Below are 56,650 nucleotides of genomic sequence, written 5' to 3'. Positions count from 1 at the left end.
GAGGTGGGCAGCCGGAAGTCGGTCTGAGAGGTCTGCACCCGGACGCAGACTTCGCCGGCTCGCCGCAGCGTGTACTCCGCCGTGGCGGAGTCGGTCACCCGCCAGAACGGCTCGCCGTGGAGGTGGTAGGCGTACAGGGTCCGCTCCCGCTCGACCGGCCAGACGGAGTGCGTGCCCGACCGGGCGACCACGTCGAGCGTGCCGCCGCCGACCTTGCGCTCGACACGTAGCGGGTCCTGAGTGACGGCACCCCGTGCCTCCACCGCTCCCCGATCGCGGTATCCGCTGCCGGTGCCGATGTTCGGCATGGCCGGATCGTCGGTGTAGGACCCGTCGAGCATGTCGGTGTCCAGGGCGCCGGGGGCGTTCGCCTCGGCGGAGTCCCGGGCGGGAGACCCGTCCCCGGTCACCAGGTAGTGACGGTCCACGCCGGTCGCCCAGGTGAGCTTCGGGTCGGCCGCCAGGTCGTGGGCGGCCTGCCCGGTCGCCGCGACGAATGCGGCGAGGGTCGGGTAGTCGGTGCCCGCCCAGGAGTAGGGCGCCCCTCCGCCGAGCGGGTCGATCAGGTTGTAGTCGGTGCTGGTCCCCGCCACCGACTCGGCGGACACCCGGATGCCGGTGGCGTTCGCCGGAGTGAGGCAGCGACCGCGCAGGCGAGCCGTGACGACGATGTTGTTGCGAATCGTGGCACCCGGTGAACTGCCAGCCAGATGGATGCCGTACCTGCAGTCGACGTGGATCGTGTTGCCCGTGATCGTGAGGCGGGGAGCGTTCGCCGCGGCCAGGCCGGAGTTGTCGAGCTGGTTGGCGGTGATCACCGTGTCGGTGACGCCTGACTCAACGGACACCGAAGGGCCCTGCCAGGTGCGGACGAAGCTTCGGCTGACGGTCACCCGGCTCGACGTGCCGCTGATCCGCACTCCGTTGGGACCGGAACTGCCGGTGTAGATGGTGACCTTGTCGAGGCGGACCCGGTGGGAGTCCCGCACTGTGACGGCGTCGGCGACGTTGGCCCCGAAGACGACCAGGCCCTCCACCGTCACGTCGTGCACGCCGGTGAGGTCCAGGATGGTCCCGGTGATGGCACCGGTGGCGTATCTGCCGACCCGCACCATCTCCGAGTTGACATTGACCGCGCGGAAGGTGATCGGCGCGGACTCAGTGCCGGATCGGGTGAACCGGACGTTCTCCTGGTATTCCCCCGGGTGCACCAGGACCGTCTGGCCCGGGCCGGCCACCGCAGCCGCCTCCGATATGGTGCAGAACGGTCGCTTCACGCTGCCGTCACCGCTGCCCTGGCACCACAGCTCGCTGACGTGCAGTTCACCTGCGACCGCCGAGGCGGTGACCGGCGCGGGCGCCGCCGAGGCGGGCGCTGCGGGCCCCACCAGAGCCGCACCCCCCGTCAGTGGTACGAGTGCGAGGCGTGCCCACCGTCGGATGTCCATCAAGCGCCCCCGTGACAATCCCATCCACCGATTTCACTGAGCGTATCCGTGACAGTTCCAATGCGGACAGCGTCGATCGGCCGTTAACCTGCGCCGATCAGCCCACTGGATGGTTCACCCGGGCCGCCTCAACGGCACCTGGCGGGATCGTTAGGCCGGAGCGTCTCAGTCGTGCCGTTCGGTGCGCTCGATCTCGGCGAACGCCGCGCTCAGGTATGCGTCGACCTGCCGAGCCGTGCCCGCGAGCAGGTCGACCACGAGCAGCGGGGCGTGCCGGGCGAGCGCCGCCGGGTCGGGCGGGGAGTTGTCCTCGCCCAGGTCGTACACACCGAGCGCCCCGGCCAGCAGGACCAGCACGACGTGCGGGTCGACGTCCGGTCGCCACGGGGCTGACGAGCGCACACACCGCGCCAGCACCTGCCGGATGTCGTCGCTGTCCAGCCCGTCCGGGTGGGTCTCCTCCAACAGCAGCCGCACCACGGCGCCGAGGACCAGACCCGAACGCTCGGCGGCGGCGAGCCGCGTGGTCGCCACCTCGTACGCCTCGCTGTCCTGGGCCTTCGCGGCCTCGACCGCGTCGCTGGCGGCGCCGGCGATCTCGCGGGCCGATGCGGGCAGGTGTCGCCAGGTCACGCTCACCGGGCCAGCATGGCAGAGCACACCGACAGCCCTCGCCGCGGTAAACGGTTCGCGATCGTCACACCCGGCGAACACAATGCCGGAATGTTGCGTCGCGCCCTACCTCGCCGTTCGGAAGCTCGCCGACTCCTCATCGGCACCCTGCTGTCGGCGATCGGGCGCGGCCTGACCCTGCCGTTCCTGTTCATCTACCTGACCGACGTACGCGGGCTCACCGACACCCGTGCCGGGCTGGTGATCGGCTGGTACGGCGCGGTCACCCTGGCCCTGTCGCCGCTGGGCGGGACACTGATCGACCGGTTCGGCGCCCGCCGGGTGGTGGTGCCGTGCCTGCTGATCGAGGCGGTCGGCACCGGCTCACTGGCGCTGGTCAACTCGACCGGCTCGGCCCTGCTGGTGATGACGGTGGTCGCCATCGGCAGCTCGGCCATCTGGTCCGGGCAGAACACCATCCTCGCCTCGCTGACCGACGACGACGAACGGCAGCGCGTCTTCGGGCTGAACTTCGCCCTGCTCAACCTCGGCATCGGTATCGGCGGCATGACCTCCGGCGCGATCGTCGACACGGCCCGACCCGGCACCTTCGAGACGGTCTACGTGCTCGACGCGGTGAGCTACCTGATGCCGGCGCTGATCCTGCTCACCCTGCCCGGCGTCGGCCACCGACTCGGCCATCGTCGGACCGACGACGAGCCATCGCCCGGCGGCTACCTGACTGTGCTCCGCGACCGCCCGTTCCGCCGGCTGGTGATCTTCGGGCTGGTCCTCACCACCTGCGGGTACGCCCAGATCGAGGTGGGCTTCGCCGCGTACGCCGTGCGGGTCGTCGAGGTGACGCCCCAGGTGGTCGCCTGGGCACTCGCGGCCAACACGGTGATGATCGTGCTCGCCCAACTCCTGATGATCCGCCGGATCGAGGGGCGCAGTCGCACCGGTGCGCTCGTCGTGGTCGGGGCGGTGTTCGCTGCCGCCTGGCTGGTCCTCGGCGCCGGCGGCCTGGTCAGCACCGGAAACGCCGTGGTGGCCGCCCTGTGCGTGGTGGCCTGCTCGGCGATCTTCGGCTTCGGCGAGACGATGCTGTCGCCGGTGATGCCCGCGCTGACCAACGCGCTGGCCACCGACGAGCTGCGCGGGCGGTACAACGCGATGAGTTCGATGATCTTCGGGATCAGTGGCGTGATCGGCCCGGTGACCGCCGGCCCGCTCATGGGCGCCGCCGACGGCAGGGTCTGGGTGGCGACGGTGGTCGGCGGCTGCCTGGTCGCCTCGCTGATCGCGCTCTCGCTGCGCCGACTGCTCACCGCCGCCCAGGACGGCCGACCGACAACCGCACCGACCGCACCCGTCCCAGCCGCCGCCCACGCCTGACCCCGCCCGCGCTAAGCCGGGGGCGCGCCGCCGCGCTAAGCCGGGAGCACGCCGCCGCCGCGCAAGATCGTGCTCGATCCAGGATGTAGTGGCGTCGGCACGCCGGGAGGCCACTACATCCATGTTCGAGCGTGATCATGCCGCCGCTGACGGCCGGGCGCGGCGGGCGCGGTGTGCGGCGGACGCGGTGTGCGCGGCTGGCGCGGCTGGCGCGGTGTGCGCCGGAGACGGGTCGGGCCCCGGAGCGGATGCTCCGGGGCCCGATCGTCACGGGGTCGTCCGTCAGGCGGCGGGGACCTCGGCGGTGGTGCGGATCCGATCCAGCGTCGGCGCGGAGACCGGCGACTGCGCGGTCAGGTACGCCACGAACGCGTCCAGGTCGATCTGCCCGGTGACCAGGTTCGTCCCGCCGGTGAGGGCACTGAACCCGTCACCGCCGCCGGCCAGGAAGTTGTTCACCGTCACCCGGTAGGTGGCGGCGGTGTCGACCGCGGTGCCGCCGAGGGTGAGGCTGCCCCGGACCACCCGGGTGCCCGCGCACGGGTCAGCCACGGTGCCGGTGGTGCCGTTCGGGTCGACCACGTAACCGACGGTCGAGGACGGGTACAGCGTCCGGCCGGTGACGAACTGCTGCTCCAGGACGCAGTAGAGCTGCGCACCGGTCAGGTCCAGCGTCACCAGGTTGTTGGCGAACGGCTGCACCGTGAACGCCTCCTCGTAGGTGACCAGGCCGGCGTCGAGGTCGGCCCGTACCCCGCCCGGGTTCATGAAGGCGGCGACGGCGCCCTGCTCGTCGTCGGTGGCGGCGAACTGCGCGTCGGCGATCAGGTTGCCCAGCGGGGACTCGCCCAGACTCGTACCGAAGAGGGTTTCCTGGCTCCGGGTGATCGCCTGGGTGGTCTCGCCGACCTGGCGGCCGGCGACCGGGCCGAGCACGGTCTTGTACCGGTTGATCAGGGCGGTCTGCTTCGGGTCCTTGGCCACGTCCCGGCTGACCACGACGTTCTCCGCGGCGGCGGAGAGCACGTCCCCGGTCCGACGGTCGATCTTGAGGTCGATGTCGGTGACCAGGCGACCGAACGAGCTGGCGCTGGTGACCAGCTTGCCGTTGATGTCGCAGTTGTACGCCTGGTGGGTGTGCCCGCTGACCACCACGTCGATCGACGGGTCCATCCGGTTGGTGATGTCCACGATGGGCCCGGTCATGCCGACGCAGTCGTTGATGCCGCCGGTCGCGGCCTGGGTGCCGCCCTCGTGCAGCAGCACGACGATCGCCTCCACACCCTGGCGGCGCAGCTCGCGGGCGTACCGGTTGGCGGTGACCGCCTCGTCGGCGAAGGTGAGGCCGGCGACGCCCTGCTGGCTGACGATCTCCGGGGTGCCCTCCAGGGTCATCCCGATGAAGCCGACCTTGACGCCCTGCACCTTGTGGATCGCGTACGGCGCCATCAGCGGCTTGCCGGTCGCGGTCTTGAAGGCGTTCGCGGACAGGTACTGGAACCCGGCGCCCTGGTACGGGGTGCCGTCGGCGCAGCCGTCCACCGGGTGGCAGCCGCCGTTCTGGATCCGCAGCAGCTCGGCGGCGCCCTCGTCGAACTCGTGGTTGCCGACGCTGGCGTAGTCCAGCCCGGCCATGCTCAGCGCCTCGATGGTCGGCTCGTCGTGGAACGCGGCGGAGAGCAGCGGCGACGCGCCGATCAGGTCACCGGCGGCGACCGTGATGGTGTTCTTCTTCTTGGCGGCGGCGCGCAGCTCGGCCAGGTGGGTCGACAGGAACTCGACACCGCCCGCGGCCTGCCCGGCGATGGTGCCGCTGGACCCGCTCGGGGGTTCGAGGTTGCCGTGGAAGTCGTTGAGGGCCAGCAGGGTGACGTCGACCGGCTTCGGCCTCGCATCGGCCTGCTCGGGGCTGGTGGCGACCGCGCCGAACGCGGCCACCGCGAGTGCGGTCAGGCCGACGGCGGCCCGACGCATCCCGGGGATGGACATGAAACTCCTCATGAGAATCGGCGCGTGCGGTGCCCGGACTGTGGGTCGACCGGGCCGCCGACCGACGCCGTCGGAAGGATCGATCGCGGATGCCGGCGGTTGGGATCGCCGCCCGCCCGGACAGCCTCTCATCCGGACGCCGACCGGTCGACCCGGCAGCACGTCAGTGCTGCGAATATGCCCGGACGGTCGGATGACGCCGACGTGACCGACGGTTGACCGCACGTCGCCGGACGTCGCTGTCGCCCGGGTCCAGACAGGATGGGACAGCCGGCGTGGCCCGGGGTGTCAGTCGACGGCGAGCGCCTCGGTGACCAGCGTCGTGACGGCGTCCGGCGGCCAGCCGTCCGCGACCCCGGGGCGCTGCGCCAGGTAGCTGGCGATCCGTCCGGCCGGCCAGCCGTGCGACTCGCGCAACCCTCGGGCGATCATGCTGAGGTAGACCGGCGCGGGCGGCCGGCACCGCTTGGCGGACGCCGGTTCCGGGGCGGTGAAGGTGAGCATCGGCAGCCCGGTGTGCTGGCCCGGGCAGACCAGCGTCTCGTAACGCCCGGGGCCGAGCGTGGCCCGTCCCTCGGCGACGGCCGCATCGATCGCCGCGCCGGTCGCCGGGACCAGGTCGGCCGTGTCACCCGTTGGCCGGTACATCTCCTGCGCCGCGATGTCGGTGAACTGCTCGACGGTGACCAGGTAGGCGCGGGCCGCGGCCACGCCCGGTAGCTGCGGGTCGTAGAAGGCCATGCCGCCGGTCCAGGCACCGGACTCGCCGGCGAAGTAGATCCCGCCGGGCAGCGACACCGGCACCGATCGGCTCGGTGGGCGGGGGTCCCGGCAGCCCGGGTACGTCCGTCGCCCGCCAGGCGGGCAGCCGCCGCCGATGTACCACGCCAACCGGGCGGCGTGCATGTTCGAGCCGTACGCGACGTACCAGACCAGCCGCTCCTCGGTGTCGACCACGACGGGCGCGTCAGAAGCCGCAGGTCTGGCCTGCGGAGTGGCTGACCTGGACCGTGTGCGTCACGCAACCGCCCGACTCGACCAGGTGCAGCAGGAACGCGGTCGGCTCGGCGACCCAGCCGATCTGCTCGTCGGCGCTCATGGTGAGCGTGCTCTGCCGCCAGGTGCTGGGTGCCACGGTGAGCACCGTGCCGGCGTACCCCGTGGTGACCGGGCGGTGCAGGTGGCCGGCGGCGACGCGTACGACGTGCCGGTGCCGGCCGATCACCTCGGCGAGCGCGTCGGAGTCGGCGAGCCGGATGGCGTCGGCCACCGGGATGCCGACCGCGACCGGCGGGTGGTGCAGGCAGACCACAGCGGGCACCTCGGGCCGGCCGGCCAGCACGCCGTCGAGCCAGCCGAGCTGCTCCTCGCCAAGTTGGCCAGCGTCGCTGCCGGGGATGAGCGAGTCGAGCACCACGACGGTCGCCGCCTCGTAGTCGACGTGGTAGTACGCGGAGAACCCGCCGCCGAGCCAGGGTGTGCCGCCGAAGGCGTCGAGCAGCGACTCCCGGTCGTCGTGGTTGCCGGTGACCAGGTGCACCGGCAGCGGGAACCGGCCGATCAGCTCGCGCAGCGCGGCGTACTCGTCGGGCCGGCCGTGGTCGACCAGGTCACCGGTGATCACCACGCAGTCCGGTCGGGGCCGCAGCGCCAGCACCCGGCCGAGCGCGCGGTGCAGGCCCGCGGCCGGTTCGGCGGCGAGTAGGCCGGTGGTCAGATGCGGGTCACTGAGCTGGGCGATGAGCACGTGCCGCCTCCTCGGTGCGGGAGTTTCCACGCTATCGGCGATGGATGCCTCCCGGGGCCCCGCGCCCACAGGCTGCGTCCACAGCCTGTGGATAGCACATGTGTACGAAGTCCGGCCGACGCCCGGATCACCCTGGGTACGCTTGATCTCACGGCTCGGCGCCGGCCGACCCCTCCCCTACCTGGAACGACGTGCGAGTGGATCATCAGCAAGTCATCCGTGACGTCTCCGTCCGCCTGCCGATGGCGTCGAGCACGCCGGAGGCCTGTCGGTGGACGGTCAACGCGCTGGCCCACCACACCCCGGCGACCATCTCCGTGCTGCTGGAGGTCCACGACCGGCTGCGCTGCGTCGCGGCGACCGGCGCCTGGCAGGTCTTCGCCACCGTGCCGACCCGGACCGGGATCGTCGGCCGGGTGTACGCCACCGCCACCACCGCCGTCGTCCCGGATGTCACCGCCGATCCGGACTATCTGCCGGTACGCCCCGACGTGACCGCAGAGCTGTGCGTGCCGGTGCTGGACCCGGCGGGCCGGGCGATCGGCGTCCTCGACCTGCAGTGGAGCGAGCCCGTCGACTTGGAGCCGTGGCGGCAGACCGCCCAGCGACTGGCCGCCCGGCTCGGCGCGAGGATCGTCGCGCTCGGCGGCCCGCCAGCGGAGAGTCCCAGCGAGAAGCTGCTCCGGCACGCCGCCGCACTCTCCTCGGCGCCAACCGAGGGGGCCGTGCTCGCTGCGGCGACCTGCGCCGCCCGTGAGGTCTCCACGCTCTCCACGGCGGTGCTGCTGATCGCCGGCCCGGAGGGCGCCGAGATCGGGCCGCCGCCACTGGTCCCCGCCGAGCTGGAGACCCGGATCCGGGCCGAGCTGACCGAGGCGACTCCGGCCGCGCTCGACCGGATGGTCGACCGGGCGCACCGGTACGGCGCGGGATACACGCTGGGCGAGGCGGAGCACCCACCGACTGCGGACTACCGGCCGCTGACCAGGGCCGGGGTGCGCACACTGATCGCCGTACCGGTCGGACCGTCGGACGCTGGCGGGGTGTTGCTGGTCGCCGACGAGCGGTTGCTGCGCCCGGACCCGACCACGGTCAGTCTGATGGAACTGCTCGCCGGGCAGGCCTGGACCAACCTGGACCGGCTGCGCACGCTGGCGCGGCTGCGGGAGCAGGCCAGCTCGGACCCGCTGACCGGGCTGCGGCACACCGGCCCGTTCGGGCAGCGGATCGCGGCGGCGACCCCGGGGCGTACGGCCCTGCTGGCGATCGACGTGGACGGCTTCAAGATCGTCAACGACACGTACGGCCACCAGGCCGGCGACCGGGTGCTGGTCGGGCTGGCGCGGGCGTTGGAGGGGGCGCTGCGGCACGGTGACGAGCTGTACCGGATCGGCGGCGACGAGTTCGTCGCGGTGATCGAGGTGAGCCGCCCGGAGGAGGCGGTCCGGATCGCCGAGCGGCTCACCGAGGCGGCCCGGCGCACCGGCCGCACGATCAGCGTGGGCGTCGCGCTGCCCCACCCCGGCGAGTCCCCCGACCGCACCCTCCGCCGCGCCGACCAGGCCCTCTACGCCGTGAAACGCCAAGGCCGAGACGGCGTCCACCTATCCGCTGCCTAACCCCCACCCCCACCCCCCGTCGATCATGGAGTTGTGGTGCGTCCCAAAAGGGGCGTGATTGGATCTAACGCCCACCACGACTCCATGATCGACGCTGGGAGGTGGTGGGGTAGGGAGGGCGAGGGAGGTTACTGGGTCAGGTCCTTGGCCAGGAGTTCGCCGATCTGGGCGGTGTTGAGGGCGGCGCCCTTGCGAAGGTTGTCGCCGGTGATGAAGAGGTCCAGGGCACGTGGGTCGTCCAGGGCGCGGCGGATCCGGCCGACCCAGGACGGGTCCGTGCCGACCGCGTCGATCGGCATCGGGAACTCTCCCGCGGCCGGATCGTCGACCAGGATCACTCCGGGGGCGTTGCGCAGCGCCTCGCGGGCGCCCTCGGCGTCCACCTCGGTGGCGAAGACCGCGTGTACGGCCACCGAGTGGCCGGTCACCACCGGCACCCGCACGCAGGTGGCGGAGACCTTGAGGTCGGGCAGGCCGAGGATCTTCCGCGACTCGTTGCGGACCTTCATCTCCTCCGACGACCAGCCGCCGTCGGCCGGCGAGCCGGCCCAGGGCACCACGTTGAGCGCCAGCGGCGCCGGGAACGGGCCCAGGTCGTCGCCGACCGCCTGCCGGACGTCGCCGGTCCGCGAGCCGAGCAACCGGTCCCCGGCGACCTTGGTGAGCTGGTCGTGCAGGATGTCGACGCCGGCCTGGCCGGACCCGGAGACCGCCTGGTACGAGGCGAGCACCAACTCCCGCAGGCCGTACTCACGGTGCAGCGGGGCGACCGCGATGATCATCGTGAGGGTGGTGCAGTTGGCGTTCGCGATGATGCCCCGGGGCCGGTTACGGACCTGCTCCGGGTTGATCTCCGGGACCACCAGCGGGACGTCCCGGTCCATCCGGAAGGCGCCGGAGTTGTCCACCGCGATCGCGCCGCGGGCGACGGCGATCGGCGCCCACTCGGCGGAGACCTCGTCGGGTACGTCGAACATCGCCACGTCGACGCCGTCGAACGCCTCCGGGGTCAGCGCCTGGACGACGAGATCCTCACCCCGGCAGCGCACCCGCCGCCCGACGGAGCGCTCGGAGGCGAGCAGGCGGATCTCACCCCAGACGTTGCGACGCCCGGTGAGCAGCTCACACATCACGGTGCCGACGGCACCGGTCGCTCCGACCACTGCGAGGGTGGGCAGCGCCGTCATCGGCGCTACCTACCCGTCCCCGCGTAGACCACGGCTTCGGTGTCGCCGCCCAGCTCGAACGCGTCGTGGATGGCGCGGACGGCGGCGTCCAGGTCGGTGTCCCGGCAGACCACGGAGACCCGGATCTCGGAGGTGGAGATCATCTCGATGTTGACCCCGGCCGCGCCGAGCGCGGCGAAGAAGCCGGCGGCCACGCCGGGGTGCGAGCGCATGCCTGCACCGATCAGCGAGACCTTGCCGACGTGGTCGTCGTAGAGCAGGCCCTTGAACTTGACCGACTCCTGGATCTTGCTGAGCGCGGCCATCGCGGTCGGGCCGTCGGTCTTGGGCAGGGTGAACGAGATGTCGGTCCGGCCGGTGCCCTCGGTGGAGACGTTCTGCACGATCATGTCGATGTTGATCTCGGCGCCGGCGACGGTGTCGAAGATCCGCGCGGCGGCGCCCGGCTCGTCGGGCACGCCGACGATCGTGATCTTGGCCTCGCTGCGGTCGTGCGCAACGCCGGTGATCAGTGCCTGCTCCACGGAAAGGTCCTCCATCGATCCGGTGACCATCGTGCCGGTGTTGGTCGAGTATGACGAACGGACGTGGATCGGCAACCCCGCCCGGCGGGCGTACTCCACGCTACGCAGGTGCAGCACCTTCGCGCCGCACGCGGCCAGCTCCAGCATCTCCTCGTACGTGATCTGCCGGATGTGCCGGGCGTTGGGGACGATCCGCGGGTCCGCGGTGAAGATGCCGTCGACGTCGGTGTAGATCTCGCAGACATCGGCGTGCAGCGCGGCGGCGAGCGCCACGGCCGTGGTGTCCGAACCGCCCCGGCCCAGCGTGGTGACGTCCTTGGTGTCCTGCGAGACGCCCTGGAAGCCGGCCACGATGACCACCGACCCCTCGTCGAGCGCGCCCTTGAGCCGCCCTGGGGTGACGTCGATGATCCGCGCCCGGCCGTGCACCGAGGTGGTGATCACGCCGGCCTGCGAGCCGGTGAACGAGCGGGCCTCGTACCCCAGGTTGTGGATGGCCATGGCCAGCAGCGCCATGGAGATCCGCTCCCCGGCGGTGAGCAGCATGTCCAGCTCACGGCCCGGCGGCAGCGGGCTGACCTGGTTGGCCAGGTCGAGCAGCTCGTCGGTGCTGTCCCCCATCGCGGAGACCACCACCACCACGTCGTCGCCGGCCTTGCGGGCGGCGACGATGCGCTCGGCCACCCGCTTGATGCGCTCGGCGTTGGCGACGGAGGACCCGCCGTACTTCTGCACCACGAGTGCCACGACGGTGCACTCCCTCCCAGCGACCCTGAGCGTGCCGACGCCGCCGGAACCGGGGCCGGCGGCGCGTGTCAAACCACTTGAGGGTATCCGGCGGGTCGCGGCGGCGGGTCGGGTGATCCCATCATCCGGCCCGCGCGCGCCACGGGCGGGGCGGCCGCCCCGCCTCACCAGGTCGGGCGGTACGCCGACGCGGTCCCGCCCGACACGCCGGGGCGAGCCGCGTGCGCGCCGGCACCCGCCGCCCGCCCGCACCCACCAGAATGGGCCGGTGCCCGTCCTCATCCGCTCGGCCGGCCGTGTGCTCGGGCCGCTCGCGCTCGCCCTGCCGGCGCTCCTGGTCGCCTGCACCAGCGAGCAGCCTCCAACCCCGCCACCGACCGATCCCGGGCCGGTCGAGGTGGCCGCCGCCCGCGACGAGTTGGCGGCACTGGCCGCGGCGGCCCAGGACCGCCATCTGGTGGCGCAGTACGCGTTCAGCCGGGCCGGTCAACCGGACCGCATGATCGTGTTCACCAGCGCGAACGACGGCAGCTGGCGGGTCGACGTGCCGGGTGGCGCGCTGGGCGGCACCGCTGATGTCTCGCTGGCCGCCACCGCCGACGGGTTGTTCCAATGCGCCCTGCCGTCGGCCGGCCGGCCGAACCCGGCCCGGTGCGTACGCCTCGGCGAGCGCGACGACGCCCTGCCGCGCCGGCTGGATCCCCGGGTCCAGCACCCGCTCACCGACTGGCTGGACGTGCTCACCGACCGCCGCGCGCCGCTCGCCGTCGCCCCGGCCGACCCGCCCAAGGGGCTCACCGGCACCTGCTACTCGGTGGACTCCACCTCCGCCTCGCTCAACGCCCCGCTGGACGTCGGCATCTACTGCTACGACCGGGACGGCACACCGACCGGCGTCCGGACGGAGACCGGCACGCTGAAGCTGGCCGCCCCGCCCGGCCCGGCGCCAGCCACCGTGCAGCTGGCCGGCCCGGTGGTGGTGGACGGGGAACCGCTGGACACCGCGGCTCCGCCGACACCCGACCCGACCGGTAGCTCGGGCGCGGGAACGCCCTGATCTTCGTCCCGTTACGGGTGCTCTTGCCCACATTTGGCGAACCCGTCCTGAGGGGCGAATCACCCATAAAGGACGATGCTCGTATGGCCGACCTCACCCCGCTACTCGCCTACCGCTGGAGCCCGCTGGCGTTCGACCCGACCGAGGTACTGAGTCGGGCGGAGGCGGCCTCACTGCTGGAGGCGGCCCGCTGGGCACCCTCGCTGGGCAACCGTCAGCCCTGGCGGTTCACTCTCGGTCACCGCGATGACGAGACCTGGAAGCGGATCCTGGTCAACCTCCCCGAGCGCGACCAGCGCTGGGCCCACCGGGCCGCCGCGCTGCTCCTCGCCGCGCACGTCGACACCGACGCCGCACCGGCGGACGGGGTCGCCTACGACCTGGGACAGGCGGTCGCCCACCTCAGCGTGCAGGCCACCGCGCTCGGGCTGCACGTACGCCAGGTCCTCACCGTCGACCGTGCCGGGCTCGCCGCCGACCTGCACCTGCCCGCCGACGTGCGGCCGTACGCGGTGGTCGCCGTCGGGCAACTCGGCGACCCGCTCAGCCTCCCGGCCGACCTGGTCGCCGAGGAGACCGGCCTGCGGCACCGCCGACCGCTGGCCGACCTGCTGCTCCGCTGATCGACCGCCGGAGCTACCCGCCCCGGCTGGCGCGCAGCAGGACCGTCGCGGCCTCGGTGTTGCGGTAGAAAACGTGCCGGCCCTGTCGAGACCGGTGGACCAGGCCGGCGGCGTGCAGCGCGGCCAGGTGCTGGGAGACGTTTCCGGCGGACATCCCGGTGAGTCGGGCCAGGTCGGTGGTGGTGGTCGCCGCGTCGAGCAGGTGCAGCAGTGCGGCCCGGCCGGGGCCGATCACCCGTGCGAGCGGGTCGCCGGGCGGCGGCGCGGTCGCCTCCCAGAGCGTCCCGACCGCCCGGACCGGGTACGCCCCGGCCGGCAACGAATCCTCCAACAGGTTCCACAGCACCCGCCGGTTGGTGAACACGCCCGGATTCAGCGCCAACCCACGACCGCGCAGGTCGAAGTCCCGCTCGAACGGGTCGTCGCTGACCACCCGGTCGCCAAGCCAGCGCAGGCTCGGGTGGAGCTGCTCGAACAACCGCCCGGCACCGCCCTCGGCGAGTTGCGCGGCCCGGTACGCCACGTCGGCGTCGAGCAGCGCGCGCATCCGCGGCCAGGCCGGGGCGATCGCCTCGTCGTACCAGACCCGCACCGCGTCGACGAGCTCCGGCAGCAGCCCACGAGGGTCGGTGAGCAGCGCCCGCCCGAACGGACTCAGCGGCCGGCGCGGAGTGGTCGCCAGCAGATCCTGAACCACCACGTCCGGCGGCGTCGCCGCGATCTGATCGAGCTGCTCGGCCATCTCCACGTTCGGTCGGGCCGCCGGGGTGAGGAAGTCGGGCAGCCAGCAACCCCGCTGGGTCAGCTCCAGCAGCGGTCGGACCCGGGAGGCAACCTCGGGAGAACGCAGAGTCACCCGGGCCCGGTCGATCCACGGCAGGTGCACCGCATAGCGGACCGGGTCGGCCAGTGCCCACATGCTCATGACCGTCTCGTTGGCCGGCGACACGGCAAGCCGCACTCCCGCCACGTCGGCCAGGCTGAACCGCAACTCGGACACACGCACCCCCAGAGCAGGATTCGGTTGAGCCTAAAAGACTCGACCGCCGTCATGGGGGCACGCTTCACTCACCTGCCATGGGGGCCAGAGACACCATTCGCACCGTTGTCCGAAACGTCGTACCGCCGGCCGGGCTGACTCGCGCCCTGGCCGTGCAGGCCATGGTCAACGCCGTCGGCAGCGGCCTGTTCCACGCCGGCAGCGCCGTCTTCTTCACCCGGGCGCTCGGGCTCAGCGCCGCCCAGGTCGGGCTGGGCCTGTCCATCGCGGCGGGGGTGTCGCTGCTGGGCACGGTGCCGCTGGGCGGGCTCACCGACCGGTACGGGCCGCAGCGGGTCTGGGCGGTCGGGCTGGTGCTGGACGCGGTGCTCTTCGCGACCTACCCGTTCGTGGGCGGCTTCGCCGGCTTCCTGGCCGTGGTGGTGGCGCTGGCCGCCGTGGAGGCCGCCACCGGGGTCGCCCGTCAGGTCTACTCGATCAACGCGCTCCCCCCGGCCGAGCGGGTCACGGCGATGGCGTACCAGCGTTCGTCGCTGAACGTCGGGTTCGGGCTCGGCGCGGTGATCAGTGGCCTGGTGCTGGCCGTGGACACGACCGCGGCGTACCGGGGGATGGTCTGGTTCATCGCGGCGGTCTTCCTGGTGACGGCCCTCTTCGTGCGTCGACTGCCCCGGCTGGCCCAGGCGGCCCGGCCGGCGGAGCCGATGAGTCGGCTCGCCGTGCTGCGGGACCGCCCGTTCGTGGCGGTGTCCCTGCTGTCCGGGCTGCTCACCGCCCACCAGACGCTCTACCTGACGGTGCTGCCGCTCTGGATCCTCACCCACACCGACGCCCCGAAGACGGTGATCGCCGGGCTGGTGCTGCTCAACACAATCCTGATCGTGCTGCTCCAGGTACGCGCCAGCCAGGGCGCCGACACCGCTGCGGGCGCGGCACGGGCCTCCCGCCGGGGCGCCCTGCTGATCGCCCTGTTCTGCCTGGTCCTGCCGATCTCCGGGGTCACCCGGGGCCCGCTCACGGTGGTGGTGCTGGTGGCCGCCGCAACGCTGCTGATCGTGGCCGAGCTGATCGAGTCGGCGGGCGCCTGGGGGCTCACCGCTGCTCTGCCACCGGCCGAACAACGCGGCGCGTACGTGGGGGCGTTCCGGCTTGGCTCCCAGGTGCAGTACCTGATCGCCCCCGCCGGGCTGACCGCGCTGGGGGTGACCACCGGTGGCTGGGGCTGGTTCCCGGCGGCGGCCATCTTCGTGCTGTTGGGGCTGGCGATCGTACCCGTGGTGGCGTGGGCTGGGCGGACGCCGCGGCTCGGTGCCGCGACCGCGGAACGGGTCGTGACACCGGTCCCATAGTTCGGACGTACCTTCCCACCCCCCGTCTCATCACGTAGGGTCACCCTGTCATGTGGCAGGCGCACCTCCTCCTTGGTCGCCGCGACGAGGCCTGACGGCCGGCACCTCGTCGCGGAGTCGGACCGCGCCGCCCATCAGCACCGCAGCACACCTCGGCCCGCCGGGCAGCGACGCACCGGCAGTGACGCCGACTCCGTCCGATTGCTGAACGCCACGTGACCACGGGAGCACTCCGCCATGGCTCAACCAGCCAGCACCACCGACGCTGAGACCGATCCGATCGCCCGGCAGCGCCCGAGCCGGATGCCGTACCACCGCTACCAGCCCTACCGGGAGCAGTTCCGGGTCGACCTGCCCGACCGCGCCTGGCCGACCCGACACGTCGACACCGCACCGCGCTGGTGCGCCGTGGACCTGCGGGACGGCAACCAGGCCCTGATCGACCCGATGTCGCCCGAGCGCAAGCGTCGGATGTTCCAGCTGCTGGTCCAGATGGGCTACAAGGAGATCGAGGTCGGCTTCCCGTCGGCCAGCCAGACCGACTTCGACTTCGTCCGGCAGCTCATCGAGCAGGACATGATCCCGGACGACGTCACCATCCAGGTGCTCACCCAGTGCCGGGAGCACCTGATCGACCGGACGTTCGAGTCGCTGCGCGGGGCGAAGCGGGCCATCGTGCACTTCTACAACTCGACCTCCACCCTCCAGCGGCGGGTGGTCTTCGGGCTGGACCGGGACGGCATCGCCGACATCGCCACCTCCGGCGCGCGGCTCTGCCAGAAGTACGCCGAGATCCACACCCCGGACACCGAGATCCACTACGAGTACTCGCCGGAGTCGTACACCGGCACCGAGCTGGAGTACGCGATGGAGGTCTGCTCCCGGGTGATCGACGTGATCGACCCGACGCCGGACCGGAAGCTGATCATCAACCTGCCGGCCACCGTCGAGATGGCGACCCCGAACGTGTACGCCGACTCGATCGAGTGGATGCACCGGCACCTGCCGCGGCGGGACAGCCTGGTGCTGAGCCTGCACCCGCACAATGACCGGGGCACCGGCGTCGCGGCCGCCGAGCTGGGCCTGCTCGCTGGCGCGGACCGGATCGAGGGCTGCCTGTTCGGCAACGGCGAGCGCACCGGCAACGTGGACCTGGTGACGCTGGGGCTCAACCTCTTCTCCCAGGGCATCGACCCGATGATCGACTTCTCGAACATCGACGAGGTCCGGCGGGCCGTCGAGTACTGCAACCAACTGCCCGTGCACGAGCGCCACCCGTACGCCGGCGACCTGGTCTACACCGCCTTCTCCGGCTCCCACCAGGACGCCATCAAGAAGGGGTTCGACACCCTCGCCGTCGACGCGGCGGCTGCCGGCGTACCGGTGGACGAGCAGACCTGGGCGGTGCCCTACCTGCCGATCGACCCGAAGGACCTGGGCCGCACCTACGAGGCGGTCATCCGGGTCAACTCGCAGTCCGGCAAGGGCGGCGTCGCGTACATCATGAAGAGCGAGCACCAACTGGACCTGCCCCGCCGGCTCCAGATCGAGTTCTCCGGAGTGGTGCAGCAGGTCACCGACCACGACGGCGGCGAGGTCGACCCGAGCGCCATGTGGGAGATCTTCGCGACCCACTACCTGCTCGACCACCAGCCCGACCCGGCGGTCCGGCTGGCCGGCTACACGATCGGCACCACCGACGGCAAGGTCGAGATCGAGGCCCAGGTCGGTGTGGGCACCGAACAGCGGACGCTCGCCGCCGTCGGCAACGGCCCGATCGACGCGTACGTCAACGCGCTGCAGTCGGTCGGGGTGGGCGTGCGGGTGCTCGACTACCACGAGCACGCGCTCTCCTCCGGTGGTGACGCGCAGGCCGCCGCGTACGTGGAGTGCGAGGTCGACGGCCGGACGGTCTGGGGCGTCGGCACCGACGCCAACATCGTCACCGCGTCGATCAAGGCGGTCACCAGCGCCGTCAACCGCGCCCGCCGCTGACCGCACGCACCACACCCCCGAAGTACGGAAGTGCCCCTTCCCTACTTCGGGGGCGTGGCGGCAGGCAACGAGTGGCACGGCTGCGACGGCGGAGCGTCCCGGGGCGGTCGGTGCACCAGCACGAGGGCCAGCACCGCACCGGCCAGCAGCAGCCCGGCACACCAGGTCATCGCACCCCGGAACGCGTTCGTCAGTTCGGCCTTCTGCTCGTACCCGCCGCCGGAGAGGCCGACCAGCAGCGGCAGCGCGGCCACCGCCAGCAGGCCACCGGCCCGGGACGCGGCGTTGTTGAAGCCGCTGGCCACCCCGGAGAACCGGTCCTCCACGGCAGCCAGCACGGACGCGGTGAGCGGGGCCACCACCAGGGTCAGCCCGAGGCCGAAGAGCAGCACCCCGGGCAGCACGTCAAGCCAGTACGACGCGTCTGGCCCGACACCGCGTAGCAGCAGCAGACCGGCGGCCGACACCACCGGCCCGATGCTCAGCGGCAGCCGGGGGCCGATCCGCGCCGACAGCGCGCCCGCCCGGGCCGACCCGATCAGCAGCAGCACCGTCATCGGCAACAGCGCGATCCCGGTGCGGAAGGCCGACCACTCGACCACGTTCTGCAGGTAGACGGCGAAGAAGAAGGTGAACCCGCCGAGCGCCGCGTACACCACCACGGTGAAGATGTTCAGCACCGAGAAGAGCCGGCTGCTGAACAGGCCGGTGGGCAGCATCGCGGCGTCGCCGCGCCGCCGTTCCAGCAGCACGAAGGCCACCGCGGCCAGCACCCCGACCAGCGCCGCGATCAGCACCGGGGCCGAGTCGTAGCCGCGCGCCGGCGCGTCGATCAGGGCGTACGTGACGCCGGCGAGCGCGAGGGCGCCGAGCAGCGCTCCGAGCACGTCGAACCGGCGTCGGGTTCGGCCCGGCCCCGCGGTCCGGGAGGCGCTCTCGTCCCGGCTCTCCGGCACCCAGCGCAGGGTGGCCAGCACCACCAGCACGGCCAGCGGCAGGTTGAGGAAGAAGATCCACCGCCAGGACAGCGCGTCGATCAACCAGCCGCCGATGAACGGACCCAGCGCGGTGGACACCCCGGACAGCCCGGCCCAGGCGCCGATCGCCCGGCCCCGGTCGTCCGGGTGAAAACTGGACTGGAGCACCGACAGCGACCCGGGGGTGAGCAGCGCGCCGCCGGCGCCCTGGAGGAACCGGGCCGCGATCAGCCAGCCGGTGCCCTGGGACAGCCCGCACAGCACCGAGGCGGTGGTGAACCACACCACTCCGATCAGGAAGACCCGCCGCCGGCCGAAGCGGTCGCCGAGTGCGCCGCCGAGCAGCACGAACGCCGCCAGCATCAGCAGGTAGCCGTTGACGGTCCACTGCAGATCGGCCACGTTCGCGCCGAGGTCCTGGCCGAGCTTGGGCAGCGCGACATTGACTACCGTGGTGTCCAGGAAGACCATGCCGGAGGCGAGCACCGCAGCGAGCAGCGTGCCCCGGCCGGCGGCGGTGCCCATCCGCAGTGCGGGTGCCGGTGCGGGTCTGGTCATCCCACCAATCTGCCTTGCACGATGTGGGAGACGCCACGAAACGCCGAAACCATCCCCGGGTACTGTGCGCAATCGCCGGGAGCACGCAAGCTGGAGAGGTGTCGTCTGTGCGTACCAGATCAGAACCGCGCGCGGTGGTGGCCGCGCTCGTCGCGGCGCTGGCGCTCGGCGTGGCCGGTTGCGTCCCCCAGGATGAGCCGGAAACGCCGCCACCGAGTGGCGGCGGCAACACCGTGCAGCAGTTGGGCCAGCTCACCGTCGCCACCGCAGGCTCGATGAAGGGCTACAGCCGCGACCACTTCCCGCACTGGCGGGACACCGGCAAGAACTGCGACGTGCGGGACAGCATCCTGCAGCGCGACGGCAAGGACGTGAAACTCTCCGGCTGCAACGTGGTCGGCGGTCGTTGGGAGAGCGTGTACGACGGTCGCAGCGCCACCGATCCCTCCGACGTGGACATCGATCACATGGTGCCGCTGGCCAACGCGTGGCGCTCGGGTGCCGACGAGTGGGACGACGCGAAGCGCGGCGACTTCGCCAACGACACCACCCGGCCGCAGCTCATCGCGGTTTCCGCGTCATCCAATCGGGCAAAGGGTGACCAGGACCCGTCGCAGTGGAAGCCGGCGAACCGGTCGTACTGGTGCCAGTACGCCGAGAGCTGGGTGACGGTGAAGCACCACTGGCGGCTGACGGTGACCACCGCCGAGAAGGCCGCCCTGACCGACATGTTGGAGGGCTGCAGGTGAGCGAACAAGCCGCGACAGGCGACGGGGCGACCGATGACACCGGCCCGACCACTGCCGGCATGACCGCGGACGGCACGGCCGAGACCCCGGCCGCCGTTCCGGGGGCCGGCATGGTCGCCGACTCGGACGGGGCCGGCGGCCCGCAGAGCCGCACCGCCGACATCGTGCCCGGCCCAGGCGGGGTGATGACCGACGAGGTCGGGGTGGTCACCGGCGAGCTGACCCTGCGCACCGAGTACGCGGACGGCCGGGTCACCCTGCGCGTGCAGTACAAGGACGCGGACGAGTGGTACGCGGTGACCGGCGGGGCAGTCGGGCTGAACGACCCGGCGGGGCTGGACGCGGTGCACGGCGTCGCGGTGGCCCTGCTGCACCGCCCTGAGGGCTGACCCGCTCTGGCGCGGCCCGGCGGTCGCCCGGTCGAGCGTGATACCTCTCAGGAATATTGATGCCTCAGAGGTATCACGCTCACCAGGACGTTGAGTCCCGCCTCAGACGTACGAGCCGGGCTCGCTGGGGGCGGAGACCACGCCCGGCGAGTCGCCCTCGCCCTCGGGGCGCACGATCTGCACGCTGACCTTGTGCGGGCGCAACTCCCCGCTGGCGATCTGCTCGGCCCAGTGGCAGGCAACCCGGCTGGCGCCGATCTCGCGCAGCACCGGCCGCTCGTCCACGCAGCGCGTGGGCTGCGCCCACGGGCAGCGGGTGTGGAAGCGGCAGCCGGACGGCGGGTTAGCTGGCGAGGGCAGGTCGCCCGCGAGCAGGATCCGCTCCCGCCGGTCCTCCACGTCCGGGTCCGGCACCGGCACCGCGGACATCAGCGCCCGGGTGTACGGGTGCAGCGGCTCGGTGTAGAGCCGGTCGCTCGGCGCCTCCTCGACCAGCGCGCCCAGGTACATCACGCCGACCGTGTCGGAGATGTGCCGGACGACCGCGAGGTCGTGCGCGATCACCAGGTAGGTCAGCCCCAGGCTGTCCTGCAACTCGTCCAGCAGGTTCACCACCTGGGCCTGGATCGAGACGTCGAGCGCCGAGACGGGCTCGTCGGCGACGATCAGCTCCGGCCCGAGCACCAGCGCGCGGGCGATGCCGATGCGCTGGCGCTGCCCGCCGGAGAACTCGTGCGGGTAGCGGGACAGCGCCCAGCGGGGCAACCCCACCGCGTCCAGCGTCTCGCCGATGATCCGCCGACGGTCGGTGCGGTCGGTGCCGATCCCGTGGGTCTGCAACCCCTCGGTCAGGATGGACTCGACGTTCTGCCGCGGATCGAGGCTGGACATCGGGTCCTGGAAGATCATCTGCATCCGGCGCCGCATCGTGCGCAGCTTGCCGGGCGGCAGCGTCGTCAGCTCGACGCCGTCGAAGCTGACCTCGCCCGAGGTCGGCGGGTTGAGCTGGAGCAGTGCCCGCCCGAGCGTGGACTTTCCGCAGCCGGACTCGCCGACCAGGCCGTACGTCTTGCCGCGCGGGATGCTCAGGTCGACCCCGTCGACCGCCTTCACCTGCCCGACGACCCGGTCGAAGAGCACTCCCCGCTTGATCGGGAAGTGCACCTTCAGGTCACGTACCTCGACGAGGATGTCGTTGTCGCTCACGCTGATTCCTCCTCGCGTGGGGCGGGCACCGTGCCGGGCACCGGCTCCGGGTTGACGCACCGGTAGCTCCGCCCGTCGTAGGTGTGCACCAGCTCCGGCGGCTGACCCACGCACTCGTCGGTCCGGCGGGCGCAACGCGGGGCGAAGGCGCAGCCGTCCGGCCAGGGCAGCAGGTCACGGACCGAACCGGGGATCGGGTTGAGCTTTTCGCCCCGCCCGGCGTCCAGTCGTGGCACCGAGCCGAGCAGACCCACGGTGTACGGGTGACGCGGCTCGCGGAACAGCGGACGACGGCGTGCCGTCTCCACCACCCGGCCGCCGTAGAGCACGTTGACCGTGTCGACCATGCCGGCCACCACACCGAGATCGTGCGTGATCATCAGCAACGCGGTGCCGGAGTCCCGAACCAGCTCCTTGAGCAGCTCCAGGATCTGGGCCTGAATGGTGACGTCCAGTGCGGTGGTCGGCTCGTCGGCGATCAGCAGCCGAGGCTGGCAGGCCACCGCCATCGCGATCAGCGCCCGCTGCCGCATCCCGCCGGAGAGCTGGTGCGGGTACTCCTTCAGCCGGCGCTTCGGGTCCGGAATGCCGACCCGGTCCAGCAGCGCCGCCGCCTCCTTGGTGGCGGCGTCGCCCTTCATCCCCCGGTGCCGGGTGAGCACCTCGGTCACCTGCAACCCGATCGGGATCACCGGGTTCAATGAGGAGAGTGGGTCCTGGAAGATCATCGCGATGTCCCGGCCCCGGATGTCCCGCCGCGACCGGTCATCGAGCTGGAGCAGGTCGGTGCCGTCGAAGACGGCCTTGCCACCGACCCGCAACCCGGGCTGCTTCGGCAGCAGACCCATGATCGCCAGCGAGGTGACGCTCTTGCCGCAGCCGGACTCGCCGACCAGGCCGACCACCTCACCGGCGTCGACGGAGAAGGACACACCGTCGACCGCGTGCACGGCGCGCTGGCCGCGCCGGGCGAACGTGACGGAGAGGTCGTCCACTTCGAGCAGTGCCATTGTCGGGCCTACTTCCGCAGCTTCGGGTCGAGGGCCTCGCGCATCGCCTCACCGAGCAGGGTGAAGCCGAGCGCGGTGATGATGATCGCGACCGCCGGGTAGATCGCCAGCGACGGCCGGATGCCGAGGTACTGCTGCGCGTCGGCGAGCATGACCCCCCACTCCGGTACGGCGGTGTCGGGGTTGCCCAGGCCCAGGAAGGAGAGCGCCGCGGCCTCGATGATCGCGGTGGCCAGGGTCAGGGTGGCCTGCACGATCACCGGCGCGAGCGAATTCGGCACCACGTGAGTCAGCGCGATCTTGGACTTCTTCACCCCGAGCGAGGTGGCCGCCAGCACATAGTCGCTGTTGGCCTGGGAGATCATCGAGCCACGCAGCAGCCGGGCGAAGACCGGCACCGAGACCACACCGACCGCGATCATCACCGTGGTCAGGCTGGCCCCGAGCAGGGCCGCGATGCTGACCGCCAGCAGCAGGCTCGGCATCGCCAGCAGCATGTCGACGAACCGCATCAGCGTGGTGTCGATCCACCGCCCCCACCGGCCACCGAGGCCGGCCGCGGCACCGGAGATGCCGCCGATCAGCGCACCGATCGCCAGACCGATCAGGGTGGAGACCACGCCGACCAGCAGGGTCTGCCGTGCACCCACGATCATCCGGCTGAACTCGTCCCGGCCCTGGTGGTCGTAACCAAACCAGTGATCGCCGGTGGGGCCGGGGATGAGGCCCGGCTTGATCAGCCCCTCGCGGATGCCGATCGTGTCGGTCGGCGCGTACGGCACGAGGAACGGACCGATCACCGCGACCAGCACGAAGATCGCCAGGATGATCGCGCCGACGACCGCCGCCGGGTTGCCGCGCAGCCGGCGGAACGCCTCCTGCCAGAGGCTGACCCCGCGCTCGTCGTCGCGGGCAGCCAGCTCCGAGAGCCGGTCGATCTTTTCGCGCTTCTTTCCCGGGCTGAGCGTCATCGCACCCTCACCCTCGGGTCGATGAAGCTGTAGGAGAGGTCGACCAGAAGGTTCACCAGCACGTACACCACCGCGATGATCAGAATGAAGCCCATCAGCACCGGATAGTCGCGCTGGCCGATGGCCTCGGCGACGAAGGCTCCGATGCCACTGAAGGCGAAGACGGTCTCGGTCAGCACGGCGCCGGAGAGCAGACCGCCGGCGAGCAGGCCGATCGAGGTGGCCACCGGCAGCATCGCGTTGCGCAGCACGTGCCGGCTACGGACCGTCTGCTCGGTCAGGCCCTTGGCCTCGGCGGTCCGGACAAAGTCCTCGTTCAGCACCTCCAGCACGCTCGCCCGGGTTATCCGGACGATGATCGCCAGCGGGATGCTGGCCAGCGCGATGGCGGGCAGCACCAGATGCCAGAGGGCGTCGGCGGCGGCGTCCCACTCGCGGGTCATCAGCCCGTCGAGGACGAAGAAGTTGGTGACTCGGGTCGCCCCGAGCGTCGGGTCCTGCCGGCCGCTGGACGGGAACCAGTGCAGGTTCTCCGAGAAGATCGCCTTGAGCACGTAGCCGAGGAAGAAGACCGGGATGCAGATGCCGATCAGCGAGCCGCCCACGGAGGCGTGGTCCAGGAACCGGCCCCGACGGCGGGCGGCCAGATAGCCCAGCGGGATGCCGATACCGATCGCGATCACCATCGCGGTGATGGTCAGCTCGACGGTGCCGGGGAAGCGCTCGATGAACTCCGTGGTGACCGCCCGCTTGGTGGAGGTCGAGGTGCCCAGGTCGAGCTTGACCATCCGCCGAACGAACCGTCCGTACTGCACCAGGATGGGCTCGTCGAGGCCCATGTTGTGGCGGATGGCGGCACGCATCTCGGGCGTGCCGCGCTCGCCGAGAATGGCGGTCTCGGGGCCGCCGGGGAGCCTGCGGAGCCAGATGAAGAGCAGAAGGGAGAGCCCGAACAGCGTGGGTATCAGCTGAAGCAGGCGCCTGACGATGAACCGGAACACGGCGGCCTCGAAGGGGTGCGGAGGGTTGCGGGCGGGCGCTGTGCGACAGCGCCCGCCCGCGTTCCTTGCGTCAGATCAGGACTTACTTGAACTCGGCGGAGGCGTACCGCTCGTCGGTGAGCGGGCTCGCCTTGACGCCGGTCACGTCCTTGCCGAACACGATCGCCGGCGGGGAGTGCGAGATCGGCACACCGGGCAGGAAGTCCATCACGGCCTTGTTGAGGGCCTTGTACTTCTCGGTCCGGGCCGCCGGGTCGGCGGTGGTGTCCGCGTCCTTGAACTGGTCGAACAGGGCCTTGTTGTTGAAGCCCCACTCGTCCTTCGGCCGGTCGAAGAAGGTACCGATGAAGTTGTAGGCGTCGCCGTAGTCACCGGTCCAGCCGAGGAAGTGGATGTCGTGCTTGCTACCGGAGGTGGTGGCGTTGAGGTAGTCCGGGCTCCACTTGAGCGGGATCGCCTGGACCGTGATGCCGACCGCCTTCAGGTCCGCCGAGAGCAACTCGAAGATGTCCTTCGGGTTCGGCATGTACGGCCGGGTGACCTCGGTCGGGTAGTGGAACTTCAGCGTCAGGTTCGACGCACCGGCCTCGGCCAGCAGCGCCTTCGCCTTGGCCGGGTCGTACGTGTACTTGGTGACGTCGCCGTTCCAGCCCTCAACGGTGTCCGGCATGAAGTTGTCGGCGACCTTGGCGCCCGGGGGCAGCTTCGAGTCGACCAGCTGCTGACGGTTCAGCGCGTACGCGATCGCCTGCCGGACCTTCGGGTCGGCGAGCTTCGGGTTGCCCTTCTGGTTGATCGCCAGGTAGAGCACGTTGAACGCCGGGCGGGTGAGGACGTTGAAGCCCTCGCCCTTCAGCGGCTCGACGTCGGCCGGGCCGACCAGGTCGTAGCCCTGGATGTCACCGGAGCGCAGCGCCTGCTTGCGGGCGTTCTCGTCCGAGATCGTCTTGAAGATCAGGGTCTTCAGCTTGGCCTTGGTGCCCGAGTAGTCCTCGTTGCGCTCCAGGGTCAGCGTCTTGTTCGCGACGTCCCAGGTCTTGAACTTGAACGGGCCGGTGCCGGTCGGGTGCTCCGTCGCGTACGCCGGGTACTTGATGTCCTCGGCGGTGCCGCCCACGTTGCTGGCGTCGAACTCCTGCAGCGCCTTCGGGCTGTGGATGGAGAACGAGGGGAGCATCAGCGCGGCCGGGATCTTGCTGGAGACCCGGGTGAACGCCAGGTCGACAGTGGTCGCATCCTTGGCGGCGCAGGACTTGAAGAGGCTCGGCGGCAGGTCCGCGTTCTCGTTCGCGGCGAAGCCACCCATGACGTCCTGCCAGTACGCGGTCACGTCCGGGCTCTGCATGAGGCCCTTGGCGTTGTACCAGCGGTTGAAGTTGACGCAGACGGCCTCGGCGTTGAAGTCGGTGCCATCGTGGAACTTCACGCCCGAGCGGAGCTTGAAGGTCCAGGTGGTGCCGGCGGCGTCCGGGGTCCAGGACTCGGCCAGGCCGGGGGTGACCTTGGTGCCACCCTCCTCCGGTCGGACCAGCGTCTCGAAGACCTGACGCGCCACACGCAGCGACTCACCGTCGCTGGCGAAGCTCGGGTCGAGCACCTTCGGGTCTCCGGCAACGCCGAAGACGAGGGTGTCCTTCTTGCTACCGCTGGAGCTGTCGTCACGGTTGCTCTCGGCGCAGCCTGCTACCGCGAGGGCCGCGACCGCGACGGCCGCTATCGCGACCTTCGGCCTGGGTGCACGCATCGTGCCTCACCTCGTCCTTGGGGGTACGGACAACGTGGTGACAGGGGTCACCGATGGCGGTGACCATAGCTCCCGTTGCGTCCAGCCGGAAACCGTTGGGTGGACGGTTGGTATCGGATCGTGCCTCAATCGTCGCTTGACATTCGAATCGAAGGTGAAAGTCGTCCGAAACCGTGCAATCGCCACCCGCGATGCCAAACTGTTACGTCGAACGGCCGCAGGAGGGAGCAGGTGTCAGATCATTTCCGGGCACGACGGCGACGATGGTCGGCACCCGGACCGGGTGCCGACCATCGGCCGTACGAGGCCGGTTCAGACGGCCCGGCGCCCCTCGAAGGCCCGACCGAGGGTGATCTCGTCGGCGTACTCCAGGTCGCCGCCCACCGGCAGCCCGCTGGCCAGCCGGGTCACCGCGATCCCCATCGGCTTCACCATCAACGCCAGGTAGGTGGCGGTCGCCTCGCCCTCGGTGTTCGGGTCGGTGGCCAGGATCAGCTCCCGCACCGTGCCCTCGCCAAGCCGGATCATCAGCTCCCGGATGCGCAGATTGTCCGGGCCGATCCCCTCCAGCGGATTGATCGCGCCGCCGAGCACGTGGTACCGGCCGCGGAACTCACCGGTCCGCTCGACAGCCACCACGTCCTTGGGCTCCTCCACCACGCACAGCACCTCGTTCGTGCGGCGGGGGTCGCGGCAGATCCGGCACTGCTCGGACTCGGCCACGTTGTAACAGGTCGTGCAGAACCGCACCAGCTCCTTGACCTTGCGCAGCGCGCCGGCCAGCCGGTTGACGTCGGTCGGATCCGCCGACAGCACGTGGAACGCGATCCGCTGGGCGCTCTTCGGGCCCACGCCCGGCAGCCGACCCAGCTCGTCGATCAGATCCTGGATGGCACCTTCGTACATCTGCCGGCTCAGAAACCGGGCAGGCCGAGGCCGCCCATGCCGCCGGTGACGGGGCCCATCTTGCGCTCGGTCAGCTCCCGTGCCGCCTCGGCGGCGTTGTGCACGGCCGCGACGACCAGGTCCTCCAGAGTCTCCACGTCGTCCGGGTCGACGGCCTTCGGGTCGATCTTGATCGCCTTGAGCTCACCGGCGCCGGAGACGGTCGCGGTGACCAGCCCACCGCCGGCGGTGCCGGTCAGCTCGGCCTCGGCCAACTCGGCCTGGGCGGTGGCGATCTGCTGCTGCATCTTCTGCGCCTGCTTCAGCATCTGCTGCATGTTCGGCTGTCCACCTGGGCGCACGGATGGCTCCTTCTCGCACTCGTCTGCTCGGCCGCCGCCCAGCCTATCCGCTGTGACCGACCCCGCCCCGCCAGGTGCGTCGACCCACGCCGGAGCCGAAAGGACGGCGTCCGGGTACGGCTAGCACTACCCGGAACCGGCCGGCTACGGGTAGTGCGGCGGGACCTGCCGAACTGGTCTGCTCGACGGTATGCACCTCAACCGCACCGGCCGGATCGGCGCCCTGTGCTGGATGACGGCCGTACCGATCTTCCTCACCGCCAGCCTGGTCACCGGCCTGCGCTGGCGCCAGCCCACCTACAGCTGGGCCACCAACAACATCAGCGACCTCGGCAACGTCCACTGCGGGAGCTGGGACACCAGCAGGCCCCGCTCCGTCTGCTCGCCCTGGCACCCGCTGATGAACGCCGCACTGCTGGCCACCGCCGTGCTGCTCGCCGCCGGGCTACTGCTGACCTGGCGGCTCCTCGGTCGCGGTGCCGTGGTCCGGTCGGCCCAGACGCTGCTGCTGGCCACCGGCGGGTACGCCCTGGCGGCCGTCTATCCGGCGGATGTCGACGAGAACCGACACGTCCTGGGCGCCTTTCTGATCATGGGAGGCAATGTCGGCCTGCTCCTCGCCGGGCGCGCGCCACGCGGCACCGTGCTCGGCCAGTGGCGACGCCTCACCCTCACCGCCGGGTTGATCGCCCTGGCCGGGACGGTGCTGTTCTTCGCCCAGCAGGGCATCGGGATCGGGGTGGGCGGCATGGAACGGGTCGCCGTGCTGCCCTTCCCGCTCTGGGCCTGCTGCCTCGGCGTCCTGCTCGCCGAGACAGCCGGTGGTCGGGTGCCGCAGAGACGGTCGACCGTGCCGTCCGCAACCGCTGCCGTGCCCCGGTGGTGATCGCCGGGAAGCGCAGCTAGCGCGCGTCGACCTCGTCGATCTTCTCGGCCCCGAACGTCTCGCGGAGCAGCCGTACCGCTTGCTCCTCGCTGGACTCCCGGGCGGTCTTCTCGTCGATGACCTCGTCCAGCGGCTCGTCTCCCGGGTCGAACCCCTCGTAGGTCGGGGTGGCCGCCGGTGCCGCGCCACCCGGCTTGGCGCGCAACGGGCCGTCGAAGTCCGGGTCGTAGGGCGGTTCGCCGGCCCACTCGGCGTCCGCGGTGGGCCGGGCCGCTGCTCCGGTACGCGGACCGCGCCCTGCCGCCGCCGCGCGGGCGGCGGCGATGGCGCTGCTCACCGGGGCACCACCGGTGGCCGGCTGGCGAGCAGCCGGCGTCGGGTTGGCCCGTCCGCCCGGCTTGCCGCCGCCGGTCGCCGTGCCCGTGCCGCCGCCGTTCGCGCCCGAGCCGCTTCCACCGGTACGGCCCTGGTCAGTGCTGTTCGCACCGGTGCCCGTTCCGTCGGTGCGGCCCGGGTCAGTGCTGTTCACGTCGGCGCGACCACGGTCCGTGCCGTTTGCGCCGGCCGATCCGGAGCCGCCGGGCGCTGCGTCGTCCACGGCGGTGGCGCCACCCGGGCGGGCGGCCTCCGGCCAGTCCTCGTCATCCGTCGCCTCGACGGCGGGGGCACTGCCACCGGGGCGGGCCGCCTCCGGCCAGTCGTCCTCGGCATCGGCCGGTGCGGACGCCTGCTCACCAGGCTGCCGACTCGTACCGCGACCGCTGGACGCGCCCGTGCCAGAGGAGGCATCGGGACCGCCCCGCGCACCGGACGGGCCGCCGGACAGGTCCTCGCGGGGACCCGAGCCGCCGGTCGGGCCGGCAGCGGCGGTCGCGTTCGTCGGGGCGGGCGGAGCGTCCACGGGGACGGATCGAGCCGGCGCGGCGGGCTGCGAGCGCGGCGGACCGGACAGCGACACGCCGCCCCGCTCGCCGGCCACCTCGCAGCGGATCTGCCAGCGCCCGCCCAACTCCTCGTAGAGCGCGTCGGTGAGCACCGCCGCGTGATCGGCCATCATCTTGGCCAGCACGGTGGACTTGACCGTCAGCACCAGCATGTCGCCGTCGAGTTCGCGCACCACCGCGTCACGCATCAGGGCGGCGATCCGCTTGTTGGTCCGGTTGACCTTGCCAATCACATCGGGCCACGCCCGGCGGACCGCGACCGCGTCCAGCGCCGCAGCCGGCGCACCAGGTCGGGGCGGCTCCGGCGTCGCCGGGTCGGGCAGCACCGCCGACTGCGGCACCGCACGACGTGGGGCCGGTGAGCCGGGGCCGGCCGCGACGGATGCGGCCCGGTCGGCGTGTGCGGTGGCGGTTGCCGCCGCACCGGGTGAGCCCGGGATCGGCGAGTCAGCGGCCGAAGCGCCAGGGACCGGAGCAGTCGAGGCCGGGGGGTTCGGGGCGGCCGTGCTCGGGGTCGGGGACGCCGCCGGGTCGACCGTCCACGGGGGCGCTGAGGTCGGGGCGTTGGCGGGTGCCGGGGTGGCGGCAGCCGGGACCGGCGAGGCCGGCTGTGGGCGTACCCCCGGGTTGGTGGCCGGTGCGGAGCCGGCGGCGGCCGACGGCGCGTCGGCGCCGCTCAGGGTGAGCCGGCGTTCCATCCGTTCCAGGCGCTGGAGCAGGCCACCGGTGGAGTCGTCCGCGCCGGGCAGCAGCATCCGGGCGCAGATCAGCTCCAGCAGCAGCCGGGGCGCCGTGGTGCCGCGCATCTCCACCAGGCCGTCGTGCACGATGTCGGCGCAGCGGGAGAGCGTGCCCGGGCCGAGCTGCGAGGCCTGGGCGGCCATCCGCTCGATCTGGTCGGCGGGGCCGTCGATCAGGCCCTTCGCGGCGGCGTCCGGCACCTGCTGGATCACGATCAGGTCGCGCAGCCGCTCCAGCAGATCGGAGGCGAACCGGCGCATGTCGTGCCCGGCCTCGGCGACCCGGTCGACGGTGGCGTACGCGGCGGCGCCGTCACCGGCGGCCAGCGCGTCGCACATCTCGTCGATCAGCGCGGAGTCGGTGACCCCGAGCAGCGCGACGGCCCGCGCGTAGCTGACCCCCTCCGGGCCGGCCCCGGCGATGAGCTGGTCGAGCACGGAGAGGCTGTCCCGCATGCTGCCGCCACCGGCGCGCACCACCAGCGGAAAGACCGCCGGCTCGACGGCGACGCCCTCGGCCTGGGTGAGCTGCTCCAGGTACGGGCGGACCACCTTCGGCGGAAACAGCCGGAACGGGTAGTGGTGGGTCCGCGACCGGATCGTGCCGAGGACCTTCTCCGGCTCGGTGGTGGCGAAGATGAACTTGACGAACTCCGGAGGCTCCTCGACCAGCTTGAGCAGGGCGTTGAAGCCCTGGGTCGAGACCATGTGCGCCTCGTCGATGATGTAGATCTTGAAGCGGCTGCTGGCCGGCGCGAAGAAGGCACGCTCGCGCAGCTCGCGGGCGTCATCGACACCGCCGTGGCTGGCCGCGTCGATCTCGATCACGTCGATCGAGCCGGCACCGTCGGTGGCCAGCGAGCGGCAGGACTGACACTTGCCGCACGGCTCGGGGGTGGGGCCCTGCTCACAGTTGAGCGAGCGGGCCATGATCCGGGCGCTGGTGGTCTTGCCGCAGCCACGGGGGCCGGAGAAGAGGTAGGCGTGGTTGAGCCGCCCGCTGCGCAGCGCCTGCGACAGCGGCTCGGTCACGTGCTCCTGACCGATGACCTCAGCGAAGGTACGCGGCCGGTACTTGCGGTAGAGCGCCAGCGTCACTCGTCCCGCCTCCTCTCGACCGAGCCATTCTGCGCCGGTCGGGCGCGGGTGACCACCCACCCCGCCGGGCGCCTGGGTTTGCCGCGCCTGGGTTGCCGCGCTTGATCGACGTTGCCGCGCTTGATCGACTCCATGTCGTCTACATGGCGGTGTCCGCGGCCCGGGACAGCCCCACATCGGCGACCTGGAGTGGATCGAGGACCCGGAGACAAAAAGGCCTCCCGTGCACCCGGCAGAGCTCGCTTATCCTTGCTGCCTTCCGGCCCTGGGGAGGTTCACGAGATACCGCCGCACGGGAGGTGACGCCAAGCCTACCCGACCGCCGGTCGATCTTCAGGGGGTGGTGGGGTGACCCTGCCCATGGGGGCCTGTATCCTGGCTCGCGGAGGATTCGCCTAGAGGCCTAGGGCGCACGCTTGGAAAGCGTGTTGGGTTTACACCCTCACGAGTTCGAATCTCGTATCCTCCGCCAGCTGATCAGCAGAAACGCCCGGCAGACCATAATCGGTCCGCCGGGCGTTGATCTTGTGGTCTCATCGACGTCGTGGCTGACACGGCGTGGGAGTGGGACGAGACGTTGTACGCGGGCAGCGCCAGCCACTACAGCGTCGGGCGCATGCCCTACCCGCCCAGCCTCGCCGAGGCCGTCGGCAAGGAACTCGGACTCGACGGCACCGGCCGACTCCTGGATGTCGGCTGCGGACCCGGATCGGTGACGCTCCTGTTCGCGCCCCTGGTCGAGGCAGCAGTGGGAGTCGACGCCGACCAGGGCATGATCAACGAGGCGCGGCGCAGGGCCAGCGAGGTCGGGGTCACCAACGTCGAGTGGCGGCACCTACGCGCCGAGGCTCTGCCAGCCGACCTGGGCACGTTCCGGGTGGCCACGTTCGCCCAGTCCTTCCACTGGATGGATCGGCCCCTCGTGACCCGTCGCGTCCGCGACATGCTCGCGCCGGGCGGGGCCTGGGTCCACGTCGGCGCCAACACGCACCAGGGCGTGACCGGGGACGACCTGCTGCCGTACCCCCGGCCTCCGTGGCAGCAGATCGACGACCTGGTCGCCAGCTACCTGGGACCGGTCCGCCGGGCCGGACAGGGGTGGCTGCCCTCCGGCACCCCCGGCGGGGAGGAGGAGATCATGCGGCAGGCCGGCTTCACCGGCCCCACCCGCATCACGGTCGACCAAGGGATGGTCGTGGAACGCGGTGTCGACGAAGTCGCCTCCGCGGTGTTCTCGCTGTCCAGCTCGGCACCACACCTGTTCGCCGATCGGCTCCCCGCCTTCGAGGCGGACCTGCGTCACCTCCTGTCCGAAGCGGCGCAAGATGGTCGCTTCGCGGAGCGGAGGCGAGGGATCGACGTCGTCATCTGGCGCCCCTGACCACCCGTCACCCGCGAGCCCGAGCCCAGGAGATGAAGCGGTCGGTCAGCCGGGCCGGGTCGAGGCCGGCGAGCTGTTCGCCGGCCTCCGTCTGGAGCGTCGCCAGGTAGACCAGCAACGCCACCCGGTCCCGCCGGTACTCGGCGAGCAGCCGCAACTTGGCGGCCGAGCAGGGCCAGGCGATGCCGCACGCCGCGCAGCGCCAGGTGGGACGGGTCGGTAGATGATCCCGGTGGCGGCGGGGCATTGGCCGGGCCTCCTTCGCGGTGGAAGGGGGCCACCCGGCCTCCGCGCCCGGGCGGCCCCCTGACTGACGCCGACCGCCGGACTCTTTCGCCTCCACCGGCCGCGCCGTCTTCTGCGGATCACCCTCGCGCGCGTCACCAGACAGATACACCGCGTAGCGATATGGTCGGCAGATATTCGAGACATCCGATGGAGGGGCCGTGAACGACGCGCTTCGGGTGGCGCTCAGCGACACCGGGCACACCACCGAATCCCTCGCCGAGACCGTCGGCGTCGACCCGAAGACCGTGGCGCGCTGGCTGAGCGAGGGCCGCATCCCGCATCCTCGGCACCGGTTCGCGGCAGCGGAAGCCCTCCATAAGGACGTGTCGGACATCTGGCCGGACACTTCAAGACGTCGGGACCCGATTTGGTTCCGTCCCTGGCAGGAAATCGAGCGCGAGGCGGTGTCACTGCGCTGGTTCGAATCGACCGTCCTGCCGGGACTGCTCCAGACCGAGGCGTACGCCCACGCGGTGCTCAGCGGCGCGGGCCTGATCCCCCGAAGCGACATCGACCGGCACCTCACGGTCCGACTCACCCGGCAGGGCGTACTCAAGCGGGACGACCCACCGCAGTTCACGGCGGTCATCGACGAGGCCATCCTCCACCGGCCGGTCGGTAGTCGATCGATCATGCGGGAGCAACTGCGGGCCGTGGTCGCGGCCTGCGCCGAGCCGCACATCCGGGTGCACATCGTGCCCGCCACCGTCGGCGCCTATGCCGGCCTCAATGGACCGTTCGTGATCGCTCACAGCCACGATCACCGGGTCGCTGGCTACCTGGACAACCAACTCCAGGGACAAGTCGCTAGCGACCCGGAGGACATCGCGGCCATGATGGCAGCGTGGGAGAACGTGCGCGGCGAGGCGTTGTCCCACTGGCAGTCGGTCGACCTAATCACGGAAGTGGCGGAGACATGGAGCTGAACGGCGCCCGGTGGCGCAAGAGCAGTCGCAGCAGCGGCAACGGCGGCGCATGTGTCGAGGTCGCCGACAACCTGCCCGGCATGGTCGGCGTGCGGGACTCGAAGGACCCGACCGGGCCCGCGCTGACCTTCACCCCGGCTGCCTGGCGCGCGTTCGTCACCCGGCTCGCTCCGCGGTCCTGACCGAGACCGGCTCGTCCGGTCGAGTCGGCAGGACAGGTGGGGTGCGGAGGGCCCAGAGGGCCAGTGGGACGGCGGCGACCGCGGCGGTCAGCAGGATCAGGCGGTGGTCGAGGAGTTCAAGCACGCTCGCGCCGGCCAGCAGCGCCACGGTGGACGGACCGAAGGTCAGCGTATTGACCGTGGACGCCACCCGGCCGACCAGCTCGCTCGGCGTCTCCCGCTGGACGGCCGTCCAGACGGTGACCAGCACCAGCGGCACGCCGAGCCCGACCGCCAGCCCACCGGCGACCACCAGCCCGACCGAGGTCGTGGCGCGCAGGGCCAGCCCAACGGCGAAGACGGCAACCGCCCCGGCCACCACCCGCCGGTCACCGAAGCGGCGCAGCAGTGATCCGGCGGCCAGGCCGCCAATGAGCGACCCGACGCCCTGCACGGTGGCGAGCACGCCGTTGAACTCCGGCGGCCGGCCCAGGCCGGCGTCCACCACGGCGTACGCGACGGCGCCGTTGAGCCCCATCAGCACCATGGTGAACGCGGCGCAGCCGACGATGTGCCGCAGCGCGCGATGCCGGCGCAGGTGCCCCCACCCGTCGGCGAGCTGTCTCGTCCAGCGCTCGGGACGCCCGGGCGGCTGCTCCCGGACCCGCAGCGACCAGAAGACGAGCCCGGCCAGTACGAAGGTGGCCGCGTCCAGCAGCACCACGGGGTGCGCGCCGTACGCGGCGAACAGCCCCGCCCCGGCCAGCGGGGCGAGCAGCTTCATTCCCTCGTTGATCGTGGTCCGGAGCCCGTTGAAGTCGCCGAGCAGCGGCCCGGGCACCACCGCCGGCACCAGCGCGGCCTCGGCCGCGTCGGTCAGCACGAAGGTGATCCCGTACGCGGTCATCACCGCGAAGATCAACCAGACCCGGGTGGCCGAGTCGACCAGCAGCAGCACCGGCAGCAATCCCGCCATCACCGCGTGCAGGACGATCAGCAGCGGCCGGCGGCGGAACCGGTCGGCGAGCAGCCCGAGCAGCGGCCCGAGCAGGGTGGGCGCCCACACCCCCAGAGTCACCAGGGCGGCAAGGCTGCTCGACCCGCTCAGCTCCTTCACCCAGATGCCGGCCACCAGCAACATCGCCGCGGTGCCGAAGCCGGACACCAGCACCCCGCCGAGGTAGCGGCCGGCGTCGCGATCGGTCAGCACCCTTGCCGTACCCCAGCTCATCGCACCTCCCCACCAGCGGCAGATTCTGCCCCAGCGGTGGCTGCGGCGGGTGCCCTCGCCGCTCGGACGGGTGCGGTCCGGGGATCATCGCCGGGCCGGGCCGGAATCCGTCGTACACATGTTCTATCCACAGGCTGTGGACAGCGGCGGGTGTGTCAGGAGCCGTCGCGGAGATCGGCGAGACGTTCGGGCCGGAAGTGGATCTCGTCGAAGGTCGCGCTGCACCCGTCGCCGGTCGGTGACTGGCCCGCGAAGCCGATCCGGTCGCGGGACGTCTCGCCATCGAAACTGAACACGCGGATCAACTGCCAGGTCCTGCCGTCGAGTGAGGCGTGGTACGCGTAGACCCGGCCGATTCGCGAGACCCGCAGCCACACCGACCGGTCGGCCACCACGAAGGCGTTCGCGTCGTCGGCGACGCCCCGGCAGATGACGGACACGATCATGGGCTCACCCTCGGGTGAGAACTCGAAGCACAACTTGCCCCAGCACCGCTCGTCACGCCAGACCAGGAGCACCCCGGCGTCGAAGGTCGAGGCAAAGGCCACGGTGACCCGGGCGCTGAACTGGAAGTCGCCCTCCGGCGGCAGGTCGCCGAGCAGCGTCGCCGCGTTGAGGACGGGCTCCGGGCTCGGCGCGGTGCTCTCGCCCGCGTTGACAAGGCCGCCACTCGGGTCGATGAAGAGGTCCGTGTGGGGCTGCGCCGACACCGTCACGGCGCCGGTCGCCTCGTCGACCCGCCAGAGCCCCGCGGACGAGGGCGCGAGCGGAGACGGCATACCGGGGACGGTCAGTCGATCAGCCATGGCACAGGACCGTATAACGGGTACGGTCCGGGGATCGACGCCGGGCCAGCCGGAATCCGTCGTACACATGTTCTATCCACAGGCTGTGGACGGCGGAGGGTTCGATGGGTTACCAGCTCAGCGCGGTGGTCGCGGACGCGGAACTGCTCCGCGAGCAGACCGCCGAGCTGGATCACGCGGTCCTCGGCGAGCTGCGCCAGGACTTCGCGCTGCTACCGGTCACCCCGCAGTTGGTGGTGGAGCTGACCGGGTCGCTGCCGGATTTCGCGGTGGACGAACGGAGTGCCGAGCGTCCGTTCGACCTGGTCCTGTCGCCGGCACTGGCAGAGCTGCTGGCCCGCTGGTCGCAGCCGGGGCCGGTCGCGTACCTGGAGGCGGAGTTCGGTGGCGGCGCCGGCTACCAGTCGGCGGCGGTGTGGCAGGGTGGCGCGCTGTCCTGGGGTCCATCGTTCGACGACGTGCTCGACGCGCCGCGCGAGGAGTGGCCGATCAACATGGCGCTGATCCGGCTCGGCGTCGAGCCGGGCACGTGGATCGACCCGTTCGCCGAGTTGGGGTTGCACCTGGAGCGGAACACCGACGGTTGGCTGGCGCACGGGCGCCGCCGGCTCAGCGCCGACTACTGGGATGAGCTGGTCGAGCAGTGGGAAAACCAGTAATCCGTCGACTGGCAGCAACCTGAACGTCTCGGTCCCGTTGGGGACTGGGGGATTCCATGAAATCGCGACAATTTGCGTTTATTGCCATGCTGCTGACGGCTGCCTCGATCGCCGGAAGCGGCGTGCCGCCAACCGGGCCGATCCCGGACGGCCGGCCCGCCGGCAGCGTGGAGATCATCGACCTGAACGGCCTGCGCAACATCGAGTTCGGTGACACCGAGGACGAGCTGACCCGCCGGGGCATCCTGCGTACCGACATGGAAGCCTGCGGGCCGATGCTCGCCGGCCACGACACGGTCAGCCCGGTCTTCGCCGAGGACAAACTGGTGCTGCTCTGGGTCGGCGACCCGATGCGGACACCAGAGGGCATCACCGTGGGCTCACCGGTCGACCAGGTGTGGTCCCGCTATCCGTCGGTCACCCGGCTGCACGCTCCACAGGGGACGCAGCGGTTCGACGGGCTGCTCGCCCGCAGCGGGGACCGCGCGTACCTCTTCCTGCACGACGGGCGCACCGTCCGGAAAACCATCGCCGGGTACGCCGACTGGGCCCGCCGCCTCTTCGACGAGGGAGCGGGCCCGTGCTGAACCGGATCCGGGGGTGCGGGCTTGCGTATGTCCCCTGTCGACGGTGGGAACGACGCACGCATCGGATGAGCGGACCGGTCCGGATGGGATCGGTCCGCTCAACCCGCCAGGCCAGCGACAGCGTCAGTCGCGCAACGACCGCCAGAAGTCGTACGAGTGGTCCGCCGCGAATTCCGTCGTACCGGAGCCACCGCCACCGGCCAGCACCCGCACGTACGGCGATCCGCTGCGCAGTCGGGGCCAGTCCACCCGCCCCACCCGGGCGAAGTCACTCCAGGCCCGGACCATCTCGTCGGAGAGCCGCCGCTGGGTGGGCGTGAGCGCCTCGGCATAGTCGACGGCGAACAGGTACGGCAGCTCCGCGCAGTGGTACGCCCCGGTGGGGAAGGTCGACTCGGGCCCGTCGGTGAAGAACGGCGCATCCTCGTCGGCGAACTCGTAGGCGTACGTCGGCACCCGACGGGCGAACTGCAGCGCGGCGAAGTAGACCGGCTCGGCGTAGTCGTGATCGGTGAGCACGGCCGCCATCGTCTCGCTGGCGACGTGCGCGTCGTCGCGGGGATAGCGGGCCAGCACGTCCTCCGCCCGGTCACCGAAGGCGGCCCGCACCTGCTCGCGGTACTGCTCGTCGGTCAGCGGGCACGACTCGGGCTGCTGCCCCGGCTCGGGCGGCGCCGGGCAGTTCATCCCACTGCGTTCCATCCCCCACACCAGGAGCGTGGACTCGTTGCGGTTCATCCCGGTCAACACCGGCACCGGGTGCAGTCGCCCGGTGGCCAGCGCGTCGGCCGGGTCCACCGGCAGCGTGCGGCCGTCGACGACCGGGCCGAGGTCGACACCCGCGCCCGGGTAACCGGCCGCCGCGATCAGCCGGGCAGGGTCACGCCCGCGCAGGCAGGCGGCGACCGTACCCGGATCGGCGCAGCCGACCCCACGCGCGAACTCCTCGGCCGCCGCGGCGGCCTCGGCCCGGGTCCGCACCGGGTTGGCGCACGAGTTGCTCTGCATGATCGCCCTGTGGAACAGGCCGGCGGTGGCCGGCGACGCAAGCTGTGCGCAGACGCTGGTCGCGCCGGCGGACTGGCCGAACAGGGTGACGTTGCCGGGGTCGCCGCCGAAGGCCGCCGCGTTCCGCCGCACCCACCGCAGCGCCGCCTGCTGGTCCTGGAGGCCGTAGTTGCCGACGGACCCGCCCGCGTCGGCCAACGCCGGATGCGCCAGGAAGCCGAGCGCACCGAGCCGGTAGTTCACCGTGACGACGATGACGTCACCGCCGGTCGCCAGGCGTTGCCCGCCGTACACGTCCCCCCTGCCGAACCGGAAGTCACCGCCGTGCAGCCACACCAGTACCGGTCGGGGCGTCCGAGCGGAGGTGCGGGGCGTGGTGACGTTGAGGTAGAGGCAGTCCTCGGACTCCGAGGACTCGTCCATCGGCAGCCCTTTGAGTTGGGCGCAGGCGTCACCCGGGCGGCTCGCGTCCCGCACGCCGGTCCACACCGGACCCGGTTGCGGCGGAGCCCAGCGCAGCGCGCCCAGCGGCGGGCGGGCGTACGGGATGCCCTGGAAAGAGCGGTGGTCCGCCGCGACGGTCCCACGGACCGCGCCCTGGTCGGTCCGCACGACGGCCGCACTCCGGCTGGTGGCCGCCGAGGCGCCCGGGGCGGCGGCCACCGTCGGAGCGAGCAGCGCCACGGCACCCAGCGCGGCGACCCACCGGACCACCCGGGACCGGACCCGGCGGGTGGGCCGCCGCCGCACAGAACCCGATCCGGGGTACGGGATGCTGGTCATGGTCTCCCCCATTCGTCGAAGCCGGTACGGCGTACGCACCGTGCTGCGGCGAGCATGCCGACCCGACAACCAGTCGGCCAGGGAGCTCTAGTACGCCGAGCCACCACGATGGACGACCACCGACGTGGCGACGTGGCGACCATCGGGGACGGCGACCGGTGCTCTAGTGCGCTACGGTCACACCTCGACCGGCGGGAGGGCGACCGTGACGGAGATCGACGAGTCGACACCCCCGTATCTGCGCATCGTCGGGGAGCTGCGGCGACGCATCGCGGCGGGCGAGCTGGGCCCCGGCGATCGGCTGCCGTCCACCCGGCAGATCGTCCGCGAGTGGGGGGTCGCCATGGCGACCGCCAGCCGGGCCCTCACCGCGCTCCGACAGGAGAACCTGGTTCGGGCGCTGCCCGGCGTGGGCATGGTGGTGACCGGCCCGGAGCCGCCGCCGGCCGGTCGGGGCGCCCGCGCCGACACCCGGCGGGGTACCGCCCGAGGGGTGACCCGCGACCAGGTGGTGCGGACCGCCACCGAGATCGCCGACGCCGAGGGGTTGCCGGCGCTGAGCATGCGGCGCATCGCGACCGAGTTGGACGTGCCGACCATGTCGCTGTACCGGCAGGTCCGCGGCAAGGAGCAGCTTCTGCTGCTGATGGCGGACGCGGCCTTCGCCACCCACCAGCTGCCCCGCACGTTCCCTCCGGGCTGGCGGGACCAGTTGGAGCTGCTCTGCCGGCTCCAGTGGTCGATGTACCGGCGGCATCCCTGGCTGGCCCAGGTCGTCTCGCTGACCCGCCCGCTGATGGCGCCGCACGCCGTCGCGCACACCGAATGGGCCCTGCGCGCCCTCGCCGGGCACGGCCTGGACCAGCACACCCAGCTACACCTGGCGGCCGCCCTGGCCAACCACGTCCGCGGCACCGCGGTGAACCTGGAGCGGGAGGCCGAGGCGGAGCAGGACACCGGCCTCACCGACGACGAGTGGATGGTGGCCCAGGCCGACGTGTTGACCGGGCTGCTCGCAGCGGGCGAGTTCCCGCACCTGGCCCGGCTCGCCCGGTCGCCGGTCGACCTCAATGTCGACAGCCTGTTCGAGTTCGGCCTCCAACGGCTGCTCGACGGGGTGGCGGAGCTGCTCAGCCGGTGAACGCCCGGCCAGGTGCGCGCGTTGTCACAACCTCGGGCGGGCGACGACCTGCACGGTCACGGACCGGCTCGAGCCCAGGCGCGCGGCGTCGCCGGGGAAGGTGACGGTGTAGGTGTTCGCCCCGGTCGCCCGCGGTATGTCGGAGACGAAGAACGCCCCGGTCTCGGTGGTGCTGACGTTGGGCAGGACGTGGGTGCCGTTCTGGTCCTGCCGCACCACCTGCAGCTGCCATGGCGCCGACACGGGGGCATCGGTGAACGCCAGACTGCCGGTGACTAGGACCTTCCCCCCGCGTCCGACCGTCGACGGCGCGGAGAGCGTGAGCGAGGATCGCGGCAGGAGAAGGTCCGTCATCAGACGCAGGGTCAGGTACTGCCCGCCCGGTTCACGGGTGACGGCGTAGAGAGTCCTGCTGTCAGCACTGACCGCGAGGCCCTGCCGCACGAGGTAGGTGTCCTGGGGGAAGTCGTACCGCTGCAGCAAGGTCCCGTCGGGCCGCTCGACGTGGATGCTCGACGTCCTCTCCCAATCTGATCCGTTGCTGGAACCAACGACGACGAGGGCACCATTCGGGGACGTCGTCACGGCGTTGGGGTACGACGCGGACGGGAACACGCCGGCTGGCGAGAAGTCCGTCGTCGAGAAGGCAACGTGATGCGTCGCGATCACCGACCGGTTCTCCAGGAGACCACAGGCCAGGATCGCCGTGCTCGCGTCGACCGTCAGCGCGGCGTCCCCGAGGCCCCCGCAGGTGTCCCACGGCAGAGCCGCCGTGATCGACGGCGTTCCGGAGGAGACGTCGAACAGGGTCGCTCTGCTCGAGTAGGAGTTCGCGATGCCGGATTGGTTCACCGCGAGCAGGAGATTCGGTTTGGCCGGGCTGCTCCGGAGCAACGGAGGGTAGGCGAAGACGTCGCCGAGCGGCAGATCCAAGGCCAGGACCGGCGTCTCGCCGCGCACGTCGAGCGAGCCCAGCTTGCCCTTTGAGAACGTGCATCCGTAGCCGAAGTAGAGCTTCCCCCCGGCCGGTGCCACCCAGGTGGGACAGGTGCTGGCTCCGATGTTGTAGCGACGGGTCTCGGTCCGCGTCGTGGTGTCGATCGCGGCGATGGCGCCCGCCTCGATGAGGGCTACGTGCAGCGTCGAGCCGTCCGGGCTCAGCGCCATGCCGCTGGCGTCCGGCAGGTCCGGGATCGTCGCCTGCGACCCGCCCGACAGGTCCGTCACCCGCACGCCCGACCCCCCGCGCCCGGGGCTGAAGAACAGCTGGCTGCGCGCCGAGTCGACGACCATCTGCGCGTACGTCTCGATGCCGAGCCCGACCGCGCTGTCCGCGTGCGCCACGCCGGGACTCAGCGACGGCACGACGACGAATGTGGCGCCGATCGCCGCGACCATGAGACGTGCGATCTGCTTGACGCGCACGTTTCCACCTCCCCCACCCCGATGACCAAGATCCATGTGTCGGGCAAGCTTAGGGGTAGCTGGCACGGTCCGTGCGCTCAGTTCGGGAGTACGGCGACGGTAGCGCGCGACGGATGTCCTGCGGCCCAGCTCACGCCACTTCGGTGGCGTGCTCAGGCAGCCGCGCCCCGGACGCGGCGGCAAAACCGGCGAGCGCGATCTGCGCCGCCTTTTGCAGGTCGCCTCGGGTGACCCCGGCGGCGGCGTGGACCGACTGACCTTCGGTGACGATCATGACGAAGCGGGCGAGTGCGGCCGGGTCGGCGTGGACGGGTAGGTCGCCGTCGGCGACGGCCCGGGTGAACCGGTCGGCGAGCGCGCGTTCGCCGGCCAGGCGGCTGGCGGCGAGGAACCCGGCGACCGGTGTGTTCTCGGTGGAGCAGGCGGTGCCGCCCTGGATCGACAGGCAACCGGCCGGACGGTCGGGGCGGGTCACGGCGAGCACGTTGTCGCGCAGCAGGGCGGCGACGACCTGGTACGCGCTGGGTTGGGCGAGGGCGTTGCGCGCGTACTCCATGTCCTGTTCGGCGTAGCGGGCCACGGCCTTGCGGAACAACTCCTCCTTGCTGCCGTAGGCGGCGTAGAGGCTGGGCTTGTTGATGCCCATGGCGGCGGTGAGGTCGCTCACCGACGCGCCCTCGTACCCCTGTCGCCAGAACACCTCCGTCGCGCGCTCCAGCGCCTCATCGGGGTCGAAACCCCGTGGTCGTCCTCGCTGCGGCACACCCACCACCTCCGCATCCATGCTACCCGTGGCCCAACCGATCGGTACAGAAATTTGCGGACCGGGTCAGCGGTTGCTACCGTCAGATGCGTACCGATCGGTACAGAATTATTGGAGGATGGTGTGGCGACTCGTCTCAACACCCCGCTGCCTGCGGTCGGGCTCTGGAGCATGGAGCTGCGTGGCGCCGCCGACCCGGCCGTCCGGGACGCGGCGACCGAGCTCGACGAGCGGGGCTTCCGGGCCCTGTGGGTGCCCGGCCTCGACGGCGGCGGGGCCGTCGACGACGTCGAGCACCTGCTGGGGGCCGCGCCGCACACCACGGTCGCGCTGGGTGTGCTGGCGATCTGGGGCCAGGACCCGGTGGTTCTGGGTGACCGGTTGGCCGCGCTGGACGCCGGGCACGGGCCTCGGACGGTTCTCGGCTTCGGGGTGAGCAACGCCCACTCCGCAGCCCGGGCGGGGCAGGACTACGGCCGGCCGGTGGAGTCGATGGGCCGCTGGCTGGACGCCCTCGACGCCGCGCCCCGGCCGGTTCCCGCCGACCGGCGCATCCTCGGCGCGCTCGGGCCGAGGATGGCGGACCTGGCAGCCGACCGAACGGCGGGTTGGCATCCGTTTCTCGTGACGCCGAGCTACACCGCGGCGCAGCGCGAACGCGTCGGGGCGCAGCCGCTGGTCGCGCCGCACCTCGCTGTCGTCCTCGACGAGGACCCGGACCGAGCCCGTGCCGCCGCTCGGGCGGGGATCGGGATGTTCATCGGCTTTCCGGCGTACCGGGCCAACCTGGCACGCCTGGGGTTCACCGACGACGACCTGATCCCCGGCGGCAGTGACCGCCTGATCGACGCCCTCGTCGCCTGGGGCGACCTGGACGCGGTGGCCACGCGCATCCGGGAGCACCTGGACGCGGGCGCGGACCACGTCGCTCTCCACGTGCTGCGGCCCGACGTTCCGGATCGGCCGGCGCTGCCCCTGCCGCAGTGGCGCGACCTGGCCACGCTCCTGCCGACCTTCGCCTCCACCCCCGCAACCCACTGACCACCCGCCGGCACAACAGCCGGCAGGACAACCGCACCGCAAACAGTAGGAGACCAATCGTGGGACAGCTTGACGGCAAGACCGCCCTCGTCACCGGGGGCACCACCGGCATCGGCCTGGCCGCCGCCCGCCGCTTCGCCGCCGAAGGCGCGTACGTCTTCGTCACCGGACGGCGCCAGGGCCTGCTGGACGAGGCCGTGGCGAGCATCGGCGCCAACGCTGCCGGTGTCGCCAGCGACGTGAGCAACCTCGACGACCTGGACCGGGTGATGCAGGCGATCCAGGCCCGGGGCGCGGGGCTGGACGTGGTGTTCGCGAACGCCGGCGGCGGGGAGTTCCTCCCGCTGGGCTCGATCACGGTCGAGCACTTCGCAAGCACCTTCGACAGCAACGTCCGCGGCACCCTGTTCACCGTGCAGAAGGCACTGCCCCTGCTCAACGAGGGCGCCTCGGTCGTGCTGTCCGGCTCGACGGCCGCGGTCAACGGCACCCCGGCGTTCAGCGTCTACGCCGCGTCGAAGGCCGCGATCCGCTCGTTCGGCCGCACCTGGGCCGCCGAGCTGGTCGGCCGGAACATCCGGGTCAACACCCTGATCCCCGGCCCGACCGAGACCCCGGGCGTCGCCGGCCTCGCGCCCAGCCCAGAGGAGGCCCCCGGGTTGCTGGAGGCCATCGCCTCGGGCGTGCCCATGCGCCGGATGGCCCAACCGGACGAGATCGCCAACGCCGCGCTCTTCCTCGCCTCCGACCAGAGCAGCTACATGACCGGCGGCGAGATGTTCGTCGACGGCGGCCAGCAGCAGCTCTGACGCAGAACGCCCGTCATTCAGGCTGTGCTGACCTACCCATCCCGATCGCCCTCACCACTTCAGCGGGCTGCTCCGGGGACGGCCGTCAAATGCGGAACGCCCGGTTGATCCTCGCGGATCGACCGGGCGTTTTCGCACTTTAGGAGCGGTGGCGGAGGGATTTGAACCCTCGGAGGGCGTTAACCCTCACACGCTTTCGAGGCGTGCTCCTTAGGCCGCTCGGACACGCCACCGCCGACGAGGGTACAGGACCGTAGGTTCCGACGCCGAACCGGTATCGCCCGAGTCGGCCTGGCAGGATCTTTGCCATGAGTACGCACATCGGCGCGAAGCCGGGCGAGATCGCCGAGCGGGTCCTGATGCCGGGTGACCCGCTGCGGGCCAAGTGGATCGCGGAGACCTACCTCGAGGGCGCGACCTGCTACTCGACGGTCCGGGGCATGTTGGGCTTCACCGGCCGCTGGAACGGCGTCGAGGTCTCCGTCCAGGGCTCCGGCATGGGCATGCCGTCGGCCTCCATCTACGCCCACGAACTGATCAACGAGTACGGCGTGAAGACGCTGATCCGGGTCGGCTCCTGCGGTGCCCTCAGCACCGACCTCCAGCTGCGCGACGTGGTCGCCGCGATCGGGTCGTCCACCGACTCGAACATGAACCGGATGCGCTTCGACGGGTTGATCGACTACGCGCCGGTGGCCGACTTCGGGCTGCTGCGTACCTCGGTCGAGGTGGCCGAGCGGCGCGGCATCACCATGCACGTCGGGCCGATCCTGGCCGCGGACGCCTTCTACACCGACCGGCCGGATCTCTACGACACCCTCGCCGACTACGGCGTGCTGGCGGTGGAGATGGAGTCCGCTGCGCTCTACACGATCGCTGCCCGGTTCAAGGCCCGCGCGCTGACCGTGCTGACCGTCAGCGACCACATCAAGACCGGCGAGAAGACCACCTCCGAGGAGCGTGAGCAGACCTTCAGCCAGATGGTCGAGATCGCCCTGGACACCATCATCGCCTGACCCTTCGTCGTACGCCGCCGCCCCGCCGTCCACCAGACGGCGGGGCGGCGTGGTGTTGGGGCGGGGTGACGATGGTCACCCGAAAAACAATACGACCGGTCGTGCTGGTTCGTTACGGTGTCCGCATGACCGTCGACGGACGCCTCGCCCGGGGCGAACGCACCCGGAACGCCGCGCTGGACGCGGCCGTGGCGCTCGCCACCCAGGCCGGCCTGGACGGGCTCAGCCTCGCCCAGCTCGCCGACACGCTCGGGGTGAGCAAGTCGGGCCTATTCGCGCACTGGCGGTCGAAGGAGGCGCTACAGCTCGCGGCAATCGACCGCGCCGTGACGCTCTGGCAGGAGCGGGTCGTCGCGCCGGCGCACCTCGCCCCGCGGGGCGTACGGCGGCTCCGCGCCCTGCACGACGCGCGGCTCGACTTCTACGCCACCCGGGTGCTGCCCGGTGGCTGCTTCTTCGCCAACACCCAGTTCGAGTTCAACGCCCGCCCCGGCCCGGTCCGAGACCGGCTCGCCGAGACGCAAAGCCAGTGGACCGCATACCTCGAACGCCTCGTCCAGCAGGCGGTCGACGCCGGCGAACTCCCCGCCGACCTGGACGTCCCGCAGCTGGCGTACGAAATCGACGCGCTCGGGATGGCAGCCGCGATGAAATCCCGGTTGCTCGACCCGGACGCCACCTACCGGCACGCCCGCGCCGGCCTGCTGGACCGCCTGCGGGCGCTCTGCCCCCGACCGACCCTGTTAACGGAAGGCCCCTCATGACCAACGCCGTCGCCGACCAGCCCACCGTCCAGTTCGGGCACGTCGAGCACGTCACGGTGCACTTCGACGACCTCGACGCGATGGGCATCCTGCACAACGCGCGGTACGCGGTGCTGCTGGAACGGGCCCTGACTCCATACTGGACCGAGCGAGGGCTGGCCTACCGGGGCAGCGCCACCCCGCCTGACTTGTTCCACGCGGTCCGCGAGTTCACCATCACCTATCGGACGCCGATCGCCGCCACCGGCCCGGTGGCGGTTCACTTCTGGCTCGAACACTTCGGCACCAGCAGCGCCGAGTACGCCTACCAGTTCCGCTCTGTCGACGGCGACACGGTGCACGCCGAGGGACGGCGGGCGATCGTCCGCCTCGACCCGGCGACGCTGCGGCCCACGCCGTGGACCGAGGCTGCCCGGGCGGTGGCCACCACCCTGCTCCGCCCCGCCGCGTGACCGCTCCGGCAACGCCGTCGGGTGCGTCTGTCGTCGTGGCAACAACAGACGCACCCGAAGGAACCGCCGGCCCGGGCCGGCGAGACTCAGCCCAGCGCCTCGGTGGGGGCGAGCCGGGCGGCGCGGACGGCCGGGTACAGGCCGGCCAGACCGCCGATTAGCAGGGTCGCCCCCGACGCCGCCGGCCATCGCCCAGACCGGCACCACGGTCGGCCACTGCCGCCAGAGGGCGTAGCCAGCGGTGACCAGGATGCCGAGCAGCACCCCGGCCTGAGTCTGCCCGGCGGGTCAGCGGAAGAAGGCGCGCAGGACGGCCGCGGTCTCGGCCTCCAGTACACCGCCGTAGACCTCCGGGCGGTGGTTGAGGCGACGGTCGCGCAGCACGTCCCAGAGCGAACCGGCCGCGCCGGTCTTCGGCTCCCAGGCGCCGAAGACGACGGTGGAGACCCGGGCCAGCACCAGCGCCCCCGCACACATGGTGCACGGCTCCAGGGTGACCACCAGGGTGCAGTCGTCCAGCCGCCACCGGCCGGCCCGCTCGGCGCCCCGGCGCAGCGCCAGCACCTCGGCATGCGCGGTGGGGTCGCCGGTCAACTCCCGCTCGTTGCGCCCGATCGCCAACTCGGTCCCGTCCGGGCCGTAGAGCACCGCGCCCACCGGCACATCGTCCACGTCGACGGCACCCGCGTCGTCGACGGCCGGACCGGTGACAGCGACCTCCAGGGCACGGCGCATCCACAGCTCGTGCCGCTGGCGCCGGCCGACCTCGCCCGGGTCGGCCAAACCCTCGTGGGCGCCCGGTCCAGCGCGACCTACCGCGCCCGGGGTCGGCTGCCCGGGACGGATCGTCTCGAGCAGAGGATCGGTGGCGTCGGCCGGCTCCGCGCCGCCCACCGGCACCGTCCCGCCCGACCCGGATCCGGCGGGATCAGACCTCACGCAACTCCTCGACCTGGTCGACACAGCCGAGCACCAGGCAGATCTCGGCGGTGACGTCGGCCGGCATCATCCCCTCGTGCGAGCACAGGGTCAGCAGCCTCTGCGCGGAGATGCCCAGGTTGGCCAGCAGGTCGGCGTCGCCCACCGGGTCGGCCTCCGGGTCGACGACGGGCTGCTCGCTCTCCTCGTCGCCACTGGCCGCCGGGCGTGGCTCGTCGACGTCGTCGAGCCCGGTGACCGAGGTCTTCAGGTCGCCGACCAGCAGCGCACCCAGCTGAGACTCCTCGGCGTACGCGGAATCCGACCCGAACACCCGCAGGTCCTCGCCCTCGTCGAGGCGCAGGATCACCAGGTACGCGTCATCCGCCTCGACGAAGAGCAGCGACACGTCGGCCTCCTGGTCGACATCGCGCAGCCGGTCGGCGACCTCGTCGATGTCGGTGGCGCCACGCAGGCTGACCTCGGCGGCGGTCCAGCCACTGTCGTCGCGCACAACGGCCGCAGCGAAGTACGACACGGTCCCCCCAATAGCCCTCGGCACAGCGCCGACTCGTTACGCGTGCACGTTAGCCGGTCAGGTCGGCAGGCGACCGGTCAACGCCCCGAAGGGCCGGTCATTCCTGACAAAGTCGGATCAGCCGGCTACCCGACGGCGGGTGGCGATGAGTTGGCGCAGACGCTCGGTACGCAGCCGATTTGGCCGGGTGCGCTGGCGTACCGCCCGGGCCCCCGCCAACTCGGCGAGCAGCTGCAGGCGGCGGCGGCTTCGATCGGGGTCCTGCCGCGAGGTGGTCCAGGCCATAGTGCCGAGCGTGCCGAGTCTCGGCGGCCACGTCAAGACGGCGTTCGCTACGCAGCCAACCGGGCACACGCCGCAGTCACCGGCACCCGATCTGGGGCAGGCCCGGACCGGTTCACCAGAGCGGCCAGTCGCCCCCGGTCGCCCAGCGGACCGCCACCACGGCGGCGGCGATGCTCCAGCCACCGGCGGTGACGATGGCCACCCCGGTGGCCACCCCGCGGTCGCCGAAGCGGACCAGCACCAGGGCCGTCAGCCAGGCCAGCAGGCCGGCCACCACCGTCCACCACGCGTAGCTGGCCACGTCGGTGCCGAGCAGGCCGAACAGCAGCAGCCAGCCGGCCGCCGCGCCGCCGCCAGCGGCGACACCGCCGCCGGTGACCGGGTGCGGTTCGCGGTAGGTGGGGCGGGTCGGCGGCCCGGACGGAAAGAGCCCCGAGGGGGTACGCGAGACCGGGCGTGCGGCGAAGCCGGGACCCGGGTCGGGGTCGGGCCGGGCGATGGTCACCGTCGCTGCCCTCCCCTCATGTGCGTTATTCGTGCCCACGGTACCGGTCTGCCAGGATGGCCGGATGCCCTCGCCGACGATCCGCCGCGCGCGTCCGGCGTACCCGATCCTGCTGCTGCTCGCCCCGGTGCTGGCCGCCGGCTGCGCGACCACCCGGCCGGGGGTGCCACCGGACGGCGGCGCGCCGACGACGCCGGCGGTCTGGGCCACCGGCGACCAGCCGGGGGCGACGCCAACGGCGACCGGCCCGGCCGCCCCGGCGCCGTCCTCGGCCGGACCGTCGGCGACGGCACCCCGCGTCGGGCTGCGGCACGTCTTCCCGGTACGCGCCGACGACGTCGCCTATCACCCGACGCACGGGGCGTACCCGGCGACGGACCTATTCGCCGACTGTGGTGAGCCGTTCGTGGCGGTGACCGACGGGACGGTGCTGGAGGCGAGTCGCACCGACCGGTACGACAAGCGCGGGCCGCAGGGTCCGGACAACGGGGGTCTGTCGGTCGCCCTGCTCGGCGACGACGGGGTGCGCTACTACGGCTCGCACCTGAGCGTCGTGGCCACCGGCATCGACGCCGGCGTCCGGGTCCGTGCCGGGCAGCAGCTCGGCAAGGTGGGCCGCACCGGCAACGCGAACAACGTCTGCCACGTGCACTTCGGCATCTCGCCGCCGTGTACCGGCAAGGACGGTTGGTGGATCCGGCGTGGGGTCCTGTGGCCGGCGCGATACCTGGACTCCTGGCGGCGCGGTGGCAATCGCGAGCCGGCCGCCGAGGTGACCGCGTGGCAGCGCAAACACGGCTGTCCGAAGGCTCCCTGACGGACCCCGTACCGACTAGGTTCGGTGGGATGAAGGCCCGGGACCCCATCGCCGACCTGCGCCGGATCGCTTTCCTGCTGGAGCGGGCGAACGAGGCCACCTACCGGGTGCGGGCCTTCCGGTCGGCGGCGAAGGCGCTGGCCGGCCTGCCGGCGGCCGAGGTGGCCGAGCGGGCTGGCAACGGCACGCTCACCGAACTGGCCGGGGTCGGTGACGTCACGGCCCGCTGCGTGGCGGAGTCGGTGGCCGGCGAGGAGCCGGTCTACCTACGCCGACTGGTGGCGACCGAGGGCAGTGACCTGGACGCCGAGGCGACGGCGCTGCGCACCGCCCTGCGGGGCGACTGTCACACCCACTCGGACTGGTCCGACGGCGGCTCGCCGATCGAGGAGATGGCGCTGGCCGCGGTCGAGATGGGCCACGAGTACCTGGTGCTGACCGACCACTCGCCCCGGCTGAAGGTGGCCCGCGGGCTGACTGCCGACCGGCTGCGCAGCCAGCTCGACCACGTGGCGAAGGTCAACGCGGCGCTGCCGGAGGGTTTTCGGATCCTGACCGGGATCGAGGTGGACATCCTCGCCGACGGCTCCCTGGACCAGGACGAGGAGCTGCTGGCCCGGCTGGACGTGGTGGTCGGCTCGGTGCACAGCGGCCTGAACGACGAGCGGGCGAAGATGACCCGGCGGATGCTGACCGCGGTCGCCAACCCGCACCTGGACATCCTCGGGCACTGCACCGGCCGGATGGTGTCGTCCCGCCCCGCCGGGGTGACCGGTCCCGGCGACCGGGCGCACCGGGTTCGGACCAGGGCGGAGAGCGACTTCGACGCGGACGCGGTCTTCGCCGCGTGCGCGGAGCACGACACCGCCGTCGAGATCAACTCCCGACCGGAGCGGCAGGACCCACCGAAGCGACTGATCCGCCGTGCGCTGGAGGCCGGCTGCCGGTTCGCGATCAACACGGACGCGCACGCGCCGGGCCAGCTCGACTGGCAGCGGTTCGGCTGCGAGCGGGCCGCCCGCTGCGGCGTCCCCGCCGACCGGGTGGTCAACACCTGGTCGGCGGAACAACTCGTGGCCTGGACCGGCGAGCGGTCCTGAGCCACACCCGGCGGAAGCTCAGCGGCTGGCCGGCTCCGCAGCGGGCGCGGCGGGAGCACCGACGCCGATCACCGGCCGGGGTCGACGCCGACCGAACACGCCCTGCGAGACCGCGACCCCCAACAGCACGATGAGGGCGCCGACCGGCTGGTGCCAGTTGAGCCGCTCGTCGAGCGCCACGGCCCCGATCAGCACCGCGAAGATCGGGATCAGGTAGGTGACGGTGGAGGCGGTGCTCGCACCGGCCACCCGGATGTTGCGCATGTTGATGACGAAGGCGAGCCCGGTGCCGAGCGCACCGAGAGTCAGCACGCTGGCCACCACCTTCGGCGAAAGGTCGGTGGGCAGGGGCGGCGCGCCCGCCACGAACGGGGCGACGATGGCCAGTTGCAAGGCGGCGATCAGCAACTGTGCCGCGGAGAGCGACAGGCCGGAGTGCGCGCTGGCCGCGACGAACCGCTTCTGGTACGGGATGGCGACGCCGTAGCAGGCGGCCGCGCCGAAGCACATCAGCTGCCCGATGAAGTGCGCCCCGCCGATCCCCTCCCAGACCCCGAGCACCACGAGCACGCCGAGGAAACCCAGCCCGAGCCCGACCGCGCGGCGCACGGTCAGCCGCTCGGTGCGGAAGACCAGCACCGCCAGCGGCAGCACGATCAGCGGCGTGGTGGCGTTCCAGATGCCGGCCAGCATCGACTCGACGCGCTGCTCGCCATAGCCGAAGAGGGTGAACGGCACGGCCACGCCGAACGCGGCGACGACGCTCAGGTGTGCCCAGACCCGGGGCTCGCGGGGCAGCCGGTCGCGCAACACGGCGAGGACCACCAGCAGGGTCAGCGCGCCGGCGACGACCCGGTAGAGGGTGAGCTGGACGGGGTGCAGCTCCGCCACGCCGACCTTGATGAACAGGAAGCTGGAACCCCAGATCGCGGCGAGGGCGACGAATCCCGGCAGCCAGGTGCGCAGCGGCGCCTTGTCAGGAGTGATATCGGCGGTCACCCCTGACACTCTGCCGGAGTCGTACGACAAAGTCCCGCGACTTTCGGACACCGTGGCGACCACCACTGTGCTGCCGCGCCTGCTGGCTGAACACGACAAACGTCATCGACACCAGGGCGGGTTGGTCACGTAGGGTCGCAGCGTGGGACGAATTGATGAACTCGCCAACCGTTACGTGGCCGAGTGGGCGCCGTTGAGCCCAACCGGCGCGACCTATGTCGGCATCGCCGGCCACGACGACCAACTCGACGACCTGTCACCCGAGGGCTACCAGGCGCGCGCGGACCTGACCCGCCGGACGCTCACCGAGCTCGACGTGACCGAGCCGGCCACCGAGGCGGAGCGCACCGCCAAGGAGGCCATGCAGGAACGGCTCGGCCTGGACCTGGCCCGGTACGACGCCGGCGAGGCGACCAGCGAGGTCAACGTGATCGCCAGCGGGCTGCACGACATCCGCATGGTGTTCGACCTGATGCCGACCGCGACGGCCGACGAGCAGGCCAACATCGCGGCCCGACTCAACGGCTTCCCCAGCGCGTTGGAGGGCTACAAGACCACGCTGCGCGAGGCGGTCGCCGCCGGCCAGGTCAGCTCGAAGGTGCAGCTGATCGAGGTGGCAAAGCAGTGCGACATCTGGGTCGACCCAACCGGGGACAACTTCTTCCACGGGCTGATCGAGCGGCTGGGCGTGGACGGCACGCTCGGCGCGGAGCTACGCCGGGGCGCGGCGGCGGCCACCGCGGCGACCGCGGAGTTCGGCCAGTTCCTCCGTAGCGAGTTGGCCCCGCACGGGCGGGACAAGCAGGCCGCCGGCCGGGAGCGCTACGAACTCGCCTCGCAGTACTTCCTCGGCGCGAAGATCGACCTGGACGAGACGTACGCCTGGGGCTTCGCGGAGCTGGCCCGCCTGGAGGCGGAGATGCGCGTCGTCGCCGGGCGCATCGCGGGTTCCGGTGCCAGCGTCGACGACGCCGTACGCGCCCTGGACGCCGACCCGGCGCGGACCATCCAGGGCAAGGAGGCATTCCGGGACTGGATGCAGGCGCTCGCCGACAAGGCGATCAGCGAGCTGCACGGCACCCACTTCGACATCCCGGAGCAGGTCCGCCGGATCGAGTGCTGCCTCGCCCCGACCAGCGACGGCGCCATCTACTACACCGGGCCGAGCGAGGACTTCTCCCGCCCGGGCCGGATGTGGTGGGCGGTGCCCCAGGGCATCACCGACTTCTCCACCTGGCGGGAGGTGACCACGGTCTACCACGAGGGCGTGCCGGGTCACCACCTTCAGGTGGCGCAGACCGCGGTCCGGGCCGACCTGCTCAACCGCTGGCAGCGGCTGCTCTGCTGGGTCTCCGGGCACGGCGAGGGCTGGGCGCTCTACTCGGAGCGGCTGATGGACGAGCTGGGCTACCTGGAGGACCCGGGCGACAAGCTGGGCATGCTCGACGGCCAGGCGATGCGCGCGGCGCGGGTGATCGTCGACATCGGCATGCACCTGGAGCTGGAGATCCCGAAGGACAACCCGTTCGGCTTCCACCCCGGCGAGCGGTGGACGCCCGAGCTGGGCTGGGAGTTCATGCGGGCGCACTGCCGGGTGCCGGACGAGAACCTGCGGTTCGAGCTGAACCGCTACCTGGGTTGGCCGGGGCAGGCCCCGTCGTACAAGGTCGGTGAGCGGATCTGGCTCCAGGCCCGCGAGGACGCCAAGGCCCGCAAGGGCGCCGACTTCGACCTGCGGGAGTTCCACCGGCAGGCGTTGGATCTGGGTGCGCTGGGCCTCGACCCGCTGCGCCAGGCGCTGGCCCGGCTCTGAGCCGGTGACGGCTCCGGGTGCCTGCGGTACGACAAGTCCGCTGGCACCCGGAGCCGTGGTGACGGGTGCGCCGCTCAGCCGAGGGTCAGTGCCAACGACGGCCGGGCGGTCAGGGTGTCGCTGGTGACGTACGCCAGGTCCATGACCGGCTCGGTGAACGTGATCGAGATCGGCAGGGTGACCGGGATGCCGTCCGGCAACGGCAGGTCCGGGGTCAGAGTGATCTTGATGCCGAGCAGCCGGCCGACGAACCGGGTGGAGTAGAAGGCCACGTCACCACGGACGGTCAGCCGGTCGGTCCTGTACAGCTGGTTGCGCCCGTCGGGGCCGTCCGCGCGGAGCAGGAAGTCATCGGTCACCGCCTCCCGCATGCTGAACTTCAGCACCTTGAGGGTGCCCTTCTCGGTCTGCAGCTCGGTGGTCCCGTCGAACCGCAGCCCGGTCATGGTGACCTTGGAGCCGGTGAGCTTGGACGGCATCTGGGCCACCTTCGGCAGGGTCGGGTCGGCGGCGATGCGCGGCAACGGCTTGCCCGGCTCCGCCTTGCCCGGTGCCGCCGTGCCCGGACTGCCCGGCCGGGTCGGGGACGGGCAGGCGGCGGATCCGGGGCGGGGCGTCGGAGTGCTGGTCGGCTGCGCCGAGGGCGTGGCGGTCGGGCTCGCCGACGGCGTCGCGGTCTCCTTGCGGCGGCCACCGGTGAGCAGGTCACCGATCCCGTCCAAAATGTCTGTGATCACGTTGCCGCTCCGCGTCGGGCTCGGGCTCGCCGTCGGCGTCGAGGTGGGCGCACTGGGACTGGGAGTCGGAGTGACGACCCGGGGCGGGGTCGGACAGGCGGTCACGGTGGGCCGGTTCGGGGCGGCCTGCACCGCCCGGGGCTGGGTGGCCAGTCCGGCCGCGGCGAGGCCGAGCACCACCAGGGCGACTCCGAACGCCCGCGGATCAGCGGAACGTCCCGGCCACTCGGGCGGTGCGCCCGCGTCGGTCGCGTCGCCCGCCGGGCGACCCACACGTTCGTCGACCGCGCCGGACGGCTCCGATTCGATCCGCTCCGTGTCGACCCGTTCGACGCCGGCCTGCTCGGCTCCGGCCAGCTCGGTTCGGTGCTGTTTGGTTCCGTGCTGCTCCTCGGTTCCGTGCTGCTCCGCGTGGGGCTGATCCTCATCGGCCTGCTCCGCGCCAGCCTGCTCTGCGTCGGACAGTTCAGCGGCGGTTGGCGCGGGTCGGATCGGCGTCCAGGCGAAGGCGAGCGCGCTGCCCACGATGCCGAGCAGCAGGCCGACGAAGAAGCCGCCGAGGTTGAGCCCGATCAGCGAGTAGACCGCGGTGACCGCCGCGACGATCGAGTAGAACAGCCGCTGTGCCGGGCTGAGCCAGAGCAGCAGGCCGCAGGTCACCAGGATTGCCGGGATCAGCAGCGATAGCAGGCCGGTAGCTCCACTGGAGAAGCTCAGGCCGTTGAGCGTCATCCGGGTGGAGGCGAACATCTCCACCCCGGCCAGGGCGGTGAGGAGGCCGCCCCAGAACGGTCGGCTCCGCTGCCAGCGGCGGAAGGTCCGCCACACCTGGGCTGTACCGCCGGGCCGGGCGTGGGACGGGTTGGCGGTTGTCACGTACTCCTCCTGGCGGAGCGGGGTCGGGGACAGGGTCGTGGGGGGGGGGGGGGGGGGGGCCGGGGGGGCCCCCCCCCCCCCCCCCCACGACTCACCTCAGAAGCACTCCTTGCCCTTGGCGTCGTCGCCCACGTTGACCTTCAACCGGAGGCCGACCAGGTTGAAGGTGGCCGCCGTGGTGTACCGGGACACCTGCTGGAGGTTGGTGATGGTGACGTGGTCGGAGTTCTGGCCGAACGAACCCTTCTGCGCCGTCGCGTTCAGGTCGGTCGCGTCCCGGCCAATCTTGATGTTGGTGAACGTCGCGTTGCCGTCGAGCGAGTCCATCGCGATCAGCAGGTCCTTGGCCCGGGCGGGCTCCTTGCCCTCACCGGCGTTGATGGTGAGCACCACCGGCAGGCCGGGCAGGTCGGAGCGGACGGACTGGCAGAGGCTGTACAGCTCGGCGCTGCTGATCTCGGCGAGGGCCATCGGGTGGACCTTGCCGTCCTCGCCCTTCTCCCGGACGATGCCGCCGTACTGCTTGAAGCCGTCGCCCTCGAGGCGTTCCGCGCCGATCTTGAACGTCTGCCCGGACACGGTGACGTCGGACGCGATGGCTCCGGTCGACATGCCGAACAGGATGGCGCCGACGGCGGCGGTGGCGGGCACCGCCATAGCGGCGAACCGCCGCCACCGGGTACGACCCTGATTGTCAAACCGATCCTGCACGGGTTCCTCCTCAGGTGGCCGGTCCCGAACTGGCGGCCCCAGCACCGGGCCCGTCATCTGTTACCGGCGGGTAACGATCGAGCCTGATCGTGCACCCGTTGCGGCGTGGCTCACAACCCCTCGATTACCCGGCGGTAACACGAGGGCGACCCACGATCAGGGTGGCGTCACGAAACGTGGAACTTGCCGTACGGGCAGAAGCCCCGGGTGACGACAAAGCCGGCATATGACTGGGCCGCAACAGCAGAGAGTGGCAGAGCATCGATGAATTACAATTAGGTAACGGATGTAAAGTACGCAGGTCGTGGAGAGCCGTTCGGCTCACCCCGCTCCGCCCGAACATCCAGGCGAGCCGGGAACCGGTCGATCCCGGTGGACGCCCGGATGCCCTAGGGTTTCGGCGTGAATCTGAACGACGTGCGGCGCGACTGGACCAAGCTGGGCACCGAGGATCCGCTCTGGGCCGTCCTCGTTCAGCCCGGCAAACGCGGCGGACGGTGGGACGTCGAGGAGTTCCTGGCCACCGGCCGCGCCGACGTCGAGGAGACGGCTGGCTGGCTGGGCGAACTCGGCCTGCCCACCCGCTGGGAGCGGGTGCTGGACTTCGGCTGCGGCGCCGGACGGCTGTCGCAAGGGCTCGCCCCGCACGCCGACGAGGTGGTCGGCGTCGACATCGCTCCGTCCATGCTGGAAACCGCCCGCCGACTGGACCGGAGCACCGGAAACATCCGGTTCGTCCTCAACGACGCGCCGGACCTGAGCCAGTTTCCCGACGGTCACTTCGACCTGGTCTACAGCGCCCTGGTGTTGCAGCACCTGCCCCGCCCGGTGATCGACCGCTACCTGGCCGAGTTCCTGCGGGTCCTGCGGCCCGGCGGCATCGCGGTCGTGGGGTTGCCGACCGAGCCGGCGCGTACGGCCAAGGGCCTCATCTGGCAGGTCGTGCCGTTCCGCCTGATCAGCTGGGCACAGCGCCGGCTGCTCAACTATCCGGCGCCGATGAGCATGACGGCCGTGCCGCACGCCGACATGGTCCGGCTGGTGGCCGCAAACGGCGGGGACATCGTCGGGCAGCGGCCCGATCTGCCGTACACCGAGGACTGGGTGTGCACCCGTTACGCGGTGCGGCGCGCCTAGCCGACCCGCCGGACCACCTCCGGCGACCTGGCAAATGACCGGGCCGGGCGCCCCCCCGGGGGGGGCGGCCCCGGGGGGGGGGGGGGGGGGGGTTTGGGGGGGGGGCGCCCCCCACCCGGGGGGCCCCCCCCCCGCCCCCGGGGGGCCACCACCCGCACCCC

At 71.7% G+C, this 56,650-nt stretch carries 52 protein-coding genes, 2 tRNA genes, 1 other RNA gene and 2 pseudogenes (1 of these 57 cut by a window edge); 25 read left to right on the top strand and 32 right to left on the bottom strand.

Going from position 1 to position 56,650, the window contains the following annotated elements:
- Both ACFY29_RS33700 and ACFY29_RS33695 read right to left on the bottom strand, forming a co-directional pair.
- A protein-coding gene (locus ACFY29_RS33700) for a right-handed parallel beta-helix repeat-containing protein (RefSeq protein WP_386992655.1) crosses the window boundary here: on the bottom strand, positions 1-1,388 show its 5' portion. It extends 1,153 nt beyond the left edge of the window; 1,388 of the gene's 2,541 nt are visible here — the first part of the coding sequence; the start codon lies at positions 1,386-1,388; its stop codon lies beyond the left edge, outside the window.
- A 225-nt stretch (positions 1,389-1,613) separates the two neighbouring features.
- Positions 1,614-2,087, bottom strand: a complete 474-nt coding sequence (locus ACFY29_RS33695; RefSeq protein ID WP_386992653.1) for a hypothetical protein — start codon at positions 2,085-2,087, stop codon at positions 1,614-1,616.
- Between the two features lie 84 nt (positions 2,088-2,171).
- On the opposite strand from ACFY29_RS33695, the gene ACFY29_RS33690 reads away from it, so the two are divergent.
- Positions 2,172-3,455: an MFS transporter gene (locus ACFY29_RS33690; protein ID WP_386992651.1), complete on the top strand. Its 1,284-nt coding sequence runs from the start codon at positions 2,172-2,174 to the stop codon at positions 3,453-3,455.
- 282 nt (positions 3,456-3,737) lie between these two features.
- On the opposite strand, the gene ACFY29_RS33685 is transcribed toward ACFY29_RS33690, so the two are convergent.
- The 3 genes from ACFY29_RS33685 to ACFY29_RS33675 form a co-directional block, all read right to left on the bottom strand.
- On the bottom strand, positions 3,738-5,444 hold the full coding sequence (locus tag ACFY29_RS33685) for a bifunctional metallophosphatase/5'-nucleotidase (protein WP_328421342.1): 1,707 nt from the start codon (positions 5,442-5,444) through the stop codon (positions 3,738-3,740).
- Between the two features lie 288 nt (positions 5,445-5,732).
- Complete coding sequence (locus tag ACFY29_RS33680) at positions 5,733-6,401, bottom strand: histone deacetylase (protein WP_386992649.1); 669 nt, start codon at positions 6,399-6,401, stop codon at positions 5,733-5,735.
- 10 nt (positions 6,402-6,411) lie between these two features.
- Positions 6,412-7,191 (bottom strand): phosphodiesterase, encoded by a 780-nt coding sequence (locus ACFY29_RS33675; protein WP_386992646.1) that lies wholly within the window; start codon positions 7,189-7,191, stop codon positions 6,412-6,414.
- A 197-nt stretch (positions 7,192-7,388) separates the two neighbouring features.
- Here ACFY29_RS33675 and ACFY29_RS33670 point away from each other — a divergent pair, with 197 nt between their 5' ends.
- A complete protein-coding gene (locus tag ACFY29_RS33670) occupies positions 7,389-8,810 on the top strand; it encodes a diguanylate cyclase (protein ID WP_386992643.1) in 1,422 nt (473 codons plus the stop codon).
- Positions 8,811-8,938: 128 nt separating this feature from the next.
- Here the strand turns inward: ACFY29_RS33670 and ACFY29_RS33665 are convergent, their stop codons facing one another.
- The gene (locus ACFY29_RS33665; protein WP_328421350.1) at positions 8,939-9,997 is read right to left on the bottom strand and encodes an aspartate-semialdehyde dehydrogenase; all 1,059 of its coding nucleotides are present in this window, start codon (positions 9,995-9,997) and stop codon (positions 8,939-8,941) included.
- Positions 9,998-10,002: 5 nt separating this feature from the next.
- Complete coding sequence (locus ACFY29_RS33660) at positions 10,003-11,268, bottom strand: aspartate kinase (RefSeq protein WP_252417410.1); 1,266 nt, start codon at positions 11,266-11,268, stop codon at positions 10,003-10,005.
- A 268-nt stretch (positions 11,269-11,536) separates the two neighbouring features.
- On the opposite strand from ACFY29_RS33660, the gene ACFY29_RS33655 reads away from it, so the two are divergent.
- Both ACFY29_RS33655 and ACFY29_RS33650 read left to right on the top strand, forming a co-directional pair.
- Positions 11,537-12,325 carry a hypothetical protein gene (locus ACFY29_RS33655; RefSeq protein ID WP_386992640.1) on the top strand — a complete coding sequence of 263 codons (789 nt, stop codon included), beginning with the start codon at positions 11,537-11,539 and terminating at the stop codon, positions 12,323-12,325.
- Between the two features lie 83 nt (positions 12,326-12,408).
- A complete protein-coding gene (locus tag ACFY29_RS33650; RefSeq protein WP_386992637.1) occupies positions 12,409-12,948 on the top strand; it encodes a nitroreductase family protein in 540 nt (179 codons plus the stop codon).
- Between the two features lie 13 nt (positions 12,949-12,961).
- Here ACFY29_RS33650 and ACFY29_RS33645 read toward each other — a convergent pair whose 3' ends face one another.
- The gene (locus ACFY29_RS33645; protein WP_386992635.1) at positions 12,962-13,948 is read right to left on the bottom strand and encodes an ArsR family transcriptional regulator; all 987 of its coding nucleotides are present in this window, start codon (positions 13,946-13,948) and stop codon (positions 12,962-12,964) included.
- Positions 13,949-14,025: 77 nt separating this feature from the next.
- On the opposite strand from ACFY29_RS33645, the gene ACFY29_RS33640 reads away from it, so the two are divergent.
- Both ACFY29_RS33640 and leuA read left to right on the top strand, forming a co-directional pair.
- A complete protein-coding gene (locus tag ACFY29_RS33640; protein WP_386992633.1) occupies positions 14,026-15,297 on the top strand; it encodes an MFS transporter in 1,272 nt (423 codons plus the stop codon).
- A 237-nt stretch (positions 15,298-15,534) separates the two neighbouring features.
- Positions 15,535-17,292 carry a 2-isopropylmalate synthase gene (gene leuA / locus ACFY29_RS33635; protein ID WP_386992631.1) on the top strand — a complete coding sequence of 586 codons (1,758 nt, stop codon included), beginning with the start codon at positions 15,535-15,537 and terminating at the stop codon, positions 17,290-17,292.
- Positions 17,293-17,333: 41 nt separating this feature from the next.
- Here leuA and ACFY29_RS33630 read toward each other — a convergent pair whose 3' ends face one another.
- Entirely contained in the window at positions 17,334-18,827 is a 1,494-nt protein-coding gene (locus ACFY29_RS33630) for an MFS transporter (protein WP_355610783.1), read from the bottom strand.
- Between the two features lie 107 nt (positions 18,828-18,934).
- Between ACFY29_RS33630 and ACFY29_RS33625 the strand changes: the two genes are divergently transcribed.
- Both ACFY29_RS33625 and ACFY29_RS33620 read left to right on the top strand, forming a co-directional pair.
- Positions 18,935-19,576: an HNH endonuclease family protein gene (locus tag ACFY29_RS33625; RefSeq protein ID WP_386992629.1), complete on the top strand. Its 642-nt coding sequence runs from the start codon at positions 18,935-18,937 to the stop codon at positions 19,574-19,576.
- Entirely contained in the window at positions 19,573-19,965 is a 393-nt protein-coding gene (locus tag ACFY29_RS33620; protein ID WP_386992627.1) for a hypothetical protein, read from the top strand. Before ACFY29_RS33625 ends, ACFY29_RS33620 begins: the two co-directional genes overlap by 4 nt.
- Positions 19,966-20,067: 102 nt before the next feature.
- Here the strand turns inward: ACFY29_RS33620 and ACFY29_RS33615 are convergent, their stop codons facing one another.
- The 7 genes from ACFY29_RS33615 to ACFY29_RS33585 all read right to left on the bottom strand — a co-directional run bounded on the left by ACFY29_RS33615 (position 20,068) and on the right by ACFY29_RS33585 (position 27,120).
- Entirely contained in the window at positions 20,068-21,171 is a 1,104-nt protein-coding gene (locus tag ACFY29_RS33615; protein WP_328421369.1) for an oligopeptide/dipeptide ABC transporter ATP-binding protein, read from the bottom strand.
- On the bottom strand, positions 21,168-22,181 hold the full coding sequence (locus ACFY29_RS33610; protein WP_386992624.1) for an ABC transporter ATP-binding protein: 1,014 nt from the start codon (positions 22,179-22,181) through the stop codon (positions 21,168-21,170). The genes ACFY29_RS33615 and ACFY29_RS33610 overlap by 4 nt, the downstream gene beginning before the upstream one ends.
- An 8-nt stretch (positions 22,182-22,189) precedes the next feature.
- Positions 22,190-23,152: an ABC transporter permease gene (locus tag ACFY29_RS33605; protein WP_386992622.1), complete on the bottom strand. Its 963-nt coding sequence runs from the start codon at positions 23,150-23,152 to the stop codon at positions 22,190-22,192.
- The gene (locus ACFY29_RS33600; protein WP_328421375.1) at positions 23,149-24,153 is read right to left on the bottom strand and encodes an ABC transporter permease; all 1,005 of its coding nucleotides are present in this window, start codon (positions 24,151-24,153) and stop codon (positions 23,149-23,151) included. Before ACFY29_RS33600 ends, ACFY29_RS33605 begins: the two co-directional genes overlap by 4 nt.
- A gap of 82 nt (positions 24,154-24,235) precedes the next feature.
- Positions 24,236-25,897 carry an ABC transporter substrate-binding protein gene (locus tag ACFY29_RS33595; RefSeq protein ID WP_386992620.1) on the bottom strand — a complete coding sequence of 554 codons (1,662 nt, stop codon included), beginning with the start codon at positions 25,895-25,897 and terminating at the stop codon, positions 24,236-24,238.
- Between the two features lie 312 nt (positions 25,898-26,209).
- Complete coding sequence (recR, locus tag ACFY29_RS33590) at positions 26,210-26,803, bottom strand: recombination mediator RecR (RefSeq protein ID WP_355610797.1); 594 nt, start codon at positions 26,801-26,803, stop codon at positions 26,210-26,212.
- An 8-nt stretch (positions 26,804-26,811) separates the two neighbouring features.
- Positions 26,812-27,120: a YbaB/EbfC family nucleoid-associated protein gene (locus ACFY29_RS33585; protein WP_252417486.1), complete on the bottom strand. Its 309-nt coding sequence runs from the start codon at positions 27,118-27,120 to the stop codon at positions 26,812-26,814.
- A gap of 214 nt (positions 27,121-27,334) precedes the next feature.
- On the opposite strand from ACFY29_RS33585, the gene ACFY29_RS33580 reads away from it, so the two are divergent.
- On the top strand, positions 27,335-28,030 hold the full coding sequence (locus ACFY29_RS33580; protein ID WP_386992618.1) for a DUF998 domain-containing protein: 696 nt from the start codon (positions 27,335-27,337) through the stop codon (positions 28,028-28,030).
- 16 nt (positions 28,031-28,046) lie between these two features.
- Here ACFY29_RS33580 and ACFY29_RS33575 read toward each other — a convergent pair whose 3' ends face one another.
- The gene (locus tag ACFY29_RS33575) at positions 28,047-30,812 is read right to left on the bottom strand and encodes a DNA polymerase III subunit gamma and tau (RefSeq protein WP_386992616.1); all 2,766 of its coding nucleotides are present in this window, start codon (positions 30,810-30,812) and stop codon (positions 28,047-28,049) included.
- 212 nt (positions 30,813-31,024) lie between these two features.
- Positions 31,025-31,114, bottom strand: an RNA gene (gene ffs, locus ACFY29_RS33570) — signal recognition particle sRNA small type.
- 82 nt (positions 31,115-31,196) lie between these two features.
- Between ffs and ACFY29_RS33565 the strand changes: the two genes are divergently transcribed.
- Both ACFY29_RS33565 and ACFY29_RS33560 read left to right on the top strand, forming a co-directional pair.
- Positions 31,197-31,284, top strand: a tRNA-Ser gene (locus tag ACFY29_RS33565).
- 72 nt (positions 31,285-31,356) lie between these two features.
- A complete protein-coding gene (locus ACFY29_RS33560) occupies positions 31,357-32,193 on the top strand; it encodes a class I SAM-dependent methyltransferase (RefSeq protein WP_386992614.1) in 837 nt (278 codons plus the stop codon).
- Between the two features lie 7 nt (positions 32,194-32,200).
- Here ACFY29_RS33560 and ACFY29_RS33555 read toward each other — a convergent pair whose 3' ends face one another.
- Positions 32,201-32,440, bottom strand: coding sequence for a flavin reductase (locus ACFY29_RS33555; RefSeq protein ID WP_386992612.1), 240 nt, complete (start codon positions 32,438-32,440; stop codon positions 32,201-32,203).
- A 199-nt stretch (positions 32,441-32,639) separates the two neighbouring features.
- On the opposite strand from ACFY29_RS33555, the gene ACFY29_RS33550 reads away from it, so the two are divergent.
- Both ACFY29_RS33550 and ACFY29_RS33545 read left to right on the top strand, forming a co-directional pair.
- A complete protein-coding gene (locus ACFY29_RS33550; protein WP_386992610.1) occupies positions 32,640-33,407 on the top strand; it encodes a Scr1 family TA system antitoxin-like transcriptional regulator in 768 nt (255 codons plus the stop codon).
- The gene (locus ACFY29_RS33545; protein WP_386992608.1) at positions 33,398-33,589 is read left to right on the top strand and encodes a DUF397 domain-containing protein; all 192 of its coding nucleotides are present in this window, start codon (positions 33,398-33,400) and stop codon (positions 33,587-33,589) included. Before ACFY29_RS33550 ends, ACFY29_RS33545 begins: the two co-directional genes overlap by 10 nt.
- Here ACFY29_RS33545 and ACFY29_RS33540 read toward each other — a convergent pair.
- Both ACFY29_RS33540 and ACFY29_RS33535 read right to left on the bottom strand, forming a co-directional pair.
- On the bottom strand, positions 33,564-34,799 hold the full coding sequence (locus tag ACFY29_RS33540) for an MFS transporter (RefSeq protein WP_386992606.1): 1,236 nt from the start codon (positions 34,797-34,799) through the stop codon (positions 33,564-33,566). The two genes, ACFY29_RS33545 and ACFY29_RS33540, sit on opposite strands and share 26 nt — an antisense overlap.
- A 155-nt stretch (positions 34,800-34,954) precedes the next feature.
- Positions 34,955-35,605 carry a DUF1349 domain-containing protein gene (locus tag ACFY29_RS33535; protein WP_386992604.1) on the bottom strand — a complete coding sequence of 217 codons (651 nt, stop codon included), beginning with the start codon at positions 35,603-35,605 and terminating at the stop codon, positions 34,955-34,957.
- Positions 35,606-35,709: 104 nt separating this feature from the next.
- Between ACFY29_RS33535 and ACFY29_RS33530 the strand changes: the two genes are divergently transcribed.
- Together ACFY29_RS33530 and ACFY29_RS33525 are read left to right on the top strand one after the other, a co-directional pair.
- The gene (locus ACFY29_RS33530; protein WP_386992602.1) at positions 35,710-36,264 is read left to right on the top strand and encodes a hypothetical protein; all 555 of its coding nucleotides are present in this window, start codon (positions 35,710-35,712) and stop codon (positions 36,262-36,264) included.
- 92 nt (positions 36,265-36,356) lie between these two features.
- Positions 36,357-36,851, top strand: coding sequence for a hypothetical protein (locus tag ACFY29_RS33525; protein WP_386992769.1), 495 nt, complete (start codon positions 36,357-36,359; stop codon positions 36,849-36,851).
- Positions 36,852-36,974: 123 nt separating this feature from the next.
- Here ACFY29_RS33525 and ACFY29_RS33520 read toward each other — a convergent pair whose 3' ends face one another.
- Positions 36,975-38,642: a carboxylesterase/lipase family protein gene (locus ACFY29_RS33520; RefSeq protein ID WP_386992600.1), complete on the bottom strand. Its 1,668-nt coding sequence runs from the start codon at positions 38,640-38,642 to the stop codon at positions 36,975-36,977.
- Between the two features lie 205 nt (positions 38,643-38,847).
- On the opposite strand from ACFY29_RS33520, the gene ACFY29_RS33515 reads away from it, so the two are divergent.
- Positions 38,848-39,783: a TetR/AcrR family transcriptional regulator C-terminal domain-containing protein gene (locus tag ACFY29_RS33515; protein ID WP_386992597.1), complete on the top strand. Its 936-nt coding sequence runs from the start codon at positions 38,848-38,850 to the stop codon at positions 39,781-39,783.
- 24 nt (positions 39,784-39,807) lie between these two features.
- Here the strand turns inward: ACFY29_RS33515 and ACFY29_RS33510 are convergent, their stop codons facing one another.
- Both ACFY29_RS33510 and ACFY29_RS33505 read right to left on the bottom strand, forming a co-directional pair.
- On the bottom strand, positions 39,808-41,208 hold the full coding sequence (locus ACFY29_RS33510; protein ID WP_386992594.1) for a YncE family protein: 1,401 nt from the start codon (positions 41,206-41,208) through the stop codon (positions 39,808-39,810).
- A gap of 130 nt (positions 41,209-41,338) precedes the next feature.
- Entirely contained in the window at positions 41,339-41,971 is a 633-nt protein-coding gene (locus tag ACFY29_RS33505) for a TetR/AcrR family transcriptional regulator (protein ID WP_386992592.1), read from the bottom strand.
- Positions 41,972-42,094: 123 nt separating this feature from the next.
- Here ACFY29_RS33505 and ACFY29_RS33500 point away from each other — a divergent pair, with 123 nt between their 5' ends.
- Positions 42,095-43,012, top strand: a complete 918-nt coding sequence (locus ACFY29_RS33500; RefSeq protein ID WP_386992590.1) for a TIGR03620 family F420-dependent LLM class oxidoreductase — start codon at positions 42,095-42,097, stop codon at positions 43,010-43,012.
- 59 nt (positions 43,013-43,071) lie between these two features.
- On the top strand, positions 43,072-43,821 hold the full coding sequence (locus ACFY29_RS33495; protein WP_386992588.1) for an SDR family oxidoreductase: 750 nt from the start codon (positions 43,072-43,074) through the stop codon (positions 43,819-43,821).
- Positions 43,822-43,967: 146 nt separating this feature from the next.
- Here the strand turns inward: ACFY29_RS33495 and ACFY29_RS33490 are convergent.
- A tRNA-Ser gene (locus tag ACFY29_RS33490) sits at positions 43,968-44,054 on the bottom strand.
- A 75-nt stretch (positions 44,055-44,129) separates the two neighbouring features.
- Here ACFY29_RS33490 and deoD point away from each other — a divergent pair.
- The 3 genes from deoD to ACFY29_RS33475 all read left to right on the top strand — a co-directional run bounded on the left by deoD (position 44,130) and on the right by ACFY29_RS33475 (position 46,053).
- On the top strand, positions 44,130-44,837 hold the full coding sequence (deoD, locus tag ACFY29_RS33485) for a purine-nucleoside phosphorylase (protein WP_074315244.1): 708 nt from the start codon (positions 44,130-44,132) through the stop codon (positions 44,835-44,837).
- A 125-nt stretch (positions 44,838-44,962) separates the two neighbouring features.
- Complete coding sequence (locus ACFY29_RS33480; protein ID WP_386992585.1) at positions 44,963-45,601, top strand: TetR family transcriptional regulator C-terminal domain-containing protein; 639 nt, start codon at positions 44,963-44,965, stop codon at positions 45,599-45,601.
- Positions 45,598-46,053, top strand: a complete 456-nt coding sequence (locus tag ACFY29_RS33475) for an acyl-CoA thioesterase (protein WP_386992583.1) — start codon at positions 45,598-45,600, stop codon at positions 46,051-46,053. Before ACFY29_RS33480 ends, ACFY29_RS33475 begins: the two co-directional genes overlap by 4 nt.
- 86 nt (positions 46,054-46,139) lie before the next feature.
- Here ACFY29_RS33475 and ACFY29_RS33470 read toward each other — a convergent pair.
- From ACFY29_RS33470 to ACFY29_RS33455, 4 genes and pseudogenes are all read right to left on the bottom strand, one after another.
- Positions 46,140-46,320 (bottom strand): annotated as a pseudogene (locus ACFY29_RS33470) (ABC transporter permease); the annotation flags it as partial.
- 21 nt (positions 46,321-46,341) lie between these two features.
- Positions 46,342-46,788 (bottom strand): nucleoside deaminase, encoded by a 447-nt coding sequence (locus ACFY29_RS33465; protein WP_328426144.1) that lies wholly within the window; start codon positions 46,786-46,788, stop codon positions 46,342-46,344.
- Between the two features lie 193 nt (positions 46,789-46,981).
- Positions 46,982-47,509, bottom strand: coding sequence for a tRNA adenosine deaminase-associated protein (locus ACFY29_RS33460; RefSeq protein WP_328421422.1), 528 nt, complete (start codon positions 47,507-47,509; stop codon positions 46,982-46,984).
- A gap of 397 nt (positions 47,510-47,906) precedes the next feature.
- Positions 47,907-48,299, bottom strand: coding sequence for a hypothetical protein (locus tag ACFY29_RS33455; protein WP_386992580.1), 393 nt, complete (start codon positions 48,297-48,299; stop codon positions 47,907-47,909).
- On the opposite strand from ACFY29_RS33455, the gene ACFY29_RS33450 reads away from it, so the two are divergent.
- Both ACFY29_RS33450 and ACFY29_RS33445 read left to right on the top strand, forming a co-directional pair.
- On the top strand, positions 48,292-49,116 hold the full coding sequence (locus tag ACFY29_RS33450; protein WP_386992578.1) for a peptidoglycan DD-metalloendopeptidase family protein: 825 nt from the start codon (positions 48,292-48,294) through the stop codon (positions 49,114-49,116). The genes ACFY29_RS33455 and ACFY29_RS33450 overlap by 8 nt on opposite strands.
- 29 nt (positions 49,117-49,145) lie before the next feature.
- Positions 49,146-50,216, top strand: coding sequence for a PHP domain-containing protein (locus ACFY29_RS33445; protein WP_386992576.1), 1,071 nt, complete (start codon positions 49,146-49,148; stop codon positions 50,214-50,216).
- Here ACFY29_RS33445 and ACFY29_RS33440 read toward each other — a convergent pair.
- A pseudogene (locus tag ACFY29_RS33440) lies at positions 50,099-51,215 on the bottom strand (DMT family transporter); the annotation flags it as partial. The gene ACFY29_RS33445 and the pseudogene ACFY29_RS33440 overlap by 118 nt on opposite strands.
- A gap of 142 nt (positions 51,216-51,357) precedes the next feature.
- Here ACFY29_RS33440 and ACFY29_RS33435 point away from each other — a divergent pair.
- On the top strand, positions 51,358-53,028 hold the full coding sequence (locus tag ACFY29_RS33435) for a DUF885 domain-containing protein (protein ID WP_355610870.1): 1,671 nt from the start codon (positions 51,358-51,360) through the stop codon (positions 53,026-53,028).
- A gap of 74 nt (positions 53,029-53,102) precedes the next feature.
- On the opposite strand, the gene ACFY29_RS33430 is transcribed toward ACFY29_RS33435, so the two are convergent.
- Complete coding sequence (locus ACFY29_RS33430; protein WP_386992574.1) at positions 53,103-54,641, bottom strand: DUF6114 domain-containing protein; 1,539 nt, start codon at positions 54,639-54,641, stop codon at positions 53,103-53,105.
- A 96-nt stretch (positions 54,642-54,737) separates the two neighbouring features.
- A complete protein-coding gene (locus ACFY29_RS33425) occupies positions 54,738-55,352 on the bottom strand; it encodes a DUF6230 family protein (protein WP_386992572.1) in 615 nt (204 codons plus the stop codon).
- A gap of 402 nt (positions 55,353-55,754) precedes the next feature.
- On the opposite strand from ACFY29_RS33425, the gene ACFY29_RS33420 reads away from it, so the two are divergent.
- Entirely contained in the window at positions 55,755-56,489 is a 735-nt protein-coding gene (locus ACFY29_RS33420; RefSeq protein ID WP_386992570.1) for a class I SAM-dependent methyltransferase, read from the top strand.
- The last annotated feature ends 161 nt before the right edge of the window (positions 56,490-56,650 follow it).

The sequence above is a fragment of the Micromonospora sp. NPDC000668 genome, assembly GCF_042897975.1.
Lineage (GTDB): Bacteria > Actinomycetota > Actinomycetes > Mycobacteriales > Micromonosporaceae > Micromonospora.
This window is presented reverse-complemented; position numbering and strand designations above follow the sequence as displayed.

What these genes read in the sequence shown, in the direction of transcription:
- deoD (WP_074315244.1), top strand. Translation starts at nt 44,130, where the DNA reads ATGAGTACGCACATCGGCGCGAAGCCGGGCGAGATCGCCGAGCGGGTC.
- ACFY29_RS33630 (WP_355610783.1), bottom strand. Translation starts at nt 18,827, where the DNA reads ATGACCAGACCCGCACCGGCACCCGCACTGCGGATGGGCACCGCCGCC.
- ACFY29_RS33530 (WP_386992602.1), top strand. Translation starts at nt 35,710, where the DNA reads ATGGGTTACCAGCTCAGCGCGGTGGTCGCGGACGCGGAACTGCTCCGC.
- ACFY29_RS33465 (WP_328426144.1), bottom strand. Translation starts at nt 46,788, where the DNA reads ATGCGCCGTGCCCTGGAGGTCGCTGTCACCGGTCCGGCCGTCGACGAC.
- ACFY29_RS33690 (WP_386992651.1), top strand. Translation starts at nt 2,172, where the DNA reads ATGTTGCGTCGCGCCCTACCTCGCCGTTCGGAAGCTCGCCGACTCCTC.
- ACFY29_RS33540 (WP_386992606.1), bottom strand. Translation starts at nt 34,799, where the DNA reads ATGAGCTGGGGTACGGCAAGGGTGCTGACCGATCGCGACGCCGGCCGC.
- ACFY29_RS33650 (WP_386992637.1), top strand. Translation starts at nt 12,409, where the DNA reads ATGGCCGACCTCACCCCGCTACTCGCCTACCGCTGGAGCCCGCTGGCG.
- ACFY29_RS33685 (WP_328421342.1), bottom strand. Translation starts at nt 5,444, where the DNA reads ATGTCCATCCCCGGGATGCGTCGGGCCGCCGTCGGCCTGACCGCACTC.
- ACFY29_RS33555 (WP_386992612.1), bottom strand. Translation starts at nt 32,440, where the DNA reads ATGCCCCGCCGCCACCGGGATCATCTACCGACCCGTCCCACCTGGCGC.
- ACFY29_RS33610 (WP_386992624.1), bottom strand. Translation starts at nt 22,181, where the DNA reads ATGGCACTGCTCGAAGTGGACGACCTCTCCGTCACGTTCGCCCGGCGC.
- ACFY29_RS33535 (WP_386992604.1), bottom strand. Translation starts at nt 35,605, where the DNA reads ATGGCTGATCGACTGACCGTCCCCGGTATGCCGTCTCCGCTCGCGCCC.
- ACFY29_RS33605 (WP_386992622.1), bottom strand. Translation starts at nt 23,152, where the DNA reads ATGACGCTCAGCCCGGGAAAGAAGCGCGAAAAGATCGACCGGCTCTCG.
- ACFY29_RS33580 (WP_386992618.1), top strand. Translation starts at nt 27,335, where the DNA reads ATGCACCTCAACCGCACCGGCCGGATCGGCGCCCTGTGCTGGATGACG.
- ACFY29_RS33585 (WP_252417486.1), bottom strand. Translation starts at nt 27,120, where the DNA reads ATGCAGCAGATGCTGAAGCAGGCGCAGAAGATGCAGCAGCAGATCGCC.
- ACFY29_RS33640 (WP_386992633.1), top strand. Translation starts at nt 14,026, where the DNA reads ATGGGGGCCAGAGACACCATTCGCACCGTTGTCCGAAACGTCGTACCG.
- ACFY29_RS33595 (WP_386992620.1), bottom strand. Translation starts at nt 25,897, where the DNA reads ATGCGTGCACCCAGGCCGAAGGTCGCGATAGCGGCCGTCGCGGTCGCG.
- ACFY29_RS33475 (WP_386992583.1), top strand. Translation starts at nt 45,598, where the DNA reads ATGACCAACGCCGTCGCCGACCAGCCCACCGTCCAGTTCGGGCACGTC.
- ACFY29_RS33480 (WP_386992585.1), top strand. Translation starts at nt 44,963, where the DNA reads ATGACCGTCGACGGACGCCTCGCCCGGGGCGAACGCACCCGGAACGCC.
- ACFY29_RS33445 (WP_386992576.1), top strand. Translation starts at nt 49,146, where the DNA reads ATGAAGGCCCGGGACCCCATCGCCGACCTGCGCCGGATCGCTTTCCTG.
- recR (WP_355610797.1), bottom strand. Translation starts at nt 26,803, where the DNA reads ATGTACGAAGGTGCCATCCAGGATCTGATCGACGAGCTGGGTCGGCTG.
- ACFY29_RS33520 (WP_386992600.1), bottom strand. Translation starts at nt 38,642, where the DNA reads ATGACCAGCATCCCGTACCCCGGATCGGGTTCTGTGCGGCGGCGGCCC.
- ACFY29_RS33545 (WP_386992608.1), top strand. Translation starts at nt 33,398, where the DNA reads ATGGAGCTGAACGGCGCCCGGTGGCGCAAGAGCAGTCGCAGCAGCGGC.
- ACFY29_RS33450 (WP_386992578.1), top strand. Translation starts at nt 48,292, where the DNA reads ATGGTCACCGTCGCTGCCCTCCCCTCATGTGCGTTATTCGTGCCCACG.
- ACFY29_RS33665 (WP_328421350.1), bottom strand. Translation starts at nt 9,997, where the DNA reads ATGACGGCGCTGCCCACCCTCGCAGTGGTCGGAGCGACCGGTGCCGTC.
- leuA (WP_386992631.1), top strand. Translation starts at nt 15,535, where the DNA reads ATGGCTCAACCAGCCAGCACCACCGACGCTGAGACCGATCCGATCGCC.